Annotated in this window: 50 protein-coding genes, 3 tRNA genes and 1 riboswitch (1 of these 54 running past the window's edge); of the genes, 16 read left to right on the plus strand and 37 right to left on the minus strand. The window is 72.1% G+C overall.

Translation table 11 applies throughout. The features are described from left to right. The 6 genes from IEX22_RS04870 to IEX22_RS04895 all read right to left on the minus strand — a co-directional run. Positions 1-331, minus strand: the 5' end (the start) of a protein-coding gene (locus tag IEX22_RS04870) for an SMP-30/gluconolactonase/LRE family protein (RefSeq protein ID WP_188666977.1). The gene continues 530 nt to the left of window position 1, outside the view; 331 of the gene's 861 nt are visible here — the first part of the coding sequence; its start codon is at positions 329-331; its stop codon lies off the left edge, out of view. A 47-nt stretch (positions 332-378) separates the two neighbouring features. Further along, on the minus strand, positions 379-1,518 hold the full coding sequence (gene proB / locus IEX22_RS04875; protein ID WP_188666979.1) for a glutamate 5-kinase: 1,140 nt from the start codon (positions 1,516-1,518) through the stop codon (positions 379-381). After that, a complete protein-coding gene (gene obgE, locus IEX22_RS04880; protein WP_188666981.1) occupies positions 1,515-3,095 on the minus strand; it encodes a GTPase ObgE in 1,581 nt (526 codons plus the stop codon). Before obgE ends, proB begins: the two co-directional genes overlap by 4 nt. 105 nt (positions 3,096-3,200) lie before the next feature. Next, complete coding sequence (rpmA, locus tag IEX22_RS04885) at positions 3,201-3,467, minus strand: 50S ribosomal protein L27 (RefSeq protein WP_188666982.1); 267 nt, start codon at positions 3,465-3,467, stop codon at positions 3,201-3,203. Between the two features lie 43 nt (positions 3,468-3,510). Continuing rightward, a complete protein-coding gene (rplU, locus tag IEX22_RS04890) occupies positions 3,511-3,819 on the minus strand; it encodes a 50S ribosomal protein L21 (protein WP_188666983.1) in 309 nt (102 codons plus the stop codon). Positions 3,820-4,028: 209 nt separating this feature from the next. Next, complete coding sequence (locus IEX22_RS04895; protein WP_188666985.1) at positions 4,029-4,676, minus strand: TetR/AcrR family transcriptional regulator; 648 nt, start codon at positions 4,674-4,676, stop codon at positions 4,029-4,031. Between the two features lie 65 nt (positions 4,677-4,741). Between IEX22_RS04895 and IEX22_RS04900 the strand changes: the two genes are divergently transcribed. Together IEX22_RS04900 and IEX22_RS04905 are read left to right on the plus strand one after the other, a co-directional pair. Next, on the plus strand, positions 4,742-5,287 hold the full coding sequence (locus IEX22_RS04900; protein ID WP_188666988.1) for a hypothetical protein: 546 nt from the start codon (positions 4,742-4,744) through the stop codon (positions 5,285-5,287). Positions 5,288-5,297: 10 nt separating this feature from the next. After that, on the plus strand, positions 5,298-5,942 hold the full coding sequence (locus tag IEX22_RS04905; protein ID WP_188666990.1) for a DUF4870 domain-containing protein: 645 nt from the start codon (positions 5,298-5,300) through the stop codon (positions 5,940-5,942). Positions 5,943-5,959: 17 nt separating this feature from the next. Here IEX22_RS04905 and IEX22_RS04910 read toward each other — a convergent pair whose 3' ends face one another. From IEX22_RS04910 to IEX22_RS04925, 4 genes are all read right to left on the minus strand, one after another. After that, on the minus strand, positions 5,960-7,540 hold the full coding sequence (locus IEX22_RS04910; protein ID WP_188666992.1) for a bifunctional hydroxymethylpyrimidine kinase/phosphomethylpyrimidine kinase: 1,581 nt from the start codon (positions 7,538-7,540) through the stop codon (positions 5,960-5,962). Continuing rightward, positions 7,537-8,256 (minus strand): thiamine phosphate synthase, encoded by a 720-nt coding sequence (gene thiE / locus IEX22_RS04915; protein ID WP_188666994.1) that lies wholly within the window; start codon positions 8,254-8,256, stop codon positions 7,537-7,539. The genes IEX22_RS04910 and thiE overlap by 4 nt, the downstream gene beginning before the upstream one ends. Beyond that, positions 8,253-9,152 carry a hydroxyethylthiazole kinase gene (gene thiM / locus IEX22_RS04920; protein ID WP_188666996.1) on the minus strand — a complete coding sequence of 300 codons (900 nt, stop codon included), beginning with the start codon at positions 9,150-9,152 and terminating at the stop codon, positions 8,253-8,255. Before thiM ends, thiE begins: the two co-directional genes overlap by 4 nt. Continuing rightward, positions 9,143-9,235: riboswitch (TPP riboswitch) on the minus strand. Its footprint overlaps the gene before it by 10 nt. A 20-nt stretch (positions 9,236-9,255) precedes the next feature. Beyond that, positions 9,256-12,783, minus strand: a complete 3,528-nt coding sequence (locus tag IEX22_RS04925) for an Rne/Rng family ribonuclease (protein WP_438816592.1) — start codon at positions 12,781-12,783, stop codon at positions 9,256-9,258. A 537-nt stretch (positions 12,784-13,320) separates the two neighbouring features. On the opposite strand from IEX22_RS04925, the gene IEX22_RS04930 reads away from it, so the two are divergent. Beyond that, positions 13,321-14,010, plus strand: coding sequence for a vitamin K epoxide reductase family protein (locus IEX22_RS04930; RefSeq protein WP_229659777.1), 690 nt, complete (start codon positions 13,321-13,323; stop codon positions 14,008-14,010). Positions 14,011-14,106: 96 nt separating this feature from the next. Here the strand turns inward: IEX22_RS04930 and ndk are convergent, their stop codons facing one another. Next, the gene (ndk, locus tag IEX22_RS04935) at positions 14,107-14,523 is read right to left on the minus strand and encodes a nucleoside-diphosphate kinase (protein ID WP_188666999.1); all 417 of its coding nucleotides are present in this window, start codon (positions 14,521-14,523) and stop codon (positions 14,107-14,109) included. A gap of 149 nt (positions 14,524-14,672) precedes the next feature. On the opposite strand from ndk, the gene IEX22_RS04940 reads away from it, so the two are divergent. Further along, positions 14,673-16,139, plus strand: coding sequence for an aromatic amino acid ammonia-lyase (locus tag IEX22_RS04940; protein ID WP_188667002.1), 1,467 nt, complete (start codon positions 14,673-14,675; stop codon positions 16,137-16,139). Positions 16,140-16,177: 38 nt separating this feature from the next. Here IEX22_RS04940 and IEX22_RS04945 read toward each other — a convergent pair whose 3' ends face one another. The 7 genes from IEX22_RS04945 to IEX22_RS16525 form a co-directional block, all read right to left on the minus strand. Next, positions 16,178-16,621, minus strand: coding sequence for a DUF4233 domain-containing protein (locus IEX22_RS04945; protein ID WP_188667003.1), 444 nt, complete (start codon positions 16,619-16,621; stop codon positions 16,178-16,180). Beyond that, positions 16,618-17,982 (minus strand): bifunctional folylpolyglutamate synthase/dihydrofolate synthase, encoded by a 1,365-nt coding sequence (locus IEX22_RS04950; RefSeq protein ID WP_188667101.1) that lies wholly within the window; start codon positions 17,980-17,982, stop codon positions 16,618-16,620. Before IEX22_RS04950 ends, IEX22_RS04945 begins: the two co-directional genes overlap by 4 nt. 170 nt (positions 17,983-18,152) lie before the next feature. Beyond that, positions 18,153-21,527: an isoleucine--tRNA ligase gene (ileS, locus tag IEX22_RS04955; protein WP_438816593.1), complete on the minus strand. Its 3,375-nt coding sequence runs from the start codon at positions 21,525-21,527 to the stop codon at positions 18,153-18,155. Between the two features lie 367 nt (positions 21,528-21,894). Next, positions 21,895-22,383 carry a DUF6314 family protein gene (locus IEX22_RS04960; protein ID WP_188667008.1) on the minus strand — a complete coding sequence of 163 codons (489 nt, stop codon included), beginning with the start codon at positions 22,381-22,383 and terminating at the stop codon, positions 21,895-21,897. A 4-nt stretch (positions 22,384-22,387) separates the two neighbouring features. Next, on the minus strand, positions 22,388-22,873 hold the full coding sequence (locus IEX22_RS04965) for a GNAT family N-acetyltransferase (protein ID WP_229659778.1): 486 nt from the start codon (positions 22,871-22,873) through the stop codon (positions 22,388-22,390). A 38-nt stretch (positions 22,874-22,911) separates the two neighbouring features. Beyond that, complete coding sequence (locus tag IEX22_RS04970) at positions 22,912-23,616, minus strand: endonuclease domain-containing protein (RefSeq protein WP_188667010.1); 705 nt, start codon at positions 23,614-23,616, stop codon at positions 22,912-22,914. After that, the gene (locus IEX22_RS16525; RefSeq protein ID WP_438816589.1) at positions 23,529-23,726 is read right to left on the minus strand and encodes a type IV toxin-antitoxin system AbiEi family antitoxin domain-containing protein; all 198 of its coding nucleotides are present in this window, start codon (positions 23,724-23,726) and stop codon (positions 23,529-23,531) included. The genes IEX22_RS04970 and IEX22_RS16525 overlap by 88 nt, the downstream gene beginning before the upstream one ends. Positions 23,727-24,261: 535 nt before the next feature. Between IEX22_RS16525 and valS the strand changes: the two genes are divergently transcribed. Then, complete coding sequence (valS, locus tag IEX22_RS04975; protein ID WP_188667012.1) at positions 24,262-26,889, plus strand: valine--tRNA ligase; 2,628 nt, start codon at positions 24,262-24,264, stop codon at positions 26,887-26,889. A gap of 155 nt (positions 26,890-27,044) precedes the next feature. On the opposite strand, the gene IEX22_RS04980 is transcribed toward valS, so the two are convergent. The 8 genes from IEX22_RS04980 to IEX22_RS05015 all read right to left on the minus strand — a co-directional run bounded on the left by IEX22_RS04980 (position 27,045) and on the right by IEX22_RS05015 (position 34,399). Next, entirely contained in the window at positions 27,045-27,650 is a 606-nt protein-coding gene (locus IEX22_RS04980) for a mycothiol-dependent nitroreductase Rv2466c family protein (protein WP_188667019.1), read from the minus strand. A 131-nt stretch (positions 27,651-27,781) separates the two neighbouring features. Then, positions 27,782-28,381, minus strand: coding sequence for a mycothiol-dependent nitroreductase Rv2466c family protein (locus IEX22_RS04985; RefSeq protein ID WP_188667022.1), 600 nt, complete (start codon positions 28,379-28,381; stop codon positions 27,782-27,784). Between the two features lie 90 nt (positions 28,382-28,471). Then, positions 28,472-29,368: an RDD family protein gene (locus IEX22_RS04990; RefSeq protein ID WP_188667023.1), complete on the minus strand. Its 897-nt coding sequence runs from the start codon at positions 29,366-29,368 to the stop codon at positions 28,472-28,474. Between the two features lie 151 nt (positions 29,369-29,519). After that, positions 29,520-30,788 carry an ATP-dependent Clp protease ATP-binding subunit ClpX gene (clpX, locus tag IEX22_RS04995; protein ID WP_188667025.1) on the minus strand — a complete coding sequence of 423 codons (1,269 nt, stop codon included), beginning with the start codon at positions 30,786-30,788 and terminating at the stop codon, positions 29,520-29,522. Positions 30,789-31,001: 213 nt separating this feature from the next. Continuing rightward, entirely contained in the window at positions 31,002-31,661 is a 660-nt protein-coding gene (locus IEX22_RS05000; protein WP_188667027.1) for an ATP-dependent Clp protease proteolytic subunit, read from the minus strand. A 52-nt stretch (positions 31,662-31,713) separates the two neighbouring features. Beyond that, entirely contained in the window at positions 31,714-32,337 is a 624-nt protein-coding gene (locus IEX22_RS05005; protein ID WP_188667103.1) for an ATP-dependent Clp protease proteolytic subunit, read from the minus strand. A 238-nt stretch (positions 32,338-32,575) separates the two neighbouring features. After that, the gene (gene tig, locus IEX22_RS05010; RefSeq protein ID WP_188667029.1) at positions 32,576-34,246 is read right to left on the minus strand and encodes a trigger factor; all 1,671 of its coding nucleotides are present in this window, start codon (positions 34,244-34,246) and stop codon (positions 32,576-32,578) included. An 80-nt stretch (positions 34,247-34,326) separates the two neighbouring features. Further along, positions 34,327-34,399: transfer RNA gene (locus IEX22_RS05015), tRNA-Pro, on the minus strand. 157 nt (positions 34,400-34,556) lie between these two features. Here IEX22_RS05015 and IEX22_RS05020 point away from each other — a divergent pair. Further along, a tRNA-Gly gene (locus IEX22_RS05020) sits at positions 34,557-34,627 on the plus strand. A gap of 67 nt (positions 34,628-34,694) precedes the next feature. Here the strand turns inward: IEX22_RS05020 and IEX22_RS05025 are convergent. From IEX22_RS05025 to IEX22_RS05035, 3 genes are all read right to left on the minus strand, one after another. Then, positions 34,695-35,657 (minus strand): Fpg/Nei family DNA glycosylase, encoded by a 963-nt coding sequence (locus tag IEX22_RS05025; RefSeq protein ID WP_188667031.1) that lies wholly within the window; start codon positions 35,655-35,657, stop codon positions 34,695-34,697. 16 nt (positions 35,658-35,673) lie between these two features. Continuing rightward, complete coding sequence (locus IEX22_RS05030; protein WP_188667033.1) at positions 35,674-36,195, minus strand: ribose-5-phosphate isomerase; 522 nt, start codon at positions 36,193-36,195, stop codon at positions 35,674-35,676. Between the two features lie 130 nt (positions 36,196-36,325). After that, entirely contained in the window at positions 36,326-38,173 is a 1,848-nt protein-coding gene (locus IEX22_RS05035; protein ID WP_438816590.1) for a gamma-glutamyltransferase family protein, read from the minus strand. 228 nt (positions 38,174-38,401) lie between these two features. On the opposite strand from IEX22_RS05035, the gene pepN reads away from it, so the two are divergent. The 5 genes from pepN (at position 38,402) to IEX22_RS05060 (ending at position 45,573) form a co-directional block, all read left to right on the plus strand. Next, on the plus strand, positions 38,402-40,972 hold the full coding sequence (pepN, locus tag IEX22_RS05040; protein WP_188667107.1) for an aminopeptidase N: 2,571 nt from the start codon (positions 38,402-38,404) through the stop codon (positions 40,970-40,972). After that, a complete protein-coding gene (locus IEX22_RS05045) occupies positions 40,969-41,430 on the plus strand; it encodes an OsmC family protein (protein WP_188667035.1) in 462 nt (153 codons plus the stop codon). Before pepN ends, IEX22_RS05045 begins: the two co-directional genes overlap by 4 nt. Before the next feature lie 39 nt (positions 41,431-41,469). Beyond that, positions 41,470-43,956 (plus strand): glycoside hydrolase family 31 protein, encoded by a 2,487-nt coding sequence (locus IEX22_RS05050; protein WP_188667037.1) that lies wholly within the window; start codon positions 41,470-41,472, stop codon positions 43,954-43,956. Between the two features lie 115 nt (positions 43,957-44,071). Further along, on the plus strand, positions 44,072-44,974 hold the full coding sequence (locus IEX22_RS05055) for a mechanosensitive ion channel family protein (RefSeq protein WP_229659779.1): 903 nt from the start codon (positions 44,072-44,074) through the stop codon (positions 44,972-44,974). 161 nt (positions 44,975-45,135) lie between these two features. Continuing rightward, on the plus strand, positions 45,136-45,573 hold the full coding sequence (locus IEX22_RS05060; protein WP_438816594.1) for a globin: 438 nt from the start codon (positions 45,136-45,138) through the stop codon (positions 45,571-45,573). A gap of 272 nt (positions 45,574-45,845) precedes the next feature. Here the strand turns inward: IEX22_RS05060 and IEX22_RS05065 are convergent, their stop codons facing one another. The 3 genes from IEX22_RS05065 to IEX22_RS05075 all read right to left on the minus strand — a co-directional run bounded on the left by IEX22_RS05065 (position 45,846) and on the right by IEX22_RS05075 (position 49,010). After that, the gene (locus IEX22_RS05065; RefSeq protein ID WP_188667040.1) at positions 45,846-47,735 is read right to left on the minus strand and encodes a DUF222 domain-containing protein; all 1,890 of its coding nucleotides are present in this window, start codon (positions 47,733-47,735) and stop codon (positions 45,846-45,848) included. A 68-nt stretch (positions 47,736-47,803) separates the two neighbouring features. After that, positions 47,804-48,526, minus strand: a complete 723-nt coding sequence (locus tag IEX22_RS05070; RefSeq protein WP_188667042.1) for a DUF8185 domain-containing protein — start codon at positions 48,524-48,526, stop codon at positions 47,804-47,806. A gap of 7 nt (positions 48,527-48,533) precedes the next feature. Next, on the minus strand, positions 48,534-49,010 hold the full coding sequence (locus tag IEX22_RS05075; protein ID WP_229659780.1) for an acyl-CoA thioesterase: 477 nt from the start codon (positions 49,008-49,010) through the stop codon (positions 48,534-48,536). A gap of 110 nt (positions 49,011-49,120) precedes the next feature. Between IEX22_RS05075 and IEX22_RS05080 the strand changes: the two genes are divergently transcribed. Then, on the plus strand, positions 49,121-50,017 hold the full coding sequence (locus IEX22_RS05080; protein WP_188667046.1) for an acyl-CoA thioesterase: 897 nt from the start codon (positions 49,121-49,123) through the stop codon (positions 50,015-50,017). 9 nt (positions 50,018-50,026) lie between these two features. On the opposite strand, the gene IEX22_RS05085 is transcribed toward IEX22_RS05080, so the two are convergent. Together IEX22_RS05085 and IEX22_RS05090 are read right to left on the minus strand one after the other, a co-directional pair. Then, positions 50,027-50,809 carry an SDR family oxidoreductase gene (locus IEX22_RS05085; protein ID WP_188667048.1) on the minus strand — a complete coding sequence of 261 codons (783 nt, stop codon included), beginning with the start codon at positions 50,807-50,809 and terminating at the stop codon, positions 50,027-50,029. Then, the gene (locus IEX22_RS05090) at positions 50,806-51,138 is read right to left on the minus strand and encodes a biopolymer transporter Tol (RefSeq protein WP_188667050.1); all 333 of its coding nucleotides are present in this window, start codon (positions 51,136-51,138) and stop codon (positions 50,806-50,808) included. Before IEX22_RS05090 ends, IEX22_RS05085 begins: the two co-directional genes overlap by 4 nt. Positions 51,139-51,306: 168 nt before the next feature. On the opposite strand from IEX22_RS05090, the gene IEX22_RS05095 reads away from it, so the two are divergent. Next, positions 51,307-51,837: a DUF3995 domain-containing protein gene (locus tag IEX22_RS05095; protein ID WP_188667052.1), complete on the plus strand. Its 531-nt coding sequence runs from the start codon at positions 51,307-51,309 to the stop codon at positions 51,835-51,837. Between the two features lie 63 nt (positions 51,838-51,900). Here IEX22_RS05095 and ettA read toward each other — a convergent pair whose 3' ends face one another. Beyond that, positions 51,901-53,583, minus strand: a complete 1,683-nt coding sequence (ettA, locus tag IEX22_RS05100) for an energy-dependent translational throttle protein EttA (protein WP_188667054.1) — start codon at positions 53,581-53,583, stop codon at positions 51,901-51,903. Positions 53,584-53,698: 115 nt separating this feature from the next. Further along, positions 53,699-54,253 carry a single-stranded DNA-binding protein gene (locus IEX22_RS05105; protein WP_188667056.1) on the minus strand — a complete coding sequence of 185 codons (555 nt, stop codon included), beginning with the start codon at positions 54,251-54,253 and terminating at the stop codon, positions 53,699-53,701. 238 nt (positions 54,254-54,491) lie between these two features. Between IEX22_RS05105 and IEX22_RS05110 the strand changes: the two genes are divergently transcribed. The 3 genes from IEX22_RS05110 to IEX22_RS05120 all read left to right on the plus strand — a co-directional run bounded on the left by IEX22_RS05110 (position 54,492) and on the right by IEX22_RS05120 (position 55,175). Beyond that, a tRNA-Arg gene (locus IEX22_RS05110) sits at positions 54,492-54,567 on the plus strand. Positions 54,568-54,744: 177 nt separating this feature from the next. Then, a complete protein-coding gene (locus tag IEX22_RS05115; RefSeq protein WP_188667058.1) occupies positions 54,745-54,954 on the plus strand; it encodes a hypothetical protein in 210 nt (69 codons plus the stop codon). Beyond that, on the plus strand, positions 54,951-55,175 hold the full coding sequence (locus IEX22_RS05120) for a hypothetical protein (RefSeq protein WP_188667060.1): 225 nt from the start codon (positions 54,951-54,953) through the stop codon (positions 55,173-55,175). The genes IEX22_RS05115 and IEX22_RS05120 overlap by 4 nt, the downstream gene beginning before the upstream one ends. 19 nt (positions 55,176-55,194) lie before the next feature. Here IEX22_RS05120 and mptB read toward each other — a convergent pair whose 3' ends face one another. Continuing rightward, on the minus strand, positions 55,195-56,745 hold the full coding sequence (gene mptB, locus IEX22_RS05125) for a polyprenol phosphomannose-dependent alpha 1,6 mannosyltransferase MptB (protein WP_188667062.1): 1,551 nt from the start codon (positions 56,743-56,745) through the stop codon (positions 55,195-55,197). Positions 56,746-56,840: the final 95 nt, after the last annotated feature.

The raw sequence follows: 56,840 nt of genomic DNA on the forward strand, positions 1-56,840 counted from the left end.
CGGCGTAGAGGGTGCCGTTCGGGGAGACGCCGCACTCGTTGAACCGGGTGTCCTCATCCGCCCACATCGGGGGCAGCAGCCGCAGTTCGCCGTCGTCGGCGTCCGTGACCGCGAGCTGGTGCCACAGCCCGACGACGAAGCCGCCGCTGGCTCGCGGACGAACGAACGCGGCGAGTCTGCCGACGTGCCGGCGGGTGATGCCGTCGTCGGTGAAGGTCAGCAGATCGCCGGCGAACATGTCCACCCAGCGCAGCCCGCCCCAGGTCGGCGACCAGATCGGCCCCTCGGCGTGATAGGCGATCGGGCCGGTGATGTTCCGCAGTTCGCTCATGGAACCATGCAACCACGCCGGCGTCAGGCAGCGGCGTCAGGGCCGACTCAGGCCAGGACGAGGTCGTTGACGTGCACGACCACCCGCTCGTAGTCCTGGCCGAGCTCCTCCCCCAGCTCGAACGTGGTGCGGCCGAGCATCTGCGGCAGTTCCTCGGAGTCGTAGTTGACCAGGCCGCGGGCGATCACCTCGCCCCGGCGGTCGGTCAGCTCCACGGGGTCGCCCGAGGCGAACCGCCCCGTGACGTCGACGATGCCGGCGGGCAGCAGCGAGCGGCGCCGATCGCGGACCGCCCGGACGGCGCCGTCGTCGAGCACCAGTCGCCCCCGGATGTCGGCCAGGTGCGCCAGCCACATCAGCCGGATCGGGTGCCGGTTGCCGGTGGTGTGGAACCAGGTGCCGACCGGGTCCCCGCCGAGCGCCGCGGCGGCGTACGCCGTCGAGGTGACCAGGGCGGGGATGCCGTTGGCGGCGGCCATGGTGGCCGCCTGCACCTTGGTCGCCATGCCGCCGGTGCCGACGCCGGCCGCCCCGGTGGTGCCGATCGTGATCGCCTCGAGGTCGGCCGGGCCGTGCACCTCGGGGATCCGCTGGGCGCCGTCGGCGGGCGGCCCGTCGTAGAGCGCGTCGACGTCGGAGAGCAGGATCAGCAGATCCGCGTGCGCGAGGTGGGCGACGAGGGAGGCGAGCCGGTCGTTGTCGCCGAACCGGATCTCGTGGGTGGCGACGGCGTCGTTCTCGTTGACGATCGGCAGCACGTTCAGCGCCAGCAGCCGGGTCAGCGACCGGTGGGCGTTCTGGTACTGGGTGCGCCGGATCAGGTCGTCCGCGGTCAACAGCACCTGGCCGGTGATGATGCCGTGTTCGCCGAACGCCCGGGTGTAGCGGGCCATCAGCAGGCCCTGTCCGACGCCGGCGGCCGCCTGCTGGCTGGCCAGGTCCCTCGGCCGGCGGGTCAGTCCGAGCGGCGCGAGCCCGGCGGCGATGGCGCCGGAGGAGACCAGGATGATCTCCTGCCCGGTGAGCTTCGCGGCGGCCAGCGTGTAGGACAGCCGGGTCAGGGCGGCCTCGTCGATGCCGCCGCCGATGGACGTCAGGGACGACGAGCCGACCTTGACGACGATGCGGCCCGCGGTGGGGACCTGCCCGCGGGACGTGATCGGGCTGCGACGCAGGCTGACGCTCACGCGCCGTCCTCGTCGCCGGCGTCCTCCGTACCCGTCCGGTGGTCGGTCCACAGCCCGGCGCGCCGCTCGGCCTCGAGCTCGTCGCGGGCGGCCTGCTTGGCATCCATCCGGTCGTGGAAGTCCTGCCGCTTCTGGCTGCGGGTGGGCCGGGTCTCGGCCTCCAGCAACCGCTGATCGGTGCCGCGCGGGCCGGCGAGCAGCTCGGCGCCCGCCACCATGGTCGGCTCCCAGTCGAACACGACGCCGTCCTCGCCGCCGATGACGACGGTGTCCCCCGGCTTCGCGCCGGCCTTGAACAAGCCGTCCTCGACGCCCAGCTTGGCCAGCCGGTCCGCGAGGTAGCCGATGGCCTCCTCGTTGGCGAAGTCCGTCTGGGCGACCCAGCGCTCGGGCTTCTCCCCGCGGATCCGGAATAGCGGCTTGAGGCTGCGCTCCTCGCGGGTGATCGCGTACTCGCCCCGGCCCCCGCGGCCGCCGCGGTCCACCGGCCTGGGCCGCAGGACGACGCGCGGCGCGGCCGGCGTCTCGGCCCGGTCGGTGCGGGCACCCTCGACGATCTGCGCCATCGCGAAGGACAGCTCGCGCAGGCCGTCGTGGCTGGCGGTGGAGATCTCGAACACGCGGTAGCCGCGGGCCTCGAGGTCCGGCCGGATGAAGTCGGCCAGCTCGCGGGCCTCGGGCACGTCGATCTTGTTCAGGGCGACCAGCCGGGGCCGCTCGTTCAGGGGCACGACGTCGCCACCGGGCCCGGCGAAGCTGGCGTCCACCGCGTAGGCGTCCAGCTCGGCCTCGATCGCTTCCAGGTCGCTGACCGGGTCACGGCCGGGCTCCAGCGTCGCGCAGTCGAGGACGTGCACCAGGGCGGCGCACCGCTCGACGTGGCGGAGGAACTCCAGGCCCAGGCCCTTGCCCTCGCTCGCGCCCGGGATCAGGCCGGGCACGTCGGCGACGGTGTACCGCGTCTCCCCGGCCTGCACGACGCCGAGGTTGGGGATGAGCGTGGTGAACGGGTAGTCGGCGATCTTCGGCCGCGCGGCGGAGAGCGCGGCGATCAGGCTGGACTTGCCGGCCGAGGGGAAGCCGACGAACGCGATGTCGGCGATGGACTTGACCTCGAGGACGAGGTCGCGGGCCTTGCCCTCGATGCCGAGCAGCGCGAAGCCGGGGGCCTTGCGCTTCGGGGAGGACAGGGCCGCGTTGCCGAGGCCGCCCTGGCCGCCGGACGCGGCGACGAACTCGGCGCCCTCGCCCACCAGGTCGGCGAGCACCTCGCCGTCGACCGACTTGACCACGGTGCCGTCGGGCACGGTCAGGATCAGGCTCTCGCCGGCGGTGCCGTCGCGGTGGTCGCCCTTGCCGGGGCCGCCGTTGCCGGCGTGCTGGTGCGGCGCGCGGTGGTAGCCGAGCAGGGTGGTCGTCTGCGGATCGACGCGCAGGACGACGTCGCCGCCGTCACCGCCGTTGCCGCCGTCGGGGCCGCCGAGCGGCTTGAACTTCTCCCGGTGGATGGAGACGCAGCCGTGGCCGCCGTTGCCGCCGGAGACGTGCAGGACGACGCGGTCGACGAAGCTGGCCACGGGTCTCCTTCCGAGGAGCTGTACTGAAAAACGAGGGTGGATACGCGTCAGGGCAGGCCGCGTACGGCCTGCCCTGACGGGGAAAGCGTGGTGGTGCTGCGGAGATCAGACCGCGGCGACGTCGGCGGCGACGATGTCCACGACGCGGCGGCCGCGGCGGGTGCCGAACGCGACGGAACCAGCGGAGAGGGCGAACAGGGTGTCGTCCTTGCCGCGGCCGACGTTCAGGCCCGGGTGGAAGTGGGTGCCGCGCTGACGGACGAGGATCTCGCCGGCGTTGACGGTCTGGCCGCCGAACCGCTTGACGCCCAGGTACTGGGCGTTCGAGTCACGACCGTTGCGAGTGGAGCTTGCGCCCTTCTTGTGTGCCATTGCTAGTGCCTGCCTTCAGGGAGTGACGGAGCGGACCGGGTGCTCAGGCGATCGAGGTGATCTTCACGCGGGTGAGGTCCGCGCGGAAGCCCTGACGCTTCTTGTAGCCGGTCTTGTTCTTGAACTTCTGGATGGAGATCTTCGGGCCACGGAGGTTGCCGAGAACCTCGGCCGTGACCTTGACCTTGGCCAGCTCCTGCTGAGCGGAGGTCACCTTGTCACCGTCGACCAGAAGGAGCGCGGGCAGCTCGATGGTGCTGCCTTCGCCGCCGGGCAGGCGATCGAGGGTGACGAGGTCGCCAACCGAAACCTTCTCCTGGCGCCCGCCAGCACGGACAATCGCGTACACCACGTGGGAACTCACTTCTCTCGACAATCTCGGACAAAAAGTCTTGCGGCACTCCCCGGCAGGGGCGGCCGATGTGCGGCGGGGCAGGCGGCACGCGACCCGGCATCGTGTTGAGGGATCGCGGTGCACCGACTCGAGGCCCGGCACCGACTACTCAGGATACGTCACCGGCGGTGACGGGAGCAAATGCAGGCGGCCGACGGCGAGCCGCCTCAATCGCCGGGGTCGGAGGGCGCCCGATTCATGGTGCCGGCCTCGCCGGCCTCGGGATCGGCGCCGACCCGTGCGAGAGCGGCCAGCTCGTCGCGAACGATGTCCATCGCCCACCCGTCCCCGTCGGCAGGGTCCGCCATCAGCAGGTGGATGGCCAGCCCGTCGATGACGGCGTGCAGGCGGCGGGCCTGCTGTTCGGTCCACGGTCCGCGGGGCCGGTGCGTGAGGAGGCCGACGACGGCGTGGCAGGCCTCCCCCAGCTGGTGATAGGCGTCGTCGCGGATGCCCGCCAGCTCCGGCAGGGCCGGCGTCTCGGCGATCAGGGCGATGTTGACCTCGAGTTCCGCTCGGCTGTCCGGGGTCAGGGGAAGCAGCTGGCGGATGACCTCGAGCGCGTACTGCTGCGGGTCCTCCACCGGAGGGAGTTGCCGGATCCGGTCACGGGCGCGCTGCACCATCAGCGCCGCGGAGAACTCGAGCAGCTCGGCTCGGGTGGGGAAGACGTGCCGGAGTGATCCGACGGCCACCGACGCCTCGTCGGCGACCGTCCGGACCGACACCGCGCCGATGCCCCGGTCGAGGATGACCTGCCACACCGCACGCGCCAGCTGGGCCTTGCGGGCGTCCGTGTCGATCCGTCGAGGCATGGTGGCAGATTAGCACGGCTGTACTACCATAACTTTCTAGCACAGTCGTACAAGAAAGGATCGCCATGATCGCCGCCGTCATCATCGCGTGCGAGGTCGGATTCTGGGTCCTCATCGCGCTCGGGCTGATCGCCCGCTACCCCCTGCGGATGCGCCGGACAGGCACCGTCCTGCTCGCCGCGACACCCGTCGTCGACCTCGTCCTGCTCGCGGTCACGGTCATCGATCTGCGCGCCGGGGCGACCGCCGGTCTCCTCCACGGCCTTGCCGCCCTCTATCTCGGCTTCTCGATCGCGTACGGCCACCAGATGATCCGGTGGGCCGACCTCCGGTTCGCCCACCGCTTCGCCGGCGGCCCTCCCCCGCGCAAGCTGACCGGCCGCGTCTACGCGACGGAGTGCTGGAAGGACGTGGCCCGCACGGTCCTGGCCGCCGCCATCGCCTCCGGGTTGCTCGCGTTGCTGACGGCCCTCGTCGGCGACCCGAGCCGGACCGAGGCGCTGACCGGCCTGTACCGCATCCTCGGGATCGTCGTCGCCGTCGAGCTGATCTGGGCGGTCAGCTACACGATCTGGCCCCGGAAGGCTCCCGCCGTGGCGCCCCAGCAGTGATACTGGGGGCATGAGCAGCGTGCCCCCGTCCCCGTCCACGCCTCCCGAGGGTTCCCGGCCCGAGAACCGGCCCCCGCACGACGTCCCCCGCGGCGGTCAGAACCCGACGTCAGGCGGGCCGGGCCCGTACGGGAACCCGGGACAGGGTCATTACGGCAACCCGGGACAGGGTCAGTACGGGAACCCGGGCAACCCCGCAGCGGGCCCGTACGGGGGACCCGGGCGTCCCGCCGATGGGGAGGGCTACGGCTACGACCAGCAGGCCGGCCAGGGCCGGCCGGGACTGCAGGGCTACGGCGCGCCGTCGCAGGACCGCACCATGGCGGTCCTCACCCACATCATCCCGCTGGTGGCGATGTTCATCAGCGTCGGCTGGCTCGGCTTCGTCGGCCCGCTCGTCATCTGGTTCATCTACCGCGAGGGCAGCCCGTTCGTGCGCCGCACCGCGGCCGGCGCCTTCAACTTCACCGTGACGACGTGGCTCGCGAACCTGGCGGCGTGGATCTGCTTCTTCACGATCATCCTCATCCCGGTCGCCATCCTGCTGTGGGTCGCCGCCTTCGTGGTCGCGATCATCTTCCACATCCAGGGGGCCATCAAGGCCAACCGCGGCGAACTGTACGTCTACCCCCTGCAGATCCCCATCCTGCGCTGAGCCGGCGTCAGCCTGCCTCAGCCTGCGTCGACCACCTCGGCGGCGAAGAAGTCCCGCTCCAGCGCACACGCGCGCAGGAACGCGGCGGCCATCGCCTGCCGGGTCGGCTCGTCGGCGTCCGCGGCGGCGTCGTCGACGATGGCGCGGCAGGCGGCCGCCGCCTCCTGGAAGCCCGGGTCGTCGTAGGCCGCGAGCCAGGTCCCGTACGGGTGGGCGGCGTCGTCCCTGCCGCGCCGCTCCGTCCGGTGGGCCTCCAGGGCCCGGGACAGCGTCGCCGCGATCTCGGCGTAGAGCCAGTAGCAGGGCAGCACCGCGGCGGCTCCCACCTGCCAAGGCTCCCGCCCCGTGGCGGCGAGCAGGAAGTCGGTGTACCGCGCCGTGACCGGCCCGATCCCCGGGTCCCCGCCGTCGGCGTCGTCGTCGGTCCTGAGCCACTGCCGGTGCAGGATGGTCTCCTCGGTGGCGGCCGTGACCGCTCCGCGGGCGAAGAACGCGCGCACCGGCGCCGGCGCGGCCGAGGCCGCCAGCGACGACAGGGCCCGGCTGTACGCCTGCAGGTACTGCGCGTCCTGGGCCAGGTAGGCCCGGAAGCGGTCCTGCGGAAGGGTGCCGTCGGTGAGCCGGACGATGAACTCGAGTTCGTCGATCTCTTGCCGGACGACGGCGGACCGCTCCCACAGGTCATCGGTGAAGCGGCCGCGGGTTCCCGGCGAATCGGGTGCGGTGGCGGCGGCGACGTACGCGTCGACGGCGGCGTCGAGGTGGTGGCCGTGGTGGACGGGCCCGCTGCCCGAGCCCACGCGCAGCCCGTCGGCGGCGGCCAGCGCCCCCGTCAGCCAGCGCTTCGCGGCTCGCAACGAATACGGCCAGGCGCCGGTGCGCGCGTACAGGGTGGCCATCGCCGAGGACAGCGAGCAGCCGGTGCCGTGGGTGTTCCGGGTCGACACGCGCGGCTCGGCGACTTCGGCGAGCAGGCTCCCGTCGGGGGCGACGAGTGCGTCCGGGGTGCGCTCCCCGGGCAGATGGCCTCCCTTGACCAGGACGATGCTGCCCGTCGCGGCCGCGACCCGGCGGCCGGCGGCGAGGGCGGCGTCCCAGTCGTCCAGCGCCTCTCCCGGCCGGTGCGCCTCGCCCGGCGCCCCACCGCCGTCGAGGACGGCCAGTTCGGCCAGGTTCGGGGTGAGCAGGTCGGCGTGGGCGGCCGCGAGGGCGCGGACGGCGTCCTCGGCGCTCGCGTCGAGCAGCCGGTCCCCGCTGCTGGCGACCATCACCGGGTCCAGGATCACGGGGAATACTCGGCCCGCGTTCCGTTGGTCATCGAGCCACGCGCGCACGGTGGCGGCGACCTCGGCGGTGCCGAGCATGCCGATCTTGACGGCGTCGATGGTCACGTCGTCGGACACGGCGTCCAGCTGCTCGCGCAGGAACGACGCCGGAGGGGTGTGCACGCTGCGGACCCCGCGCGTGTTCTGGGCGACGAGGCAGGTGACGACGGCCATGCCGTACCCGCCGAACGCGGCGATGGACTTCAGGTCCGCCGGCACGCCGGCCCCACCCGTGGGGTCGGTCCCGGCGATGCTCAGCACGCGCACCGTCATCGGGTGCCTCCCGCGGCGGGCCGGGACTCGAAGGCCGCACGCAGCTGGCGCGCGGCGGCCTCGGGGTCGGGCGCGGCACAGATCGCCGACACGACGGCGAGGCCGGCGGCGCCGGCGTCCCGCAGGGCGGCCGCGTCATCGGTGGAGATCCCCCCGATGGCCACGGCCGGCAGCCCGCTACCGGCCGACAGTCGCGCGACGGCACGGCCGAACCCGTCGACGCCGAGCGGGGCCGGCGCGTCCGGCTTGGTCGCGGTAGCGTGCACCGCGCCGATGCCGAGGTAGTCCACCGTTCCCACGGGAAGGGTGGCGACGACGTCGAGCTCGTCCGCGGTCGAGGCGCTCAGCCCGAGCACCGCGTCGGGACCGATCAGTCGACGCACCGCGGTGACGGGCAGGTCGTCCTGGCCGACGTGGACACCGGCCACCGCGGCTCCGGCATCGCGGGCGGCGAGGAAGACGTCGACCCGGTCGTTGACCAGCACCGGGACCCGATCGCCGACGCGCTCGGCGACGGCCGTGACGAGGGCGAGGTACTCCCGGCCGGTGGCGTGCTTCTCCCGGACCTGCACGCACGTGACGCCGCCGGCGACCGCGGCGGCGACGACGTCGGGCACGCGGCGTGAGCCGCCGGGCCCGGCGGCCAGCGCGGTGTCGGTGACGAGGTAGAGCGTCAGCGCGGTCAGGTCGAACCGAGGTGTGGGGAGGGCCGTCATCGGGCGCTCGGGCTGAGGGCGGTCTCGCGCGTGATGCCGGTGTCGGCGGCGAACTCGTCGGGGCCGATCGCCGCAAGCCGGTCCAGCAGGGCGACCGCGAACGAGCCGGGACCGGTGCTGATCTCCGTGGCCTGACGGGCGGCGAGGGTGTAGTAGCCGGTCGCCAGCGCCGCGCAGACGGCGGGGCTGTCCTCCTGTCCGACGGCGAGGAACGCGGCGATCACCGCGCCGAGCGCGCAACCCCCACCCGTGACCTTCGTCAGCAGGGCGGCGTCGTGGTGGTTGCGGTAGTGCTCCGGTGCGCCGCCGTCGGCTCCCGCACCGCCGGGCGGCACGCCGAGGATCTCGTCGACCGCACCGGAAACGGCGACGGCCCCGCCGGTGCGGGTGACCAGCTCGATCGCGGCGGGGACGGCGTCGTCGGTCGTGTCCGTGCTGTCGACGCCGCGGCCGCCGCCGCTCTGCCCGGCCAGGGCCCGGACCTCGGAGGCGTTGCCACGGATGACGGTGGGCGCGAACTCGAGCAGGTCGGCGGCCAGGGCGGTGCGCACCGGCAGGGCGCCGACGGCGACCGGGTCCAGCACCCAGCGCCCGCCGACGGCCCGACGGCCGACCACCGCCTCCCGCATGGCGAGCCGCTGCTCGGGCGTGGGCGTGCCCAGATTGATCAGCAGGCCCGAGGCGATCCGCGCGAACGGCCCGGCCTCGCCGCCGATGTCGGTCATCGCCGGGGCGGCGCCGGCCGCGAGCAGCACGTTGGCCGTGTAATTGGTCACCACGCTGTTGGTCAGGCACTGGATCAGTGGCTGGTCCTGCCGGACCGCGTGCAGCAGCCGGCCGGCGCGCACCGGCAGGTCGACGGGGGACGGAACAGAGGAGAACGCGACGTCGTTCACGGCGACATCCCTTCGCTCGTACTGACGAGATCAGGTTCGACGGGTGTCATCTCAGCCCGGTGCGGGCACCCCGTGTCACTCGTGGCAGCGTATCAGCGCCGCGTCACTCCTTGCCCGGCCGCGCGATCTCCTCCGCGGACACGCCGACCCCGAGCACGGTGGGCGCCGCCGCCGGCTCCTGGCCGGCGGGGCGCGATGCAGCGCCGCCGGACGAGAACACGGCCGTCGGCTGCTGCTCCGAGCGGGCCGCCGTGTCCACGACCGTGATGGCCGCCGCGTCGCCGGCGCCGCTGCTGGCGGCGCGGCGGGACCGGCGCTTCGGCCGGGCCGGTTCGGCCGGGGCGCCGGTCCCGGTCTCGGCCGGGAACGCCGCCGCGTCGGTCGTCGACGCCGGCTCCGGTGTCGTGGGTGCTACCGGCGCGACCGTCGTCTCCTCGGGCTCCTCGCCGGTCCATTCCTCGGGCAGCTCGTCGTCGGCCGCGTCCGCGGCGCGCAGGGCGTTCTGCACGGCCGAGGCGACGGCGTCGTCCGACCGCCCGCCCGGCTGCTGACCGCCGACCGCGGCGTCGAAGGCCCGGTCGAGCGACTCGAGGGTCACCTCGCGGTCACCGCCGCGTGCCTGCTGGCCGTGCGGGACGGTGACCCGCTCGCCGTTGATGGTCAGGGCGACGTCCTCGTCGGCGTCGGACCGGTCCGCTCCGGTCGTGGGCGTCTGCGCGGCGTCGGTCTCCTCGCCGGAGCGCTTCTTCCGGCCACGTCCGCGCCGGCGCCGCTCGCGGCGGCTCGGCCGCGCGTCGTCCTCGCCGGGCGCGGTACCGGACTCCTGCGGTCCGGTCGTCGACGCCTCGGCGGCGTGCTCGCCGGCGGCCGGCTGCTCGCCGTCCTCGCCCGTCGGATGCAGGGCCTTGGCGATGTTGCCCATCGCGGCCCGCGCCTTCGCCGCGCGCTCGGCGGCCTCCGGATCCTGCTCGGGGGCCGGAGCGGGCGCCTGTTCGGGCGCGTGGTCCGACGCGCGCCGGCTGCGCTTCTTCTCGTTCTTCGGCGGGCGCTGCTCCTGGCGGGAGCCGTTGCCGCCGCCGTTGCCGTTCGCGCCGTTGCCCTGGCCACCACCGGTGGTGTGCCGGCGGTGCTCCACCGGCTCACCGTGGGTGATGATGCCGCGGCCCGCGCAGGCCTCGCAGGTCTCGGAGAAGACCTCGAGCAGGCCGGTGCCCATCCGCTTGCGGGTCATCTGGACCAGGCCCAGCGAGGTCACCTCGGCCACCTGGTGCTTGGTGCGGTCCCGGCCGAGGCACTCGACCAGCCGGCGGAGCACGAGGTCACGGTTCGCCTCGAGCACCATGTCGATGAAGTCGATGACGATGATGCCGCCGATGTCCCGCAGCCGAAGCTGCCGGACGATCTCCTCGGCCGCCTCGAGGTTGTTCTTGGTGACCGTCTCCTCGAGGTTGCCGCCGGAGCCGGTGAACCGGCCGGTGTTCACGTCGACGACGGTCATCGCCTCGGTGCGGTCGATGACGAGCGAGCCGCCCGAGGGCAGGAACACCTTGCGGTCCAGCGCCTTGGCGATCTGCTCGTCGATCCGCGACGCGGTGAACAGGTCCTCGTCCTTCTCCCACTTCTCCAGCCGGGACAGCAGGTCCGGGGCGACGTAGGTGACGTAGGCCTCGATCGTGTCCCAGGCGTGCTCGCCGGAGACGATGAGCTTGGAGAAGTCCTCGTTGAAGACGTCGCGGACGACCTTGATGGTCAGGTCCGGCTCCGCGTAGAGCATCTGCGGAGCGAGGGTCTTGGGCGCCTCGGCGGTCGCCTGGATGCCCTCCCACTGGGCGCGCAGCCGGTTGATGTCGTTGGTGAGCTCCTCCTCGGAGGCCCCCTCGGCGGCGGTGCGCACGATGACGCCGGCGCCCTCGGGCAGCCGGTCCTTGAGGATCTTCTTCAGCCGCGCCCGCTCGTTGTCCGGCAGCTTGCGGGAGATGCCCGTCATGGAGCCGCCGGGCACGTACACGAGGAAGCGGCCGGGCAGGGAGATCTGGCTGGTCAGCCGGGCGCCCTTGTGACCGATCGGGTCCTTGGTGACCTGCACGAGCACGGAGTCACCGGACTTCAGGGCCACCTCGATGCGGCGCGGCGTCCCCTCCAGACCGGGCGCGTTCCAGTTGACCTCACCGGCGTAGAGCACGGCGTTGCGGCCGCGCCCGATGTCGACGAACGCTGCCTCCATCGACGGCAGCACGTTCTGCACCTTGCCCAGGTACACGTTGCCGATCAGCGAGTCCTGCTGCGTCTTGGACACGAAGTGCTCGGCCAGGACGCCGTCCTCGAGCACGCCGATCTGGATCCGCTCCTCGACCTGCCGGACGATCATCTGCCGGTCGACGGACTCGCGGCGGGCCAGGAACTCGGCCTCGGTGATGCCGTGCCGGCGGCGTCCCGTCTCGCGGGACTCACGACGGCGCTGCCGCTTCGCCTCCAGCCGGGTGGAGCCCTTGACGGAAGTGACCTTGTTGGACGGCGCTTCCGTCCGGGAGCGCGGCGCGCGCACCCGGGTGACCGTGTTGGGCGGATCGTCGTCCTCGCCGCCGCTCAGCTCCAGATCGGAGTCCCCGCGACGACGGCGACGACGACGGCGTGAGGTGACGTCTCCCCCGTCTTCGTCCTTCGCGGCGGCGGAGGCCTCGTCGTCGCTCGCGCCGTCGGCCTTCTCGCCCTCGGTCTCGCTCTCCGACCCGCCACGACCACGGCCGCGTCCCCGGCGACCCCCGCGACGGCTGCGACCCCGGCCCTCACCGGCCTCGTCGTCGGTCTCCTCGTCGTCGTCCGCGTCGGACTCGGCGGCGGCCTGCACCGCCTGGGCCTTCCGGCTCTCCTCACGGGCGCGCACCTGCTCCTGGAGCTGATCCAGGTCCGGGGCGTGGAAGAGCAGCGACATCGGGGACTGCGCCGACATCATGCCGCGCAGCGGATCGGCCGGGACCTCGCCGGACGGCTCCTCGTCCTCGGCGGTCTTCTCGTCGTTCGCGCCCGCGGCGGCGGGCTGCTGCGGGGCGGCGTCCGGGCCGGTGGTCTCGGCGGGCTCCTCCGCGGCGGCCGACGCCACTTCGGCGCGCTCCTCGGCGGTGTCGGTCTCGGCGGTGGCCGCCTCCGCGGCGGCGGCCTTCTTCGTGCGGGACGCGGCGGTCCGGATGCGACCGGAGCGCGCGCGGGTGCGGGTGGCGGGCTTCGCGGTGTCATCGGCGGACGCGGTGTCGTCGGCGGCCTCGGTGTCGACGGCGGCCGCGGTGGCCGCGTTGCTCGCCGCTTCGGCGCGATCCTCGGCCGTGGTGGCCACGGGCGCCTGCACCGGCGTCTCGGCCGGGCTCGCCTGTTCCGCGGTCGCGACCTCGGCGCCGGTGGCGTCCGCCGTCGCGGCGGTGCGGCGGCTGCTGCGCCGACGCGCGGGCTTCTCGGCCGGCTGCTCGACCGGCTGCTCGGCTGGCTCCGAGGCCGTCTCGAGTTGCGTGTCGCTCGCCTCGGTGCTCGTCGACGCGGCGGCGGTGTTCTGGTCGACCGTTCCGGCCGCCTCGTCCCCGGCGGGGGTCGTCGTTGCCGGTGTCTGCTCCGGTTCCGTGACGGAACCAGCGTTGTCCATAGTCATATTCAGCTGTACTCCAGCCGCGGCACCCCGTCCACAACCGGCGCCCCGCGGCGACTTGACCGGCCTCACCGGGCGATTTCCCCGGCGGCCGGAAACTTGAGTTGTTCACCTGGGCGGTCGCGCCGCGAAAAGGGGCGTGGCCGCACGCTCAGGCCGTCAACGCTCGGGTGGCGGCGCGTGTGCACCGACGGGCGAAGGGCGGATACCGCTCGCCTCACCGTCGGGTCCGTCGCGTCCTGGCGACGTCGACACCGGTGTCCGTGACACCCGCGCCGGTTGCCACACCGACTGTTGCCGGACCGACCCGCCGTTGTGGACCGCGAGCCGATCGAAGGACATTCTCTCACACCGCGGCCCGGATCGGCGCGCGGGCCGGCCTCGCGGCGAGCGACGCATCCCGGCCGCGGGCCAGCCGGCTTCGCTACAATCGGCACCGCATCGCGCGCCCGAGCACCCGGTCGCGGCAGGCCCCCGCCGGTCTTCGCGCTCGACGTCCCCGGTCCGAGTCCCCCGTCAGTCAGGATCCTTCCCGTGAAGTCAGACCCCCGCACGCGACACGTCGCCGACCGCGCGCCCGACGACGTCGAGCCCGGCGGCGCGACGCGCGACGGTGTCGCCGAGCGCGAGCACGACCGGGACCTGCCCCGGCTCTACCGGCGGGTGCAGCTCGGCTGGATGTACATCGTCGGCGGCGTCATCGGTTTCCTCGCGGCCGGCGAACTCGTCCTCGAGGACGTCGCCCTGCTGAAGGACCCGAACCACGTCACCAGCTGCGACATCAATCCGCTGATCTCCTGTGGCACCGTGATGAAGTCGTGGCAGGCCCAGCTCTTCGGGTTCCCCAACCCGTTCATCGGCATCGTGGCGTTCGGCATCATCATCACCGTCGGCGTGTCCCTGCTGGCCGGGGCGCGGTTCGCCCGCTGGTACTGGTTGACGCTGAACGCCGGCATCGCCCTGGGCTTCCTCTTCTGCGTGTGGCTGTGGTCCCAGGCCGTGTACGACATCGGCGCGCTGTGCATCTACTGCATGATCGTGTGGGCCGTGATGATCGTCCTGCTCGTGCACACGACCGTGCGCAACATCAGTCACGGCGTCATCCCGGCCTCCCCGAAGGTCGCGGCGATCGCCCAGGACGCCGCCTGGCCCGTCGCCGTCCTGCTGGCGATCGGCGTCGTCGTCTCGATCTTCCTGCGGTTCGCGGGGATCTTCATCCGCTGACGAGGCGTTCACCTACGCCAACTCGTCAATAGATGTTCACCGGGCCCGGAAACCCGGCCGGATGGAACATCTATTGACGAGCTGGCGAGGAAGGGTTCAGCCGAACCAGATGCCGAGCTCACGCTCGGCCGACTCCGGCGAGTCCGAGCCGTGGACGAGATTCTGCTGCACCTTCAGCCCCCAGTCGCGGCCGAAATCGCCGCGGATGGTGCCCGGCGCCGCGGTCGTCGGGTCGGTGGCGCCGGCGAGGGACCGGAAGCCGGCGATGACGCCCTGCCCCTCGACCGTCGCGGCGACGATCGGGCCGGACAGCATGAACTCGACGAGCGGCTCGTAGAAGGGCTTGCCGACGTGCTCCTCGTAGTGCTGCTCGAGCATCGCCCGGTCGGCATCGACGAGTTTGAGGCCGGTGAGCGTGTAGCCCTTGGCCTCGATCCGGGCGAGGATGGCGCCGGTCAGGCCGCGGGCGACGCCGTCGGGCTTGACCAGGACGAGGGTGCGTTCGGTGCTCACGGTGCGCGTTCTCCTTGGCTGGGGTGACGGAAGTCCGCTGATCAGCCTATCGGGCGGTGCCCGGCCGTTCACGCCCGCCACCGGTTCCCCCGCGGACCGGGCGGTGCCATGCTGGACGCGTCAGCCGCCCCACCGGAACCGAGGCAGTCATGGTCGTCACCATCACGACGGCGCCGATGTCCCTCGGCGAGCTGCTCGCCGTGGTGCACGGGGAGCAGGTGCGGCTCGCCCCCGACGCCCTCGACCGGATCGCCGCCGCCCGCGCCGTCGTCGATGACGTCCTGGGCACCGGCGCGGCCGTCTACGGCCTGACCACCCGGGTCGGGCACAGCCGCGACGTGCGGGTGTCCGCCGACGAGGTGGCCCGGCAGCAGGAGTGGCTGATCCGCTCGCACGCCGGCGGGTTCGGGCCCCCGTTGCCGGCGCCGCGGGTCCGGGCCGCCATCGCCGTGCGCCTGAACGGCATCGCGCGCGGCGGCTCCGGGGCCAGCCCGGCCGCCGCGCAGACGCTCGCCGCGATGCTCAACGCCGGCGTGCACCCGGTCATCCCCCGCACCTCCTCGGTGGGCGCCGGGGATCTCGGCCAGCTCGCCTACGTCGCGCAGGTCGCGGTGGGCCTGGGCCGGGCCGAGCTCGACGGCGTGGAGCTGGACGGCGGTGAGGCGCTGCGCCGGGCCGGCATCGCCCCGCTCCGGCTCGAGGGCAAGGACGGGCTCGCGCTGATCTCCTCCAACGCCGTCTCCCTCGGCGCGGCCGCGCTCGTCGTCGAGCACGCCGAGCGGACCGTTCCCGCCGCCGACACCGCCGTCGCCCTGTCCCTGGAGGCGACCGACGGCAATCCGTCCATCGCCCTGCCCGTCGTCGCCGCGGCCAAGCCCTACCCCGGGCAGGTCGCCGCGGCCGCGCGGCTGCGCGCCGAGCTGGCCGGGAGCCGGCTGCTGGACCCCGACGGGCCGCACTCGGTGCAGGACGCGCTGTCCTTCCGCGTCAGCCCACAGGTGCACGGGGCGCTACGGGACCAGCTGGCGGCCGTCACCGCGGCCGTCGAGGTGGAACTGAACGCCGCCGCCGACAATCCCCTCGTCGATCTGGCGACCCGGACGATGGTCAGCACGGGCAACTTCCACCCGATGGTCGTGGCGATCGGGTTCGACGCGCTGCGGATCGCCGTCGCCCACGTGGGCCAGCTCAGCGACCGCCGGATGAGCCACCTGTGGGACGCGGCCATGACCGTGCTGGCGGCCGGCGGGCCGCCACCCGCCGCCGCGGCGCCCGGTCTGCAGCTGCGCTACCCGGCGGCCGCCGCCGTGGCCGCCCTCAAGCAGCTCGCGGCGCCCGCCACCCTGGACGCCCCGCCGCTGGACCTCGGCACGGAGGACCACGCCACCTCGGCGCCCCTCTCCGTCGACAAGGCCGAGGAGGCGCTCGGCCTGCTGGACGACCTGCTCGCCATCGAGGTGCTGCTGGCCCGCGACGTGCTGGCCGTCACCGGGCCGCCGCGACGCCTCGGGGCGGGCGCGACGGCCGTCCTGCGCCTGGCCGACGAGGCGGCGGGCGGGCAGGCCGCCACCCCGGCCGCCGTCCACGCGGCCCTGCGGTTACGCTTCCCGGGCTGAATGTCTCTGAGCGGTCGACCCTGAGCGGTCGACGCGGGTCACTCCGGCAGCGGGTGCTCCCGGGCCCACCGGTCCTGTTCGGCCGCCCGCTGCCGGTTCTCCCGGTCCACCCGCCCCCCGGCGCGCAACCCGTACCACCAGGCCGCCACGCACAGGGCACCGACGAGGAACATCATCGGCACGAAGAACCCGGTGGCGAGCACGAGCACCTGCAGCGCCCAGCCGGCGGCGTAGCCCCAGCGGCGGGTCAGCACGGCGCACACCGCGACCAGCAGCACGGACAGGAGCAACCCGACGGAGAGCACCGCGGGCTTCGGCAGGTCCTTGAGCAGCCCGAAGCCGACCAGGGTGGCGAAGAAGACGATGAAGGCCTCGACGAGCAGCACCGTCGAGGCGAACATGACCTTGGTCGAGCGCTGCTTCTTCTTCGGGGTGGACCGGCCCGAACCGGCCCCGTCGGTCGCGGGATCGGTCGACGTCATGGCGTCTCCTCTCGGGCGCCCAGCAGGATGCGGGCCTCGGCGATCAGGGTGATGGACCCGGTGACGAGGACCAGCCCGTCGAACTGCTGCGGGTCGTCGGCGAGCTGGATCGCGGCGGCGACCGCGTTGTCCAGGGACTCCTCGACCATCACCGCCTCGTCCGCGAACCAGGTCTGCGCCATCTCGGCCAGCTCGGTCGGCTCGATCGCCCGCGGCGAGGACGAGCGGGTGACGACGAGGGTGACCGGCATGTCCGCGAACGCCTCGCGCAGCGCCTCGAGTATGCCCTCGGCGTCCTTCTCCGCCAGCACGCCGAGCACGACGACGGCGCGGGAGAAGGCGAACGCCTCCCGCAGGGCCGCCACGGTCACGGCGACGCCGGCCGGGTTGTGGGCGGCGTCGACCACGACGGGCGGGTCGGTCCGGACCGTCTCCAGCCGGCCCGGGGAGCGGACGGCGGCGAAGCCCTCGCGCACGAGCTCGACGTTCAGCTCCTTCTCCCCCGCCCCGAGGAACGCCTCGACGGCGGCGACGGCGACGGCCGCGTTCTCCGCCTGATGGGCGCCGTGCAGGGGCAGCACGAGGTCCTCGTACCGCGCCGCCAGGCCGTCGATGGTCAGCTGCTGCCCGCCGACGGCGACGTTGCGGGACTCGACGCCGAACTCGATGCCCTCGAACCGGTACTGGGCGCCGACCTCCTGGGCCTTGTCCAGCAGCACCTCGGCCGCCTCGACCGGCTGGGCGGCGGAGACGAGGAAGCCGCCGCGCTTGATGATGCCCGACTTGTTCTCGGCGATCTCCTCGATCGTGTCGCCGAGCATGTCGGTGTGGTCCAGGGAGATGGGCGTGATGACGCTGACGGCGCCGTCGGCGACGTTGGTCGCGTCCCAGGTGCCGCCGATGCCGACCTCGAGCACGACGACGTCCACCGGGGCGTCCGCGAACACCGCGAAGGCGAGGATGGTCACGCACTCGAAGTAGGTGAGCCGGGGTTGCCCGTCGTCGGTCAGCTCCCGGTCCACCAGCTCGAGGTACGGGCGGATCTCGTCCCAGACCCGCACGAAGGTCGCGTCCGGGACCGGCGTGCCGTCGATGCTGATCCGTTCGGTCACCGAGGTCAGGTGCGGGCTGGTGTAGCGGCCGGTGCGGATGTCGTGGGCCAGCAGCACGGACTCGATGATCCGCGCCGTGGACGTCTTGCCGTTGGTGCCGGTGACGTGGATGACGGGCGCGGCGCGGTGCGGGTCGCCGAGGATCTCGACGGCGCGGCGCAGCGGCTCGAGCCGGGGCTCCATCCTGTTCTCCGGCGCCCGGGCGAGCAGTTCCGCGTACACGCTGGCAACGGAGAACTCGTCGGGCACGCTCGTGTCCTGGTCGCCGGGCAGCGCCGACCCGGTGTCCGAGTCGTCGACGGCGAAGGGGTCGCCGACGACGTCGGCGTCCTCGGTGTCGAGCAGATCCCGCAACTCCTCGGCGTCCTGCTCCTCCGGGGTCAGGTCGTCGTCGTGATCGTGGTGGTCGTGGTGGTCGCTCATCGCTGGGCCCCCTCGTTCTGGACGGCCGACTTCTGGACCGTGACCGCGGTGTCCCCGCCCTCGACCAGGTCGAGCGCCGTCGTCAGGGTCTCGCCCGTGACCAGGTCCTCGTTGTCCCGCAGGGCCGCCAGCAACGCGGCCGGGCCGGTGACGCGGGTGCGGATCCGGTCGCTGATGTCCAGGTCGGCGTCGCGCCGGGCCTGCTGAATCGTGCGGATCGTGTCGCGGGCGACCCCCTCGGCCTCCAGCTCCGGGGTCACCGCCGTGTCGAGGACGACGAAGCCTCCGCCGGGCAGGACGGCCACCGCGGCGCTGGCATCACCGTCGCTGCTCACCACCGTCTGGAGCGTGTACTCGCCGGACTGCAGCTCGACACCGCCGGCGACGACGGTCTGCTCGCCGTCGGTCCCGTCCGTGACGCTCCAGTCGCCGGACTTGGCGGCCTTGATCACGGCCTGCACGCCCTTGCCGAGGCGCGGGCCGGCAGCACGGGCGTTGACGGAGAGCTGCTGGCTCACGCCGAACTGCCCCGCGTCGGCGGTGGCCGCGTCGACCAGGCGGACGTCCTTGAGGTTGAGCTCGTCCGCGATGATGCGCGCGAAGGTACCGGTCAGTGCCTCGGCGTGCGGGGTGACGACGGTCATGCCCGCCAGCGGCAACCGGACGCGCAGGTTGGCGGCCTTGCGCAGGCTCGAGCCGGTGGAGCAGATCCGGCGGGTCGCGTCCATCGCGGCGAGCAGCGACTCGTCGGCGGGGAACTCGGCGGCGTCGGGCCAGTCCGTCAGGTGCACGGACCGGCCACCGGTCAGGCCGCGCCAGATCTCCTCGCCGATCAGCGGCAGCAACGGCGCGGCGACCCGGGTGACGGTCTCCAGGCACGTGTACAGCACGTCGAACGCGGCGGTGTCCTCGTCGAAGAACCGCTCGCGGGATCGGCGGATGTACCAGTTGGTGAGCACGTCCAGGTAGTCCCGCAGCGCGTCGCATGCGTCGGAGACCTCGTAGGCGTCCAGGGCGGTGGTCACGTCGCGGACCAGGGTGCCGGTGGTCGCCAGCAGATAGCGGTCCAGCACGTCGGTGGCCTCGGTGCGCCGCTGCGCCTCGTAGCCCTGACCGTTCTCAGCCGCATTGGCATACAGCGCGAAGAAGTGCCAGGCGTTCCACAGCGGCAGCAGCACGGCGCGGACGCCGTCGCGGATGCCCTGCTCGGTGACGATCAGGTTGCCGCCGCGCAGGATCGGCGAGGACATCAGGAACCAGCGCATCGCGTCCGAGCCGTCGCGGTCGAGCACCTCGGAGACGTCCGGGTAGTTCCGCAGCGACTTGGACATCTTCTGCCCGTCCGAGCCGAGCACGATGCCGTGGCTGATCACGTTGCGGAACGTGGGCCGGTCGAACAGCGCGGTGGCGAGGATGTGCAGCGTGTAGAACCAGCCGCGGGTCTGCCCGATGTACTCGACGATGAAGTCGGCCGGGTTGTGGTGGTCGAACCAGTCCTGGTTCTCGAACGGGTAGTGCACCTGGGCGTACGGCATCGACCCGGAGTCGAACCAGACGTCGAGCACGTCCTCCACGCGCCGCATCACGGACTGGCCCTCCTCGGGCGTGCGCGGATCGTCCGGGTTGGGACGGGTCAGCTCGTCGATGAACGGGCGGTGCAGGTCCACCTCGCCGGCGTGGTTGCGGGGCAGGACCCCGAAGTCGGCCTCCAGCTCGGCGAGCGAGCCGTAGACGTCGGTGCGCGGGTAGGCGGGGTCGGTGGACTGCCACACCGGGATGGGGCTGCCCCAGTACCGGTTGCGAGAGATCGACCAGTCGCGGGCGTTGGCCAGCCACGTGCCGAACTGGCCGTCCTTGACGTTCCCGGGGATCCAGGTGATCTGCTGGTTCAGCTCGACCATCCGCGCCTTGATCTTCGTGACCTCGACGAACCAGGACGAGACCGCCTTGTAGATCAGCGGGTTCCGGCAGCGCCAGCAGTGCGGGTAGGAGTGCTCGAAGCTGGCCTCGCGGACCAGGCGGCCCGAGGCGGCCAGGTTGCGGATGATGGTGCGGTTGGCGTCGAAGACCTGCAGGCCGGCGATGCCCGCGAGCTCAGTGCCATCAACGAAGCTCGGCATGAAGCGAGCGCTCTCATCAACCGATAACCTCACGGGAATACCCGCGGCATCGCAAACACGTTGGTCGTCCTCGCCGTAAGCCGGGGCCTGATGAACGATGCCGGTGCCGTCGGTCGTGGTCACATAGGCATCGACGAGCACTTGGTATGCGTTGGCTTGCGCGCGGAACCATGGGAAAGGCTGCGGGCGCTCATTGACAGGATTCTCCTCGACGAACTCGACTTCGCCGCGCAACTTGTCCGCGATGCTTCGCCAAAGAGGTTCATAGCGTAGGCCGCCAAGCTCGTTTCCGCTGTAACGCGATTCCACTGCTTGCAGTGCGCTTGCTTCATCCACATAACCAAGGTCGCCCGCATACTTGCTGACGAGACTCTCAGCAAGCATGAAACGTTCTTGACTCGACTTGCCATTGAAAGCAGCGGGCAAGACGACATAACGCACATCCGGTCCGACTGCCAGTGCAGCATTGGTCGGCAGCGTCCACGGCGTCGTGGTCCAGGCGAGCAGCCGGACGCCGGCCAGGGCCTCGTCGAGCGCGTGGCCGGAGGCGACGACGGGGAACGCGACAGTGACCGACGGGTCCTGGCGCATCTGGTAGACGTCGTCGTCCATGCGCAGCTCGTGGTTGGACAGCGGCGTCTCGTCGTGCCAGCAGTACGGCAGGACGCGGAAGCCGGAGTAGGTGAGCCCCTTCTCGTGCAGCGTCTTGAACGCCCAGAGCACGGACTCCATGTACTCGACGTTCAGCGTCTTGTAGTCGTGGTCGAAATCGACCCAGCGGGCCTGCCGGGTGACGTAGTCCTGCCACTCGTGGGTGTACTTCAGGACCGAGGCGCGGCAGGCGTCGTTGAACCTGTCGATGCCCATGGCCTCGATCTCGGCCTTGTCCGTCATGCCGAGCTGCTTCATCGCCTCGAGCTCGGCGGGCAGGCCGTGGGTGTCCCAGCCGAACCGGCGTTCGACCCGCTTGCCGCGCTGCGTCTGGTAGCGCCCGACCAGGTCCTTGACGTACCCGGTGAGCAGGTGGCCGTAGTGGGGCAGGCCGTTGGCGAACGGGGGGCCGTCGTAGAAGACGAATTCGTTGTCGCCGTCGTTGCCGGCGGGCCGATTCTCGATGGACGCGGCGAACGTGCCGTCCTGGTCCCAGTACCTCAGGACCAGTTCCTCGATCGCCGGGAAGCTCGGGCTCGCGGACGCGTTCTGGCCGGCGGCAGCGCCGCGGACGGAGGCCTTGGGGTACACGGGTGACATCCTCATCTGCGCTCGCACGGGTGTTGCTCTCTCGTGCGAGGACGCCCGTGCCGGCTCCTGCCGGTCCGCGAGCGCGGTACCACCTCACTTGCCGGCCGCTCCGGTTGCCCGGGGCCGCCGGCCTCTCGTGTGTCGCTGTGACGGGCGCACCCGTCCGGTTCTACTGGGCGTGCTGCTCGCTGGCCGCGCGCTGTTCTTCCGGAAGCTCGCCGGTGATGGCCGGGTCGATGCTGATGCGCCCAGTCTAGCGCGACGACGGGCTCGCACCTTCTCGGGCCGACCCTGGTCACGCCGGCGAACATCGCCGATGTGCTGGCCGCGGCGGCCGGAAACGACCGAACGGCGATTCTCGACCGAGCCGTGGGCCTCAGCGATGCCGGGTGTACCGGGTGACGGCCGTGTAGTCCTTGGCGGGGCCGGTGACGTCCCACGTCTCGGTCCACGCGTCGTCGTCCTCCGCGGTCAGGGTGACGAGGTAGGTGTCGGGCGCGCACGGGTGGTTCCCCTCGGCGTGGCCGCTGCCGAAGTCCAGGCGGAGGTACTCGCGGCCGTCGGCGAAGCGGATCAGCACGCGGGCGTCGCCCTCGTCGTGCCAGGTCAGACGGCGTTCGACGGCGGCCGGCGGCTGGCCGTCCCCGGTGAGGCTCCCAGTCTCGGCGTAGGCGATGGTGCTCTCCTCGCTCGTGGCGCCGAACACCGCGGACCCGGTGACCGTGTACACGCGGCCGGCACGCCGGTCGTCGAGCCGGCGTTCGAAGGACCAGGCACCTGCGAGGTAGCGCAGCGGCTCGGTCATGCCCGAACGGCGTCGTCGGTCGTGGTCCGGGCGGTAGCCGCCTTGCTGTGAGGTCGTCACGGCGTCAGCGTATCGACCGGCGCGGTGGCCCCAGCGGGCAGGCCGGCGCGAGCGCACAGCAGCACCCCGGTCCCGCCGTCGTCGAAGGTCGTGGTGTGGAAACGCGGCCCGCGAGCGACGTCGACGAAGCCCAGAGGCCGGCGTGCAGGGCGAGCGACGCCTCGTTGCCGGCGTTCACGACGCACCAGGCCCGGTCCGCCCGCTCGCGCATCCACGCCATCCGCCGCTGCGTCAGGGCCGTCGCGATGCCGCGCCGCCGCCACGGCTCGGCCACGCTGACGCCGCCCAGGTAGTGGCCGGCGGGCGCGGGCGGATCGTCGCGCCGCCAGTGGTGGGTCTTCGCCCAGCCCACGACGTCGCCGTCGGCCTCGGCGACCAGCACCAGCCGGTCCGGGTCCGCGATCGCCTCGTCCACGGACGCGATCGTGCCGCCGCGGAGCAGGGGCGCGATCCGGGGCAGGTCCTCGGGCTCGGCGCAGCGGATCAGCACGTGGCCAGTCTGCCGCACCCGGGACACCGCTGAGCCGGTCATCCGCCACGCGCCGCCAAGGCCCGGCGCACCGTCAGCACCGCGGCGTCGGGGTTGGCCAGCACCCAGCGAGCCGGGATGCGCACGGTGGGGATGCCGAGTTCCATCAGGGCGTTCCAGCGACGCCGGTCCTCCTCGAACTCGATCGGCCCGGAGTGGAAGGCACGCCCGTCGATCTCGCAGACGAGTCCCTCGACCATCCCGTCGACGTGGCCGACCCCCTCGATCCGGACCTGGGGACGCATCGTCAGCCCGACGTCCTCGAGAGCGAGACGGGCGAGGGTCTCGGGAAGGGACTGGCTGGTGTCCCTGATGCGCGCGATCGAGGCCCGGATCCGTCGGTCCCGCTGGCCGGGGAAGGCGGCGGTGAGGTCCTCGACGGTGATGCGCTGCTGTACGACCGCGCTCTCGGCTGCGACGATCGCCTCCCGGGGCGGTGCACAGCGGAAGGCGATGACGAGCGCGTCCAGGACGTCCGCGACCTGCTCGTGTGGATCACGCGTGCCGCGATGCAGGATCACCCCGGGAATCGGCGGCCCGTCGCCACGAACGACGTGGGGTGGGAACGGCTGGTGCCACACCCACAGGCCCTGAGCGTGGCAGGCGGACAGGCACGTCAGCGTGGTGAAGCGCCGGGCGGCGTGCACCACGTCGCGCTCGGCGGACGCCGCCGCGTAGACGCCGCGAGCGCACCGCACCAGCATCCGGCGCCGATCAGACGTCGCAGTTCCCGGGGACCCACGCCGAGTGATCGCAGGTCGCGCGCCCGGATCACGCCCCAGTGCCGCGCCAGGTGGATCTCCAGTGCTCCCATACCGCGAGCCTGCTCGTTTCGGGCTCGGCGGCGGTCGCGCGGGTGCGCGGGTGTGCATCGGTGCACCTGCGCGACTGCCGGTGGAGGGAGAAGCTGGGCTGGTCGACGGTTCGGGGTGGCGCGCAATCCTGGGTGGCGCGGCGATGGAACCGCTACACCGAGTGAGGCAGATGTGACTGCTGTTACACCCTCACCGTCACTCGCGCCACTTCCGTCACACTCGCTGTAGCCATCGCACCGGTCAGGCCAAGGGGCCGTACTCCACACCGCCGTCGAGAGATCGTCGTCGTGGCCATACCGCCCCCACCACTCGCCGGAGTCGTCGTGGCCGCCCTCCTCAGCCGGGCGCCGAGCGGTGCAACCGCTCCATCGAGTGATGCGAATGTGACTGCTGTGGCGGAAGGACGGTCACAGCCGCCACTTCCGTCACACTCGCTGTAGCCGTTGCACCGGCCAGGGAAGCACACGGTGCACCCACAGCGCACCGGTCCCACCCGGTCCGGAGGAGTACCGCCACCGTGAAAGAATCGAGACCATGGCTGAACTCCGTGAGGGCATAGACGCGCCCGCAACCGTCACCGTCCCCGACAAGCCCGCCCTCGAGGGCCTCGAGGAGAAGCACGCCGCCCGGTGGCGGCAGCACGGCACCTACCGATTCGTCGAGGGCACCACCCGCGAGCAGGTCTACTCCATCGACACCCCGCCGCCGACCGCCTCGGGGTCGCTGCACGTCGGTCACATGTTCTCCTACACGCAGACCGACGTGCTGGCCAGGTATCAGCGGATGATCGGCAAGAACGTGTTCTACCCGATGGGCTGGGACGACAACGGCCTGCCCACCGAGCGGCGCGTGCAGAACTACTTCGGTGTCCGCTGCGACCCGTCCCTGCCGTACGATGCCGGCTTCGAGCCACCCGCCACCCCGCCGAAGAACGAGCGGGACTTCGTCGCCGTCTCCCGGCGCACCTTCATCGAGCTGTGCGAGCGGCTCGCGGTCGAGGACGAGAAGGTCTTCGAGGACCTCTTCACCCGGCTCGGCCTCTCCGTGGACTGGACCCGCACGTACCGCACCATCGACGACACTTCGCGGGCCGTCTCCCAGCGCGCCTTCCTGCGGAATCTGGCCAACGATGACGCCTTCCTGGCCGAGGCGCCCACCCTGTGGGACGTCACCTTCCGCACCGCCGTCGCCCAGGCCGAACTGGAGGACCGCGAGCGGCCCGGCGCCTACCACCGGATCGCCTTCCACCGCACGGACGGCTCCGGCCCCGTCTACATCGAGTCGACCCGCCCTGAGCTGATCCCGGCGTGCGTGGCGCTGGTGGCCCACCCCGACGACGAGCGCTACCGGCCGCTGTTCGGCCAGACGGTCACCTCTCCCCTGTTCGGCGTCGAGGTGCCGATCGTCGCGCACGAGCTGGCCAAGCCGGACAAGGGCTCCGGCATCGCCATGATCTGCACCTTCGGCGATCTCACGGACGTCACCTGGTGGCGCGAGCTGAACCTGCCGACCCGCCCGGTCGTGGGCCGGGACGGCCGGATCATCGCCGACGCCCCCGAGTGGATCACCACCGACGCGGGCCGGGAGGCCTACGCGCAGGTGGCGACCAAGACGACGTTCAGCGCACGGGAAGTGGTGGCGCAGCTGCTGGCCGAGTCCGGTGACCTGGACGGCGAGCCGCGGAAGACCACCCACCCGGTGAACTTCTACGAGAAGGGTGACAAGCCGCTCGAGGTCGTCACGAGCCGTCAGTGGTACATCCGCAACGGCGGGCGGGACGCGGATCGGCGGCAGCGGCTGATCGAGCGCGGCCGGGAGCTGGAGTGGCACCCGGCGTTCATGCGCGCCCGTTACGAAAACTGGATCGACGGGCTCAACGGCGACTGGCTGGTCTCGCGCCAGCGCTACTTCGGCGTCCCGATCCCGGTCTGGTACCGGCTCGACGAGTCCGGCGAGCCGGACTACGAGCACCCGATCGTGCCCGACGACGCGGCCCTGCCGGTCGACCCGGCCGCGGAGCCGGCGCCCGGTTTCGAGGAGGCGGCGCGGAACACGCCCGGCGGGTTCACCGGTGACCCGGATGTGCTCGACACGTGGGCGACGTCCTCACTGACACCGCAGATCGTGGGCGGCTGGAGCCGCGACGAGGACCTGTTCGCCACGGTCTTCCCGTTCGACCTGCGTCCGCAAGGCCACGACATCATCCGGACCTGGCTGTTCTCCTCCGTGGTGCGGGCCGACGCCGTGAACGGCGCCGCGCCGTGGAAGCACGCCGCGCTGTCGGGCTGGATCCTGGACCCGGACCGGAAGAAGATGTCCAAGTCGAAGGGCAACGTCGTCGTGCCGACCGACGTGCTCGAGCAGTTCGGCTCCGACGCCGTGCGCTACTGGGCTGCCTCGGCACGGCTCGGTGGCGACACCGCCTACGACATCGGCCAGATGAAGATCGGCCGGCGACTGGCGATCAAGCTGCTCAACGCGTCGAAGTTCGTGCTCAACCTCGGGGCCACCGAGGAGTCCGTGCTCGACGAGGACAACGCACACCTGCTCACGCAGCCCCTGGACGCGGCGCTGCTCGCCTCACTCGACGCCGTGATCGCGCAGGCGACGGAGGCGTTCGCGGCCTACGACTACGCCCGGGCACTGCAGATCACCGAGACGTTCTTCTGGACGTTCACGGACGACTACGTCGAACTGATCAAGGACCGCGCCTACGGCACGGCCGGCGAGGCGGAACAAGCCTCGGTGCTCGTGGCGCTGGCCACCACGCTGGACGCGCTGCTGCGCCTGTTCGCCCCGTTCATCCCGTTCGCCACCGAGGAGGTCTGGTCCTGGTGGCGCGGCGGCTCGGTGCACCGGGCGGCGTGGCCGACGGTGACGGGGTTCGACGGCGACACCGGCATCCTCCCGACGCTCGGCGTCGCCCTCTCGGGAGTGCGGAAGGCCAAGTCCGAGGCGAAGGTCAAGCAGCGGACCGAGGTGCTCTCCGCGTCGATCTCCGGTACCGCGGAGGCCGTCGAACGGCTCCGCGCCGGCCTGGGCGACCTGAAGGCGGCGGGCAACGTCAGCGACCTGACCCTGACGGTGTCGGACCGCACCGACGGCACCGCGCTGACGGTGGACGACATCGTGCTGGCCCCGAGCGAGAACATCGCCGGCTGAGCCCCGCTCACGCACGAGCGGGCGCCCCCCTCCCCCGCCAGGTCGTCAATAGATGTTCGATCCGGGCCGATTCCGGCCGCTTTCGTGCATCTATTGACGACCTGGCGTGGGGGCGCGCGGGGGCCGCGCGTGAGGGCGCGGGGGGGGACTCGACGTCAGGAGGCCTGCGGGTCCTCCGTGCGAGAGCGCTTGAGCTCGAAGAAAGAGGGGAAGCCGGCCAGCGTGACGGTCGCGTCCCACAGGGTACCGGCCTCCTCGCCGCGCGGGATCCGGGTGATCACCGGGCCGAAGAAGGCCGTGCCGTTGAACGCGACCACCGGCGTGCCGACGTCCTGGCCGACGCGGGTGATGCCGTCCTCGTGGCTGGCGCGCAGCTGCTCGTCGTAGGTCTCCTGCGTCGCGTATTCCGCCAGGTCGGCCGGCAGCCCGGCCTCGTCCAGCGCCAGACGGATCGCCTCGGTGTAGTCCTCGACCTTGTTCACGTGCAGCTGGGTGCCGAGCGCGTCGTAAAGGCGTTTGACGGCGTCCTGGCCGTGCAGTTCACCGGCGGCGGTGACGACCCGGACCGGACCCCACCCGCGCTGGAGCATCTCGCGGTAGCTCTCGGGCAGGTCCTCCTTGCCCTCGTTCAACACGGACAGGCTCATCACGTGCCAGGTGACCGCGATGTCGCGGACGGACTGCACCTCCTCGATCCAGCGGGAGGTCGCCCACGCGAAGGGGCAGATCGGGTCGAACCAGAAGTCGGCGGTGTTGGCCATGGGAATCTCCTTCGTGGGGGGGGTACGTGCGTAAGAGGCCAGCTCGTCAATAGGTGTTCCAGATCGACCGGAATTCAGCCGGATCGAACATCTATTGACGAGCTGGCGGGGGCGGAGGGGTACGTGCGAGGTCAGTCCAGTTGCGGGGCTTCGGTGCGGGACCGCTTGAGTTCGAAGAAGGCGGGGAACGACGCGAGGGTCACGGTGGCGTCCCACAGGGCGCCGGCCTCCTCGGCGCGCGGGACGCGGGTGATCACCGGGCCGAAGAACGCGGTGCCGTTGAACGCCACGATCGGCGTGCCGACGTCCTGGCCCACCCGGGCGATGCCGTCCTCGTGACTGGCGCGGATCACGGCGTCGTACGCGTCGGACTCCCCCGCCGCGGCCAGATCGGCCGGCAGCCCGGCCTCGGCCAGGGATCGCACGATCACGTCGGGCAGGTCCTGGTTGTCGCGGTGATGGATCTGCGTGCCCATCGCGTCGTACAGCGCCTTGACGGCGTCGTCCCCGTGCTGCTGGGCGGCGGCGACGATGACGCGCAACGGCGCGAGCTCGTCCGTGCGGCCGTAGTGGTGGTTCTCCGGGTTGTCCTCGTTGAGCATCACCAGGCTCATCGGGTGCCAGTGGACGGCGATGTCCCGCACCTGGGCGACCTCGAGGATCCACCGAGAGGTGGCCCACGCGAACGGGCAGAGCGGGTCGAACCAGAAATCGGCGGTGCTGGTGGCCATGCGGAACTCCTTCGTCTCGACGTCGAGCACAACCGAGCCGGCCGGATGGTTGTTCCGGCCGGCTCGGTGGTGCGACGGTGCGATGCTGCGTCAGCGGTCGCGATTCACCGGCGTGTAGGTGTCGGGCCCTTCGCGGTGGTTGATCACGACGCCCTTGAAGAGCTTGTCCTGCCACGCCTGGAACCAACCGCTCGTGCTGTCGAAGAGCGGGGACAACCAGAACAGCAGGCCCATGATGCCACTGGTCAGGGTGCTGGTGCCCCAGACGAGCAGGCCCCGCAGGAAGATCGGGCCCCAGCCCAGCGGCTGCCCCGTCTCCTGGCTGACGAGCCGCAGCCCGAAGATGGCGTTGCCGATGGACTTGCCGCGGGTGGCCAGCCACCACCACAGGAGGACCCCGACGATGATGAACAGGACGGCCATGATGGCGAACGACGCCGCGACGCTGCCCAGCACCGCGTTCGTCGCCTCCGGCGTCAGTTCGCTGCGCGTGCGGGTGCCGGACGCGTTGGTGGTCCGGCGGTACGCACTGCTGGGCAGACCGGCCAGCGTCGCGAACAGCGGGATGAACGAGAGCCCGCCCAGCACGCCGAAGATGACGCCCAGGATGAGGTTGTCCACGAAGGCGGCGCCGATCTGCAGGCCCGCGCCGGTCGGCCTGGCGCCCTCGACACCCGGGTAGGGGTTGCGGGCGAGGTAGCCGCCCTGCGGGTAGCCGTAGCCGGGACCGGGCTGGCCGGCGGCCGGGTAGCCTCCGGGCTGGCCCGGCTGGCCGCCCTGCTGGCCGTACGACGGCGACGAGCCGTACCCCGGCTGGCCGCCCTGCTGGCCGTACGACGGCGACGAGCCGTACGCCGGCTGGCCGTACCCCTGCTGACCCTGACGCGGGTCCGGGCCCGGTTGCCCCTGCTGCCCGAGGCCCGGCTGCTGCGGCTCGTTCGGCCTGCGCCACGGGTCGTTGGCGTCCCCGTTGGTCGGCGTGCTCATGGTGTCCCCTCTGCTCGGCGGTCATGTCACACGTGGTGTGCGGTGATGATCGGTTCTCCGGCGCACCGGTGCGGCGCGCGGATGCTGCCAGCCTAGCGAGACGGGCGCACTGTGGCGGGGAGGTCCGGGCGGGGACCGACCCGGGGCCGCGTCAGGCGGACTTGCGTCGCTTGGTCGCCGAGTGCGGCACCAGCGTCGGCTCCGCCTTCTTCTGCACGACGTCGGCCGTGATGACCGCGCTGGCGATGTCCTCGCGGCTGGGCAGGTCGAACATCACCGGCAGGAGGATCTCCTCCATGATGGCGCGCAGCCCGCGGGCGCCGGTGCCGCGGTCGAGCGCGAGGTCGGCAATCGCTTCCAGCGCCCCGTCCTCCACGACCAGCTCCACGCCGTCGAGCTGGAACATCTTCTGGTACTGCTTGATCAGCGCGTTCTTCGGCTCGGTGAGGATCTGGATCAGGGCCGGCTTGTCCAGGTTGGAGACCGTCGTGATGACGGGCAGCCGGCCGATGAACTCGGGGATCAGCCCGAACTTGAGCAGGTCCTCCGGCATGACGTCGGCGAACGCGTCCGGCTTGGCGGTGATCTCCTGCAGCGGGGCGCCGAACCCGATGCCCTTGCGGCCGGACCGGTTGCCGATGATGTCCTCCAGGCCCGCGAACGCGCCCGCGACGATGAACAGGACGTTCGTCGTGTCGATCTGGATGAACTCCTGGTGCGGGTGCTTCCGGCCGCCCTGCGGCGGGACGGAGGCGACCGTGCCCTCGAGGATCTTCAGCAGCGCCTGCTGCACGCCCTCCCCGGACACGTCCCGGGTGATGGAGGGGTTCTCGCTCTTGCGCGAGATCTTGTCGATCTCGTCGATGTAGATGATGCCCTGCTCGGCCTTCTTGACGTCGTAGTCCGCGGCCTGGATGAGCTTGAGCAGGATGTTCTCGACGTCCTCGCCGACGTAGCCCGCCTCGGTCAGGGCGGTGGCGTCCGCGGCGGCGAACGGCACGTTCAGCCGCTTTGCCAGGGTCTGCGCCAGGTAGGTCTTGCCGCAGCCGGTGGGGCCGATCAGCAGGATGTTCGACTTGGCGATGTCGACGTCCTCGGCGGACTCCCCGAACCGGGAGGCGCTGCCGGACTGGATCCGCTTGTAGTGGTTGTACACGGCGACGGCGAGGGAGCGCTTCGCGGGCTCCTGGCCGATCACGTACTCCTGCAGGAAGTCGAAGATCTCCTTCGGCTTGGGCAGTTCGAAGCTGCCCAGGTCCGCGACCTCGGCCAGCTCCTCCTCGATGATCTCGTTGCAGAGCTCGATGCACTCGTCGCAGATGTAGACGCCCGGGCCCGCGATCAACTTGCGGACCTGCTTCTGGCTCTTGCCACAGAAAGAACACTTCAGGAGGTCTGTGCTCTCACCGATGCGAGCCATGTGCGTCGAACCCTTCACGCTGGTGCGATGGACGGCTGCCGCGCCTGCGACGGCCGGGACCGTCCGAGAAACGGCGGACGGGGAACGGGACCGGAGCGCCGACAGCTGACTTCAGCTTAGGGCACCGGACCCACCGTCGTGGAACAGGCGACGCCCGCGTCGTCATCGACGGTGCGGGCGTCGCCGGTCACGACGGACAGGTTGCCGACGTGCTCAGGTGTTGATCTTCGGCTTGTGCACCTTGCGGGACGTGAGCACCTCGTCGACCAGGCCGTACTCCTTGGCCTGCTCGGCGGTGAGGATCTTGTCCCGCTCGATGTCGATGTTCACCTGCTCGGAGGTCCGGTTGCTGTGCAGCGCCAGCGTGTCCTCCAGCCAGGTGCGCATCCGCATCACCTCGTTGGCCTGGATCTCCAGGTCCGAGGCCTGACCGCCCTCGCCGCCGGCCAGGGCGGGCTGGTGGATCAGGACGCGCGCGTTCGGCAGCGCGAGGCGCTTGCCCGGCGTGCCCGCGGCGAGCAGGACGGCGGCGGCGCTGGCGGCCTGGCCCAGGCACACGGTCTGGATCTCGGGCCGGACGAACTGCATCGTGTCGTAGATGGCCGTCATCGCGGTGAAGGACCCACCCGGGGAGTTGATGTAGAGGGTGATGTCCCGCTCCGGGTCGGTGGCCTCGAGCACGAGCAGCTGGGCCATGATGTCGTCGGCCGAGGCGTCGTCCACCTGCACGCCGAGGAAGATGATGCGGTCCTCGAACAGCTTGGTGTACGGGTCCTGGCGTTTGAAGCCGTAGGGGGTGCGCTCCTCGAACTGGGGCAGCACATAACGGCTGGTCGGCAGGTTGCCGGCCGTGGAACCGAAGGTGTAGCTCATGGGGTCTCTCCTGTGTCTGCGTCCGCTGGCGGGGTGGTCGGCTGGTCCCGGCTCAGACGCGGTCGGCGTCGTCCGTGTCGCTGTCCTGATCCGTGCCGCCACCACCGGCGACGGTGGCCGCGTGCGCGGCGATGTGGTCGAAGAAGCCGTAGTCGAGGGCTTCCTGCGCGGAGAACCACTTGTCGCGGTCGTTGTCCTTGAGGATGGTCTCGACGCTCTGACCGGTCTGCTCCGCGGTCAGCTCCGCCATCGTGCGCTTCATGTTCAGGATCAGCTCGGCCTGGATCTTGATGTCCGAGGCGGTGCCGCCGATGCCGCCCGAGGGCTGGTGCATCAGGATGCGCGCGTGCGGGGTGGCGTACCGCTTGCCCTTGGTCCCGGAGGAGAGCAGGAACTGGCCCATCGAGGCGGCCAGGCCGGTGGCGACGGTGACGACGTCGTTCGGGATGAACTTCATCGTGTCGTAGATCGCCATGCCCGCCGTGACCGAACCACCCGGGGAGTTGATGTAGAGGAAGATGTCCTTGACCGGATCCTCCGCCGAGAGCAGCAGCAGCTGCGAGCAGATCAGGTTCGCGTTGTCGTCGCGGACCTCGGAACCGAGCCAGATGATGCGCTCGCGCAGGAGCCGGTTGTAGATGAAGTCGTCCCGGCTGGCGACGTCCTGGGTCGCCATCGTCGGGGTGCTGTTCTCACTCACGGGTACCTCACCTCTCAGGGGTCTGTCGTGGGTCTGTGTCGTGAATCTGTACAGGACACTAATGCGTGCGCCGGGCCGGTTCTTCCGCGGAAACGCACTGTTCGCTGACGGCGCAGGTTGGCGGCGGCGGCCCGTTCCGGTCGTCCCGGAGACGCGAGAAGCCGCCCGGCCCCGGGGGGTGGGCGGCTTCTCGTGGGCACTCGGCCGGCTGCGATCAGCTCTCGGCGTCGGCCGGCTTCTTCGCGGCGGGCTTGCGCGTCGCCGGCTTCTTCGCGGCCGGCTTCTCGGCGGCGTCCGCGTCGTCGGCCTTGGCGGCCGGCTTCTTCGCGGCGGGCTTGCGCGTCGCCGGCTTCTTCGCGGCCGGCTTCTCGGCGGCGTCCGCGTCGGCAGCCTTGGCCGCCGGCTTCCGGGTGCGGGTCGCGGGCTTCTTCGCCGGGGCCTCCTCGGCGGCGTCGGCGTCCTGCCCGACGGTCGTCTCGGTGGTGCTGCTGTCGACGGCGGCGTCGGTCGCGGTGTCCACGTCGTCGTTGTCGACGACGGTGCCCTCGACCGGGTCGGTCGCGGCGTCGGCGGCGTCACCGGCGTCGACGGTCTCCCCCGCGCCGGCGGGCCGGACGAAGGAGCTCAGGTCGACGGTGGCCCCGTTGCTGTCGGTGACCCTGGCCTTCTCGAGGACGACGGCGAGGGCCTTGCGGCGGCGCACCTCACCGATCATCATCGGCACCTGACCGCCCTGGTCCAGCATCTGCGCGAACTGGTTGGGGTCCATGCCGTACTGGCCGGCCGTGGTGACGATGTACTCGATCAGCTCGGCCTGCTCGACGCCGACCTCTTCCTTCTCGGCGATCGCGTCGAGGACGACCTCGTTGCGGAAGGCCTCCTCGGTGTTCTTGGCGACCTCCGCGCGGTGCTCCTCGGTGTCGTGATCGGCCTCGGCGCTCTGCGCGAAGTGCTGCTCGACCTGCTCGGAGACGAGGCTCGCCGGGACCGGCACCTCGACGAGCTCCAGGAGCTTCTCGAGCACCTTGTCGCGGGCCTGGACCCCCTGCTCGGCGACCTTGCTCTCGGCGGCCTTGCCCTTGAGGTCCTCCAGGAGCTCGTCGATGGTGTCGAACTCGCTCGCCAGCTGGGCGAACTCGTCGTCGGCCTCGGGCAGCTCGCGGTCCTTGACGGCCGTCAGGACGACCTTGACCTGCGCCTCCTCGCCGGCGTGATCGCCGCCGGCCAGTTTCGTCGCGAAGACGGTCTCCTCGCCGGCGGACAGGCCGGTCAGGGCCTCGTCCATGCCGTCGAGCATGGTGCCGGCGCCGATCTGGTACGAGAGGCCCTGTGCGGCGTCGACCTGCTCGTCGCCGATGGTGGCAGTCAGGTCGATGGTGACGAAGTCACCCTCGGCGGCGGGCCGGTCGGCGGTGACCAGGGTGCCGAAGCGGCCGCGCAGCTCGTCGAGCGCGGTGGTGACGTCCTCGTCGGACGTCTCGGTCGCGTCCACGGTGACCTCGATGCCGGTGTAGTCCGGCAGCTCGATCTCGGGCATGACGTCGACCTCGACCTGGAACTTCAGGTCACCAGCGGCGGCGGAGGGGTCCGGCACCTCGGTGATCTCGACCTCGGGGCGGCTCAGCGGACGGAGCTCGGCCTCCTGCACGGCCTGCTGGTACCAGCCGTTCAGACCCTCGTTGATCGCGGTCTCGATGACGTAGCCGCGGCCGACGCGCTGGTCGATCAGGCGGTTCGGGACCTTGCCCTTGCGGAAGCCCGGGACCTGGATCTGACCGGAGATGGTCTTGTACGCCTCGTCGATGCTGGGCTTGAGTTCCTCGGAGGGAACCTCGACGGTCAGCTTGACGCGGGTCGGGTCGAGTTTCTCGACGGCACTCTTCACTGGACGTGTACTCCTGAACGTGTTGGGGCAGGGACGGGCGGCGTGACCGGGCTGAGCGAAAGCCCGCGCCGTGCCACGTGTCGGGGCGACAGGACTCGAACCTGCGATCTCCTGCTCCCAAAGCAGGCGCGCTAGCCACTACGCTACGCCCCGTAAGGCATCGGCCAGTCTACGGGGTGGGCTCCCCCGGGCGCACATCGAGCGGTTCCGCCGGCCCCGTCGGACGGTGTGGACACGTCCGTGGTGGCATTTTGCCGGGCCGGTTCCCCGTATGCTGTAGTGGTGGAAACGGCCGGATCAGGCCGGTCCCGGGGATGTAGCTCAATGGTAGAGCCTCAGTCTTCCAAACTGATTACGCGGGTTCGATTCCCGTCATCCCCTCCGATCACGTCCCCGTCCGGGCTCCCGGGCGGGGACGTTCTGCGTCCGGCGCCGCGAGGGCGACGCCTCAGTGCTGGCAGCCGGGGCACCAGTAGAGGTTGCGACCGGCCATCACGGCCGTCGCGATCGCGGTCCCGCAGTGCGGGCAGGGCTCCCCGGTGTGCTTGTAGACGAAGCGCGTCGCCTCGTCCGGGATGTCGGCGGCGTCGGCGTCGAGGGTGACGTCCTCCCGGGCGACCGGGTGGTGGGGGTCCCGCTGCGTTGTGACGATGCGGCCGAGGCGCACGCCGTCGTGCATGAGGAACACCGCGTCGGCCCACAGGTCCGTGGCCTCCCGCTCGGCGATCTTCCTGCCCGGACGGTAGGGGTCGATGCCGGCGCGGAACAGCAGTTCGGCGCGGTAGACGTTGCCGATGCCGGAGACCACGGCCTGGTCCATCAGCAGCTGGCCGCAGGCGACACCGCGGCGGCGCAGCAGCCGGGCGAACTCGGCGGCGTCGTCGTGCCCGCCGTCCGCTCTCAGGGGGTCCGGGCCGGCGGCCTCGCGCAGCGCGGCGACGTCCCCGGCCGTGATGACCTCACACGCGGTGGGCCCGCGCAGGTCCGCCCAGCCGTGGTCGCTGACCAGCCGGACCCGGACCGCGCCGACCGGGGCGGGCGGCCCGGTGTACTCGGCGTCGTCGCCCGCGTCCTGGCCGTTCTCGCTCTCGCCCATCCGGCGCGGCGCGCCGATGCTGGAGGCGCCGACGAACGACGCGTCGCCGCCGAAACTGAAGGCGCCGTAGAGACCGAGGTGGATGCGCAGCACGCGGTGCCCATCGGCGCCGTCCGCGCCCGCACGGAGGTCGGCGCCGTCGAAGCTGACGAGCAGTTGCTTGCCGACCGCCTCCGCCCGGGTGAGCACGTGCCCGTCCAGCAGCGCCGCGCCGGCGGCGAACCGGCCCTGCGGACTGGACACACGCACGCGCTGACCACCGAACACGTCGGTCAGCTGCCGGGCCAGCCGGTGGATCGAATGACCCTCGGGCATCAGCGGCGGTTCCGGCTCACGCGGTGCCGTCGTTGGTGGACCGGGACGCGTCGGCGCCCGTCCCCGACGCGACGATCGTGCCGGTCCGCTCGAACTCCGCGATCTGCCCGATCCGGCGGACGTGCCGCTCGTCGCCGCTGAACGGTTCGGCGAGGAAGACGTCGATCAGCCGGGTGGCCTCGTCGACCGTGTGCTGCCGACCGCCGACGGCGACGACGTTCGCGTCGTTGTGCTGGCGGGCCAGTCGCGCGGTGTCCTCGTTCCAGGCCAGGGCCGCGCGGACCCCGGGCACCTTGTTCGCGGCGATCTGCTCGCCGTTGCCGGAACCGCCGAGCACGATCCCCAGCGCCGGAGTCCCGTCGGCCTGATCGGCGACGACGGCCTGCGCGGCATGGATGCAGAAGCCCGGGTAGTCGTCCAGGGCGTCGTACTCGCGCGGTCCGTGATCGACGACGTCGTGACCGGCCTCGGTGAGGTGGGTGACGAGGTGGGCGCTCAGCTCCATGCCGGCGTGGTCGGTCGCGATGTGGACGCGCATCGTGGGGTGCTCCGGTTTCTGGTTGCTGTGCTCGTCACCGCCGGTGTCGTCGGCGGTGACGGCAGGGTCCTGGTCAGCCTATCGCCGGCGCCCCGGTCGTGACTCAGCCGGTTCCCCGGGTGGCCCTCCCCTATCGGCCGGCGGCGTAACCCTGGGCGCCGCGCGGGTTGGCCGCCGCGTACAGCACCCCGGTCTCCGGCTCGCGGCCGGCGACGCACAGCCGGCCGAGCGACCAGTCCCCGGCCCGGGTGACCCGGTGCCCGCGACGCTCCAGGCCGGCGATGACGTCCTCGCCCAGCCGGTCCTCGACGACCGCGGCGTAGGGCTCCACGGTGCGCGGCCAGAACGACCCGACCATGGCCGTCGTGTGCAGCATCGGCGCGTCGATGGCCTGCTGCGGCGAGTAGCCGCCGACCAGGGTGCGCAGCAGGTACAGCAGCTGCCACTGGTCCTGCTGGTCGCCGCCGGGCGAGCCGAGCACCGCCGTCGGCCGACCGGAGGCGTCCAGCAGCATGGTCGGCGTCAGCGTGGTGCGCGGCCGGACCCCGGGGCGCAGCGCCGCGGGCGACGACTCGTCGAGCCACGTCATCTGCAGCCGCGTGCCCAGGCAGAAACCGAGCTCGGGAATCGTGGGGCTGGACTGCAGCCACCCGCCCGAGGGCGTCGCCGCGATCATGTTGCCGTCCCGGTCGACGACATCGAGGTGGCACGTGTCCCCCCGGGTGCGGCCGAACCGGGCGACGGTCGGCTCTCCCGCGGACGCCTCGTCGGGATCCGGATTCGTCGCCGCGAACTCCTCCGGGGTGACCCGCGGCGGCCGGTGCGGGGTGCGGCCCGGGATCGCGCCCGGCTCGTCGCCGGCGGACGCGTGGTCGGTGATGAGCGCCCGCCGGGCCGCCGCGTACTCCGGGGACAGCAGGCGGGCCAGCAGCGCGTCGTCCCCGGCGGCGGCCTCCCCGTACCAGGCGTCCCGGTCGGCCAGCACCAGCTTGAGCGTCTCGAGGATCGTGTGCGCGCCGAGCTCGGTGGACGGGTCCAGGCGGGCGTCGTCGAACCCGTCGAGGACCGCCAGGGCCTGCAGCAGCATCGGACCCTGCCCCCACGGTCCGGTCTTGAGCACGGTGTGCCCGCGGAACGTGACGGAGCACGGCTCCTCGAGGGACGCCCGGAAGGCCGCCATGTCCGCCGCGGTGATCACCCCGGCGTGCTCACCGCCGCCGGAGTGCCGGTGCGGGACGGCCGCGAACGCCTCGACGGCGGCCGCGACGAAGCCGGAGCCGAAGGCCCGGCGGGCGGCGGCGATGCGCTCCTCTCGCGTCTGCGCCCCGGCGCCGGCCTCGACCAGCCGATCCAGCGTGCGCGCGTACGCCTCGTTGCGGATCACCTCGCCGTCGCCCGGGGGCCGGCCGGTCGGCATCCACTGGGCCGCCGACGTGGGCCAGTGCCGCGTGAACAGCTCGGCGACCGCCGCCACCGTGGTACCGACCCGCGCCACGGCGGGGTGCCCGAGCCGGGCGTAGTGGACGGCGAAGGCGAGCACGTCGGCCAGTTCCCAGGTGCCGCGCTCGGCCAGCAGCAGCAGCCACGCGTCGACGGCGCCGGGCGCGACGGCGGCGAGCGCCCCGGCGCCGGGCACCAGCTCCAGCCCGGCCGCACGGTAGTGCTCGATCGTCGCGGCGGCCGGGGCGACACCCTGCCCCATCAGCACCCGCGGGCCGTCGTCGGTGGTGACGAGGGCGACGAGATCGCCGCCCGGACCGTTGAGATGCGGCTCGACGACGTGCAGCACGAAGGCCCCCGCCACGGCGGCGTCGAACGCGTTGCCGCCCCGCTCGAGCACCGCCTGCGCGGCGGCCGAGGCGAGCCAGTGGGTCGAGGAGACCATCCCGAAGCTGCCGCGCAGGGTCGGCCGGCTGACGTGGGACGGCGGCGGCGTGAAGACGGAGCGCGGCGGGAGCGGGGGCGAGGTGGACGGCATGGGCCCAGCGTAGGGCGGCGGGTCGCGCACCGCGTGCGCGCGCTCCCCGGACACGGTCCGACACCACGCGCCCGGCGTGCCGCCGCCGCCGCGCCGAGATATCCGGTACCGGTGAGCGCAGACTTGGCAAGCCGGGCGGCGGAGGGAAGACTAACCAGAACATCGACCGCGCCGGCGCCTCTTCGCGCCCCGAACCGAGCCCGCTTGGAGGCGACCCACTTGCCAGGACTGAACCTGACTCGCGATGAAGCACGTGCCCGCGCCGACCTGATCTCCGTGGACACGTACCACGTGAGTCTGGATCTGACCCGCGGCGAGACGGTGTTCGGGACGACGACGGTGGTGCGGTTCTCCGCCACCGCCGGCGCCTCGACCTTCATCGACGCGGTGACGGACACGGTGCATCGGGTCACCCTCAACGGCGTCGAGCTGGATCCCGCGACGGTGGCCGACGGCGTGCGCATCCAGCTGGACGACCTCGCGGAGCAGAACGAGCTGACCGTCGTGGCGGACGGCCTCTACATGAACACCGGCGAGGGCCTGCACCGGTTCGTCGATCCCGTCGACGACGAGGTGTACCTCTACAGCCAGTTCGAGGTCCCGGATTCCCGGCGCATGTTCGCCGTGTTCGAGCAGCCCGACCTGAAGGCCCGGTTCCGGTTCACCGTCACCGCCCCCGCGCACTGGGCCGTCGTGTCCAACTCCCCCACCCCGCAGCCGGTGCCCGCCGACGCCGCCGGCAGTACCACCAGCGCCGCCACCTGGGACTTCGAGCCGACGCCCGTCATGTCCTCCTACGTCACCGCGCTCGTCGCCGGCCCGTACCAGGGCATCACCGCGGAGTTGACCAGCGCCGACGGCCGCACCATCCCGCTCGGCGTGTTCGCCCGGAAGTCCCTCATGCAGTACGTGGACGCCGAGGACATCTTCGACACCACCCGCCGCGGCTTCGCGTTCTACGAACAGCAGTTCGGCACGCCCTACCCGTTCGCCAAGTACGACCAGCTGTTCGTTCCCGAGTTCAACGCCGGGGCGATGGAGAACGCGGGCGCCGTCACCTTCACCGAGACCTACGTCTTCCGTTCCAAGGTCACCGAGGCCACCGTCGAACGTCGCGCCATCACCGTGCTGCACGAGCTCGCGCACATGTGGTTCGGCGACCTCGTGACCATGCGCTGGTGGAACGACCTGTGGCTGAACGAGTCGTTCGCCGAGTTCATGTCGACCCTCGCCGCCGCGGAGGCCACCGAGTACACGACCGCGTGGACCACGTTCTCGTCGCTGGAGAAGAGCTGGGCGTACCGGCAGGACCAGCTGCCCACCACGCACCCCATCGTCGCTCCGATCAACGACCTCGAGGACGTCCAGGTCAACTTCGACGGCATCACCTACGCCAAGGGCGCCTCGGTGCTCAAGCAGCTGGTCGCGTGGGTGGGCCAGGAGCAGTTCATGGCCGGCGTGCGGGAGTACTTCGGCAAGCACGCCTGGTCCAACACCGAGCTGACCGACCTGCTCACGGAGCTGGAGACCGCCAGCGGCCGGGACCTGAGTGCCTGGGGGCGGGCGTGGCTGGAGACCGCCGGCGTCAACACCCTCGCCCCGGCGATCGAGTCCGACGGCGGTGAGGTGATCACCGCCTTCGCCGTCGTGCAGACCGCCCCCGAGGACCACCCGACCCTGCGGCCGCACCGCACCGCCATCGGCTTCTACGACGTCGACGACGCCGGGCGGCTGGTCCGCAACCACCGGGTGGAACTCGACGTCGCCGGCGAGCGGACCGAGGTGCCCGAGCTGGTCGGCATGGAGCGCCCCGACCTCATCCTCGTCAACGACGACGACCTCGCCTACGCGAAGGTCCGGCTCGACGAGAACTCGCTGGCCACGGCCAAGCGCCACCTGAAGAACTTCGCCGAGTCCCTGCCGCGGACCCTGGTCTGGAACTCGGCGTGGGACGCCACCCGGGACGGGGAGAGCCCCGCCCGGGACTACGTCGACCTCGTCCTGGCCAACATCGCCGCCGAGACGGACTCCACCGTCGTCCTCGTCCTGCTGCGCCAGCTGATGGCCAGCCTCTACCAGTTCGTCGCCGAGGACCACCGGCGGCAGGCCATCGAACGGTCCGCCGACACCCTGCTGCGCCTGGCCCGGGACGCGCGGTCCGGCTCGGATCACCAGCTGCAGTTCGTCAAGTCGTTCGCCGCGCTGGCCCGCACCGAGGAGCAGCTCGACGTCGTCACCGCGCTGCTGGACGGTCAGGAGAACCTGCCGGGGCTGGCCATCGACACGGACCTGCGCTGGGAGCTGCTCGTCGCGCTGGTGGCGGGCGGCCGCCGTGGCGCCGCGGACATCGACGCGGAGTACGAGCGCGACGCGACCGCGACCGGCGCCCGGATGGCGGCCATGGCGCGGGCCGCCGTGCCCACCCCGGAGGCGAAGGCCGAGGCGTGGGACGCCGTCGTCGAACGCGGCGAGTTCCCCAACGCCGTCCAGCAGGCCGTCATCGCCGGATTCAAGCGGGCGCACGACGAGTCGCTGCTGGCCCCGTACACGGAGAAGTACTTCGCGGCGATCGAGCACGTGTGGGCCACCCGTACGCACGAGATCTCGGAGCAGATCGTGCAGGGGCTCTACCCGAACCGGCCGATCAGTGCCGAGGCCGTCGCCGCCACGGACGCGTTCCTCGAGCAGCTCGGCGACCGGACCCCGGCGCTGCGCCGGCTGGTCCGCGAGGGGCGCGACGACGTCGTGCGGGCGCTGGCCGCCCGGGAGCGGGACGCCGCGGTGGTCGCCACCTCGTGAGCGAGCACCGGTTCGCCGTCTCCGTCGCCTGGACCGGCGACCGCGGTGAGGGCACCCGCAGCTACCGCGGTTACGGGCGGGACCACGAGGTCACCTCCCCCGGCGTGCCCGCCCTGCTCGGGTCCGCGCACCGGACCTTCCACGGCGACGCGGACCGCTGGAACCCCGAGTTGTTCCTCGTCGCGGCCTTGAGCGAGTGCCACCTGCTCTCCTACCTGCACGTGTGCGTGCGCCACGGCGTGGTGGTGACCGGGTACGACGACGACGCGTCCGGGGTGATGCGGCTGAACGCCGACGGCTCCGGCGAGTTCACCGAGGTCACCCTCCGCCCCCGCGTGCGGCTCGCCGACCCCGCGCAGGCGGAGACGGCCAACGCGCTGCACGAGGAGGCCGCCCGCCTGTGCTTCATCGCCCGCAGCGTCGCGTTCCCGGTGCGGCACGAGCCGACCGTCGTCTGAGTCCCTCCCCGCCGTCACCGACCCTCGAGGAGCACCGTCATGCGCCGTCCCGTGTTGCCCACCCGGCCGGTGGCCGATCCCCGCGCCGTGCTCTCCGGTGAGCACTGGCGGATCAGCGTCCTGACCGAGGGGCTGGTGCGGCTGGAGTGGTCCGAGCACGGCGGGTTCGAGGACCGCGCGTCCACCTTCGCCCTGAACCGGCAGCTGCCGGTGCCGGACTTCGAGGTGCGCGAGAACGGGATGCTCGAGATCGTCACGAGCCAGTTCCGCCTCGCCTACGACCGGCAGCCGTTCTCCCCGCAGGGCCTCTCCGTGCAGGCGACCGGCGGCTGGACCAACCACCGCAGCACGTGGCGGTACGGCGACGACGAGCTCGCGCCCGTCAACCTCGGTGGCACCGCCCGCACCCTCGACGAGGCGGACGGCGCCATCCCGCTGGAGGACGGGATCCTCGCCGCCAGCGGTGTCGCCGTCCTGGACGACTCCCGGTCCTTCCTCTTCACCGACGACGGCGGCATCGGTTCCCGCGAGCCGGGCCGGACCGACCTCTACGTGTTCGCCTACAACCGCGACTACGACGGTGCGCTGGCCGCCTTCCACGCCGTCTCCGGGGCAACGCCGCTGCTGCCGCGCTGGACGCTGGGCAACTGGTGGAGCCGCTACCACGACTACCACCAGGACGAGTACCTGGCGCTGATGGACCGGTTCGCCGCGGAGGACCTGCCCTTCTCCGTCGCCGTGATCGACATGGACTGGCACCGGGTGCACGACCTGCCGCCCGGCCAGGGCACCGGCTGGACCGGTTACAGCTGGGAGCGCGGCCTCTTCCCCGACCCGGCGGGCTTCCTGGCCGGCCTGCACGAGCGCGGACTGCACACGACGCTCAACCTGCACCCGGCCGACGGGGTCCGCTCCTTCGAGGACGCGTACCCGGCGATGGCGGAGCGCCTGGGCGTCGACCCGGCGTCGGGCACCCCGATCCCGTTCGACATCACGGCCCCGGCGTTCGCCGAGGCGTACTTCGACGTGCTGCACCACCCGCTGGAGGACGCCGGCGTGGACTTCTGGTGGGTCGACTGGCAGCAGGGTCACTTCAGCCGGGTGCGCGACGTCGACCCGCTGTGGATGCTCAACCACCTGCACTACCTCGACTCGGCGCGCGACGGCGGTCCCCTGCGGGGACGTGGCCTCACGTTCTCCCGTTACGCCGGGCCCGGCTCGCACCGCTACCCGATCGGCTTCTCCGGCGACAGCATCATCACGTGGGATTCGCTCCGCTTCCAGCCGGAGTTCACCGCGACCGCGGCCAACATCGGCTACGGCTGGTGGAGCCACGACATCGGCGGGCACATCGCCGGCGTGCGCGACGACGAGTTGACGACCCGGTGGGTGCAGCTCGGGGTCTTCTCCCCGATCCTTCGGCTGCACTCGACGAACAACCCGTTCCTGCTCAAGGAGCCGTGGAACTACCCCGCGGAGACCCGGACGGCGATCAGCGACGCCCTGCGGCTGCGGCACCGGCTCGTGCCCTACCTGCACACGATGAACCACCGCGCCTCGGCCGGCACCGCGCTGGTCCGGCCGATGTACCACCTGCACCCGGGCCGGGACGAGGCGTACGCCGTGCCGCACCAGTTCGCCTTCGGCTCCGAGCTCCTGGTCGCCCCGATCACCTCGCCGCGGGACCCGCTGACCCGCTGCGGGGCGGTGACGGCGTGGCTCCCGCCGGGGCGGTGGACGGACATCGCGAGCGGTCAGGTGTACGACGGGGATCGGTTCCTCATGCTGTACCGCGACCTGGACTCCATCCCGGTGCTGCTCGCCGATGGCGGCATCCTGCCCCTGGCCGGTATCAGCACCTCGGACACTGATCAGCTCGATGCCGCCGCCCTGCCGACCGCGCTCGAGGTACTCATCGCGCCCGGCGACACCGGCGCCTTCGACCTGGTCGAGGACGACGGCACCGGCTCCGGGCCGGACACGCCCACCGTCGTGACCGGGCTGGTCTGGGAGCCGAGCGTGGCCGACGATCCGTCGTCGACGAGTGGGCAGCCCGACCTGGACGCGCAGCCCGGTAGCGGGCGCCTCGTGATCTTCCCCGCCGAGGCCCACGCCAGCCCCGACGGCACCCGGACCGTCCAGGCGGCCGACGTCGTGCCGGCCGAGCGCACCTGGACGCTCACCTGGCTCAGCGACCACCGGCCGAGCGCGGTCACCGTGGCGGGCGACCCGCTCGACGTCCGCGACGGCGTCCACCGGTTCAGCGTCACCGTGACCGCCCCGACCGACCGCACGCTGGTGCTGCATCTCACGTTCGACGATCCGGCGCCCGATCCGGTACCGGACCGGGACGCCCTGCTCGGCCGGCTCGCGGGCGCCCAGTGGGAGAACGACGCGAAGCCGCCGGTGTGGGAGCTGATCACCTCGAACCGACCGACGGCGGCGAAGCTGGCCGGCCTGCAGGCGCTCGGCGTGCCCGCGGCGCTGCAGGGGTCGTTGACGGAACTGCTGACCGCCCGCGACTGAGCCGCGCCGCCGCCGGGCACGGTGGCGTGGCCGGTGTCACGGCCCGGTTCCAAGCGTTCGGACAGGGATCGGCCCTACGCTGGATCGGTCCCCATCCGCTGCGGAAGGATCATCCGTGCCCGTGCTCCCCCCCTGGGCCGACGCGAGCGAGCCCCTCCAGTCGGTCGCCCAGGCCGCCGACCACATCGACGTCGTGCGTCTGCTGTGGATCCTCGGCGTGGCCGCCGTCGCCTGGCTCGTCGTGCGCATGGTCATCAACGTCGTCGTGTCCCGGATCCGCAAGGGCAGCAGCATCGTCAAACGCGGCGCCTTCACCTGGGCCACCCCGTCGGTGCACCCCGAGGATCAGGTGCGCCGGGCGCAGCGGGCGGAGACCATCGGCTCCCTGCTGAAGTCCGTGGCGGCCGTGATCATCTGCGCGCTCGCCATCACCACCGGCCTGGAGGCGCTCGGCTGGAACATCGCCCCGCTGCTGGCGAGCGTCAGCATCGCCGGTGTGGCCATCGGCTTCGGCGCCCAGCAGTTGATCCGCGACTTCATCGCCGGCATCTTCCTGACCATCGAGGACCAGTTCGGGATCGGCGACGTCATCCAGGTCGGGACCATCGAGGGGCGGGTCGAGGCGGTCAGCCTGCGGATCACGCGACTCGTCGATGACGACGGCACCATCTGGTACCTGCGCAACGGCGAGATGCTGATGATCGGCAACAAGAGCCAGGGCAAGAGCGCGTCCTACCGGCGGCGCCGGAAGTCGCCGATCAAGCGGGTCGCCAACCCGCGCACGGCCCAGCAGCGCACGGTCTACCGGCCGATCACCGACCAGCACGACATCACGGGTCCGCGCACCGGCACCGGAACGCAGCGGGTGGTCACCGACCGCCGCAGCCCCGGGACCCGTGCGCAGCCCGTGGTGGTCCGCACCACCGGGTCGGTGCCGACCGCCGCGCGCGGCGCCGATCAGCGCCCCGAGACGGAACACGGCAGCGACCGCACCAGCGACCGGGAGGCCCGTTCATGAGTCACGACCACCCCGACCTCCCCGGCCGTTCTCCCGGCGTCCCCGGCCGTTCTTCCGGCGGCACGACGCCGCGGCCCGCGCCGCACGCCCGACCCGACCGCGCCTCCGATCCGGCTCGGCCCGCGCTCGGCGTGGGCATCGGTCCGGGTCAGGCGGCCCAGCTGCGTCCGGCCGGCGCGGGCGTGTTCACCCCGCCGCCGTCGACGTTCTACGAGGACGTCGGCGGCGCCCCGACGTTCCGGGCCCTGACCGACGCGTTCTACGACGGCGTCGCCGGGGACCCGGAGCTGCGGGCCCTGTATCCGGAGGAGGACCTGGAGCCGGCGAAGGACCGGCTGCGGCTGTTCCTCGAGCAGTACTGGGGCGGGCCCACGACGTACTCGCAGGAACGCGGCCACCCCCGGCTGCGGATGCGGCACGCCCCGTTCACGGTCACCCCGGCCATGCGGGAGCGGTGGCTGAAGCACATGCGTGCCGCCGTCGACACCCTGCGGCTGGCGCCGCTGCACGAGCAGCTGCTGTGGGACTACCTCGAGCGGGCCGCCCACGCGATGGTCAACGCCCCCGAGGACCCGCGGGATCCGGCGAGCGCGGTCTGACGGCCGCGGCGCCACGAGCGGCCCTCCGAACGGCGGGTCCTCCGGGTCGGCGACGTACCGCCGACCCGCCGGGGAGGTCCAGTGCAACGAGTCCATTGCCCGGCGCCGGGCCGACTCCCTGAACCAGGCCGACGCCGGGGGCTCGGACGAACCCACCCCCGGCAGTGCCGCTGCCGTCGGTGCCCGATTTGACGCTGCTCGCGGCTGTGCGGACCTCGCTCCTGTCGTCACCGGCGTCGACGCGTCCGCACCGTTCGTCACGGCCCGCGGCGTCACCTCCACCGTCCACGCCGAGTGGTGCTTGAGGACGTGGTGCTTCCGGCACAGGTACGCGAGGTTGCCGGCCTCGGTCGCACGTCGCACCGCGCCACCGCGCGCCGGCAGCCGGGGAACCGGCAGGTGACGTCCCGGAGGGCGAGCGCGCGCCGCAGTGGAGAGGGGATCCGGTACTGCGTGCCGTCGGTCACGGCGACCGGGATGACCGCGGGGAGGGCTGTGCCCGGCAGTCCGCCGGAACCCGGTGGGGCTGCCGGGTCCGGGGATGCCCCGGGGCGCGGCCGCCTCACCGGCGGCGAGCCGGGTGGTGAGGTCGCCGAGGGCGGCGGCTCGCCCGGCGGGGATCCGTCGTGCGTGATGACCCACGTGAAGGAGGTGGCGAGGCCGGCGAGGCGACGGGCGTCCTCGGCGGCGATCGGCCCGAACGCCCCGAGCACTCCGTGACCCTCGGCACCGAGCAGGGTCGCCGCGGGGACCGTGAGCACCAGCTGCGGGGCCGGGACGTCGTCGAGAACGGACCCGGCCGGTGCCGGTGCACCCGGTGGGGCTCCTCGTCGGGGTCGGATGCCGCTGCCCGCGGTCGCCGCGCTCGCCGGAACGAGGTCCGCGCCCCCTTCGGAGGCCGTCACGCCGTCGCCGCCCCCATCGGGCGACGGGAGGGAACCGACTCGCTCCTTCCCCGGCGCTGAGGCCGCTCCCGAGGAGCCGGCGATCAGCGCGAGCCAGCCGTCCTCGGCGATGAGGCCGCCGAGCAGGTCCGCCAGCACATCCGCGCGCAGCTGCGTCACGGTCCGAGCTGGCCGGTCCTGAACCGGATCCGAGACCCGTCCGCCGCCGAAGCTGTCCCCGGGTCGGCTGCCGGCACCGGGTCCGGTGTCCGGCCCGTTGCCGCCGTCCTCCGACAGCGCCCGGGCGAGGGCCGAGAGACGCCCGTCGATCCGGTACGCCACGGCCGCGGGCAGGAGGGCGCTGAGCCTGGCCATCCCGTCCCGGTCCGGGGTGACCCGCACGAAGCGCTCGGCCCGCGCGGCCTCGTGTCGTTCGTGGAAGGACCGCGGGTGACACCGCTCCCGCAGCCGGTGCGCTCGCGTCGCCAGGGTGGTGCTCGGCGCGCCACGACGGGCCAGGTCGAGCAGCCCGCGTTCGATCGCCCCGATGGCGCCGAGCAGCCGCTCCTGCATCTCCGGGTCGGACGCCCCGGGCCGCTCGGCCGCGTACTCACCGGCCTCGAACGCGATCGTGGCGGCGGCCGCGCCGGTGATGGTTCCGTCGCGCAGAGCCGCGTCCGTTGCCGGCAGGCGATCGGCCAGCAGCTCGGCCCGCACGAGCAGCCCGTGGGCCGCCTTCTCACTCACGCGCAGCGCTCCCGCGATCTCGGCGATCCCGCCGCGCTCCCCCAGCGCGATCCGCTCCGCCCGGGACAACCCCGACCCTCGTCCGGTCGGACGTGCGCCGATCGCATCGTCGATCGGGTGCGCGTCGACCCACCTCGCCTGCTCGACCTCCGAGGCCCGCATCGTCTCGAGCACCAGCCGGTTACGGATCCACGTCACCACGGAGTCGAGACGCCGCACCGTCTCGAGTGCGCCCACGGCCTCGGCGAGGCCGAGGGGGACGTCATCACCGGGGTCCACAGCTCCCAGGACGGCGGCCAGCTCGTCGACCGGCCGGAAGGGGAGCGCCGTCGCGCCCGCGCCGGCGTGGTCGCCGGCGTGGCCACCGGGACCGCCGTCAGCAGCTGCGGTGCCGGTGGGCCGGTCCGCGACGTGGTGCCGTCGATCGTCGGCCGGGTTCGCGAGCAGGAGGTCCAGGGCATCCGGGAGACCGGGGATGGTCGCCGTCGTCGGCGTCCCTCCCGGTGCTCGCGTCCCCGTGGAACCCTTCATGGATCAAGTCCACCAGGTACCACCGACAGAACTGCTCCGGCCAGGGAACGCCCGCCCGGCGATCAGCGTCAGTGCTTGACCAGAACGTGCCCGCGGGCGGTGCTCAGGCGCAGCCACCGGCCCTGAGCGAGGACCACCGCGTCGGCGTCGTCCGAGGTGGCCGCGTCAGCGGAACGCGGGGCGACCGGCAGGAAGCCCAGCAGCTCGGCGGCGTACGCCGCGGCCACCGGGACCCGGTCGGCGACCGCGTCGAACGAGCCGGCGGCCGACGAGTCCAGCAGCGACCGGGCCAGCACCGCCCGGCGGACGGTGTGCAGCACGGCGCTGCCCGCGTCCTGCGGCAGCGCGTCGCGGACCAGCTCGATGCCGTGCCGGGCCGCGCCCCGCAGGGCGGCGGTCGAGACCGCACCCAGCCGTTCCCAGCCCCGCCGCGGTGCCGCGATCCCCGCCCACGGCTCGGTCAGCGTCGTCGGCGGGACGGGCAGCCGCCGCCGGGCGGCGTCGTCGGCGTTCTCCGCCGTGCGGGCCAGCCGGTCCGCCACGGCGCCGAGCGGCACGGTCACGTCGAGCCCGTCGGCGGCGTCGTCCGCCAGCGCCATCGTGCGCAACCCGAGCACGGTGGGCCCGGACTCGCCGAATCCGGGTGGGCGCAGCACGCACACGGTCGCCGCGAGCACCGAGCCCGTGACGGCCAGCCGGATGCCCCCGTCGTCCACCTGCCGGGCGCGGGCGACGAAGGTGTGCAGGTCCGCGGCCGTCCGCGGATCGGCGAACGTCAGCGTCAGGCTCACGACGCGGTCACCGACGCCGCCGGAACGGCACCGGCTCCCCGTGCCAGTGCTCCAGGGCGGCCCGCTGCTCCGGGTCCAGGCGCACCGGCGCGCCGCTGGACCGGTCGACGAGCACCATCGTCGTCTCCCCCAGCGCGTAGACCGTCGACTCGTCCCGCTCGGCCACCAGGTAGCCGAAGTCGTAGCTGGACCCCCCGAGGCCCGTCACCCAGATCTTCACGAACACCGGCCGGTTGCGGTAGGTCAGCGGCTGCTGGTACTCGATCTCCTGCCGGCCGACCAGGGTGAAGCGCTCGGGCCCCACCAGGTCGTCGAACGTCTGCCCGGCACGGTCCGCGGGAAGTGCCACCTCGTTCAGGGGGGTGTGCGCCAGCTGCACGCGCGCGTTCTCGAAGTACTGCAGATAGACGACTTTGTTGACGTGGCCGTACGCGTCCATGTCGCCGAACCGCACCTGCACGGGCATGTAGAGGGAATCGGGCATGCGTCCATCCTCGCAGAGCGGCGGGGGTGCCGGCGCCGGACCCCCTATCATGTACCTGGGACCGCGCGTCCCGCACACTCGCCCGTACCGCCGCTGATGAGGAGGGGCCGATGGCCGCACTGGACTCGCCGGAAACCCGCACCAGGAACCTGTTGCACGTGCTCGATGTCGACGACCTGGACGGCGCCCGCACCACGGAGGACGTCTTCGTCGGCGTCTCCGAGCGGCAGCCCCGCGGCCGGGTGTTCGGTGGCCAGGTGCTCGCCCAGTCCATCATCGCGGCGATGCGCACGGTCGAGGACACCCGGCCGATCCACTCGCTGCACGGCTACTTCCTCCGACCCGGGGACTCCGAGAAGCCGATCACCTACGGCATCGAACGGCTGCGGGACGGGCGCTCCTTCTCGGCCCGGCGCGCCCACGCCTACCAGAACGGCGCCCCGATCCTGTCGATGATCGCCTCCTTCCAGACCGAGGACGCGGGCCTGGACCACCAGGAGGAGATGCCCGACGTCCCCGCACCCGAGACCCTGCCGTCCACGGCGGACCTGCTCGCGGGTCTGGACCATCCGATGGCCCGCAAGTGGTCCGACGACCGGCCGTTCGACATCCGGCACCTCGACGGCGGCGTGTACCTGCGGCCCGACCCCGAGCGGCCGGCCTCGCAGGCCGTGTGGATGCGCACCCACGGGCCGATGCCGGACGACGAGAACCTGCACCGCGCGGCGCTGGCCTACGCCACCGACTTCACCATCCTCGAGTCGATCCTGCGCCGGCACGGGCTGGCCTGGGCGACGCCGGGCGTGAGCTTCGCCTCCCTGGACCACGCCATGTGGTGGCACCGTCCCGTGCGGGTCGACGAGTGGCTGCTGTACGTGCAGAACTCCCCGTCCGCCTCGGGGGCCCGGGGACTGGGGATCGGCCGGATCTTCACGCGCGACGGAGCGCTCGTCGCCACGGTCGCCCAGGAGGGCATGGTCCGGGTTCCCCCCGGCACCGGCGACTAAGGGGCTCCCCTACAGGGAGATCGAGAACCCGCCGTCGGAGTGCAACAGCTGCCCGTTCACCCAGCCGCCGTCGGCGGAGAGCAGGAAGTCGACGAGGCGGGCGACGTCGTCCGGGGTCCCCAGCCGGCCCGTGGGCTGCTGCCGCGCGACCGCCGACCGGACCGCATCGTCCATCCAGCCGGTGTCCACCGGGCCGGGGTTGACGACGTTGGCGCTGATGCCCTGGGGACCGAGCTCCTTCGCCGCGGCGATGACGATCCGGTCCAGCGCGCCCTTGCTCGCCCCGTAGGGCAGGTTGAACGCGACGTGATCGCTGGTCAGCGCGACGATCCGGCCACGGCCGGCGAGCGCTGACGGGAACTGCGCCGCGAACGCACGGATCAACTGCCACGGCGCCCGCGCGTTGACGGCCAGGTGCCGGTCGAAGCTCTCGACCGTGGTGTCGGCGATCGCCGAGTCGACCGACTCGGCGTGGCTGAGCACGAGCGCGGCGATGTCCCCGTGCGCCGCGCGGGCCCGGTCGACGACGCGATCCGGGACGGCGGGATCGGCGAGGTCGGCCTCCAGCACGGTGACCCGGGCGCCGGCGGCGCGCAACTCGGCGGCGAGCGCGTCGACGTCACCGGGGACCGATCCCCAGGGCATCCGCTGCTCGTAGGCGGTCCAGACCGGCAGCACGAGATCCCAGCCGCCCGCGGCCAGGCGGCGGCAGATGGCCGCGCCGATGTTGGTGGACCGGCCGACGCCGGTGACGACGGCGGTCAGCCGGCCGGTGCCCCGTGGTGCGTTCATCCGCCGAGACCAGCGGCCGCCGCGTCGTCCAACGTGTCCAGTTCCCGCAGGGCGACCCGGGCGCGTTCGATCCGGTCGCGTTCCGGCTCGTCCCACCAGATCGGTCCGCGCTCCCCGAGGCCGTGCTTGGCCAGGTCGACCCGCCGCCGGGCGGCGGCCACCGCGGCCTCGTCACCGGACTTCTTCGCCGTCCGCACGCCCGACCGGCCGCGCCCCAGGTGGGAGGTCAGGGCCGCGACCACGTCCTGCGGCAGGCACGGGTCGGTGCGGCGCCACCGGCGGCCGTCGACCACCAGCCACCGTTCGTCGTCCTGCGCGCTCCGCTCCACGTGCTGCCTCTCCGCTGCGTCCGTGCGTCGTTCCCGACACAGTCTGGCAGGTGAGGCGGCCTGACCTGCATCACGGGACCTGCTTCGTCTCGTGATCCAGGAGAGGACCGGCGGCTCGACCCGACCGCGGGCAGCTCGACGACGGTGCGGCTCGTCTACGGTGGGGGCATGGGCGATCTCCCGCGAGCCGATCGGAGCCGGGCCTGGGTGTGGGTGGCGTGCGCGGCCGGTCTGCTGCACGCCGGCGCCAGCCTGTACTGGGCGCTCGGCGGGCGGATGCTGCTGGAGACCGTGGGTCAGTGGGCGGTCGGCCTGGCCGAGGATGCTCCGCTGGCGGCGGGTCTCGGGCTCGGGGTCGTGGCGGCGCTGAAGGCGATTGCCGCGGTGGTCCCGGTGGCGGTCGCCCGGGGCCGGGTCGGACCCGCCCGGTTCTGGCGGGCCGTCAGCTGGGTGGGCGCGGTGGTGCTGATCGTCTACGGCGCATTCAACACCGTGATCGCCCAGGCGGTGCTGGCGGGGCTGGTGCGTGCCGACGGCGGGTACGACGAGGCGGCCATGATCGGCCACGCCTGGCTGTGGGATCCGCTGTTCCTGGTATGGGGGCTGGCGCTGGCAGCGCACCTGTGGCTCAGCCGCCGTCCGACCCGCCGCGGCGCCACGGCGACGCAGTACCCCACCGGCGGCGTCCCAAGCCCGTGACACGTGAGGCCCCGGTCGGCAGGAGTTCCTGCCGACCGGGGCCTCACCGCCGTGCGGCGTGCCTCAGTCGCGGGTGAGCTTGCGGTGGGTCACCCGATGCGGGCGGGCCGCGTCGGCGCCAAGGCGGGTGATCTTGTTCTCCTCGTACGCCTCGAAGTTGCCCTCGAACCAGTACCAGTTCGCGGGCTCGTCGTCCGTGCCCTCGTAGGCGAGGATGTGGGTGGCGACACGGTCGAGGAACCACCGGTCGTGGGACACGACGACGGCGCAGCCGGGGAACTCCAGCAGCGCGTTCTCGAGGCTGCCGAGGGTCTCGACGTCCAGGTCGTTGGTGGGCTCGTCGAGCAGGAGCAGGTTGCCGCCCTGCTTGAGGGTCAGGGCCAGGTTCAGCCGGTTCCGCTCACCACCGGAGAGCACGCCCGCCTTCTTCTGCTGGTCCGGGCCCTTGAAGCCGAAGGCCGAGACGTACGCGCGGGAGGGCATCTCCACGTTGCCGACGTTGATGTAGTCCAACCCGTCCGAGACGACCTCCCACAGCGACTTGTTCGGGTCGATGCCGCCGCGGCTCTGGTCGACGTAGGCGATGCGGACGGTGTCGCCGATCTTCAGCTCGCCGCCGTCCAGCTCCTCCTGGCCGACGATCGTCTTGAACAGCGTGGTCTTGCCGACGCCGTTCGGGCCGATGATGCCGACGATGCCGTTGCGCGGCAGGGTGAACGACAGGCCGTCGATCAGCAGCCGATCGCCGAAGCCCTTGCGCAGGTTCTCCGCCTCGATGACCTGGCTGCCCAGGCGGGGCCCCGGCGGGATCTGGATCTCCTCGAAGTCCAGCTTCCGCGTCCGCTCGGCCTCGGCGGCCATCTCCTCGTAGCGCGCCAGTCGCGCCTTGGACTTGGTCTGCCGGCCCTTGGCGTTGGAGCGGACCCAGTCGAGTTCGTCGCTGAGGCGCTTCGCCATCTTGGCGTCCTTCTTGCCCTGCACCTCGAGGCGGGCCCGCTTCTTCTCCAGGTAGGTGGAGTAGTTGCCCTCGTAGGGGTACAGCCGGCCGCGGTCGACCTCACAGATCCACTGGGCGACGTGGTCGAGGAAGTACCGGTCGTGGGTGACGGCGAGGACGGCGCCCGGGTAGGCGGCGAGGTGCGCCTCCAGCCACTGCACGCTCTCGGCGTCCAGGTGGTTGGTGGGCTCGTCGAGCAGCAGCAGGTCCGGCTTGCTCAGCAGCAGCTTGCACAAGGCCACGCGGCGGCGCTCACCACCGGAGAGGACGGTGACGTCGGCATCCGGCGGCGGGCACCGCAGGGCGTCCATTGCCTGCTCGAGCTGCGAGTCGATGTCCCAGGCGTCGGCGGCGTCGATCGCCTCCTGCAGCTTGCCCATCTCGTCGAGCAGCGCGTCGTAGTCGGCGTCCGGATTCGCCATCTCCTCGGAGATGGCGTTGAACCGCTGGATCTTCTCGTAGATCTCGCCGACGCCCTCCTGGACGTTGCCCAGGACGGTCTTCGCCTCGTTCAGGGGCGGCTCCTGCTGGAGGATGCCGACCGTGTACCCCGCGCTGAGCCGGGCCTCCCCGTTCGAGGGGGTGTCCAGGCCGGCCATGATCTTCAGGATGGTGGACTTGCCGGCACCGTTCGGCCCGACGACGCCGATCTTGGCGCCCGGGAAGAACGACATGCTGACATCGTCGAGGATGACCTTGTCGCCCACCGCCTTGCGCGCTTTGGTCATGGTGTAGATGAATTCGGCCATGGTTTCAAGGCTAGTCGGTGCGCCCGCTGTTGTTCCATTCGACGCCGTGCGGGCCGCGTCAGCTCGCCTCCACCAGGCGCACCCGCCGGACGCACCCGTCGGGCGGGCGCGCCGGTCAGAACGGCACGGCCTCCTTCTGCGCCGCCTCCTCGAAGACATCGGTCGCGACGGTCGCGTCGTCCCGGTCGTCGACCGGGGTCGAGGTCGCGGTCCCCACGAATGCCTCGGCGTCGTCGTCGGGTCCGCTGTCGGCGATCTCCCCGGTCGTGGTGTCGACACCGGCGGGCGCGTTGTCGCCGTTGCCGGTGGCGCCGGCGTTCCCGCCCCGGAAGTGCGTGGTGCCGAGCCGCAGGTTGTGGCCGATGCTGTCCGCTTCGATCTGCACGTTGGTCCCGGACTTGCCGTCCCGCTCCCACGGCCGCACCTTCAGGCGGCCGCTGACGATCACCGGCTGCCCCTTCGACAGGCTGCAGCCCGCGTTGCGGGCCAGGTTCCGGAAGCACACCACCGAGTACCAGTTGGTGGCGCCGTCCACCCACGCGCCGGTCTGCCGGTCCAGCCACCGCTCGGTGCTCGCGAGCCTGAAGCTCGTGATCGCGTCGCCCTTCGCGGTGGTACTGCCGGTCACGTCGGATCCGATGTTGCCCACCACGGTGATCGTCTCGCTCATCTCTCATCCCGCCCTTCGCTCTGGCCCGGCGACCTGCCGGTGAATCCAGCGTGGTTCAGGTCGGCATCTCCGCGAGCGGTGGACCGCTCGTCTGTGGACGACCGCGCCGTCCGCAGCCGCTGGGGAGGGAGAACGACCGGGCCGTGGGGAGCCTGCCCGGCCCGGGTCGGTCCGGGCGGGCAGGAACGCGCCCGTTGCTACAGTGGAACCCGGTTGGACGCGCGGCCGCGCCGCATCGGCCCCAGTAGCTCAGCGGATAGAGCAGGAGCCTTCTAATCTCTTGGTCGGGGGTTCGATTCCCTCCTGGGGCACCAGCCCGACGGGCGGGGACGCCCGGACATGCGGCGGACCACCTCGATGCGAGTCGTCGGGCCCGACGATCAGGCCATGAGCCAACGACAGGGCCGACCGCCGGGGTCGCGGTGAACGACCGGCCGGAACCCGCGCATCCCCAGACCGGACGACCGACCTCCATCCTCGACAGCCTGCCCATGCCGGGCGGTATCGTCGGCGCGTGGGTCAACGCCATCGTGTGCGGCTGCCTGACGCTCGGCGCGGCCTGGGCCGCGCTCGTCCCGCCTTACCCGGCGTCACGCGGCGACGTCGTCGCGGCCATCGGCGTCGCACTGATCGCGGCGGCACTGGACACGGTGTTCATCCGTCAGGTGATCCGCGAGACCCGCGCCCGGCGGAACCGATGAGCGCGCCGGTGTTCTTCGGCGTCGCGGGTGTGGTCCTGCTCGTGTGGGGACTCGTCGTCGCGCGATGGAACCACTGGGCGCACCGCCTCCAGGGCCGGACGCTCACCGGCCAGCAGTTCAGCCCGGGCTTCATCCGGCTCCTCGGCGTCGGCCTGGCGATCGGCGGCGCGCTGTTCGTCGTCCTCGCGGTCGCGGGTGCTTTCTCCGATCACCCGGCCTGACCCGGCACCAATCCGGAGCTCAGATGGTCAGGGGACGCGAGGCGTCCCAGAACTTCTTCCGGAACAGGTGACTCGTGCGCGGGTCCACGAAGATCAGGTACAGCGCGAAGCCGACCCCGATCAGCGCGGCCAGCTGGCGGGCCACGTTCAGGTCGACGTTCAGGTACGGGAAGACGTCCAGCTGGTCCGAGATCGCGTAGATCATCAGGAACGCCGTGACGAGGAACAGCGTGCGCACCTGCCAGTCGTCCCGCACGCCCGTCACCGCGAAGAGCGGCAGCAGCCACACGACGTACCAGGCCTGGATCATCGGGTTGAACAGCACGATCGCCGCCATCGCCAGGGTCATCCTGCGAACCAGCTTCTCGTGGTTTCCGACGAGGAACAGCCAGCCGACCACCGCGAACCCGGCGAGCTTGCCGACCGTGTGCACCATCGACGCCACGCCCCACCCGTCCAGGCCGAACGCGTTGAGCGCGGTCGCCACCATCAGACCGAGCAGGCCGACCGGTGCGTACCAGATCCACACATTGCCGGTGGTGCTCAGCGCGCCGATCCAGCCGAAGCCGAGGCCGTTGAGCACGCCCGCCACCGCCAGCACGGCCAGGGCGATCGCGCCGGTGATGGCGCAGTAGCCGAGCCTTCGGGGCCAGGACGCACCCCGGCCGGCCCACATCAGCCCGATGAACGGCAGGAACACGATGGTGATCGGCTTGACGCCCACCGAGGCGGTGATGAGCAGGATGCCGAGGATCGGCCGGCGGACGGCGGTCAGGTAGATCCCCGCGACGGCGAGGCCGATCATCAGGGCGTCGTTGTGCGCGGCGGCGATGAAGTTGGTGAGGAACAGGGGGTTCGCCACCGACAGCCAGAGGGCCCGGGTGGGATCGATGCCGTGCAGGCTGGCCAGCCGCGGCACCGCCCACAAGCAGAGGACGATGCCGACCAGGGACGTCAGCCGGAACAGCACGACGGACCACTCGAGATTGGCGCCGGTGGCCCCCACGATGGCTTGCTCGATCCAGAGGAAAAGCGGGCCGTAGGGCGGCGGGCTCTCGGACCACAGCTGGTCGGCGCCGCGCTGGAAGAACCCCTCGATACTGGAAACGCCGTCGTGGTAGGGATCCAGTCCGTTGACCATGACGAGGCCCTGCGCGATGTACGAGTAGACGTCACGGCTGAACAGCGGGATGGTCGCGTACATCGGCACGCCCCACAGGACGATCGCCCGCAGCACGGACCGCCGCGCGTCGTCGGAGCCCCAGTCCCGCACCTGCTGCCCGAGCCGCAGCCAGGCGCGCACGAGCAGCATGCCGCCGACGGCCAGCAGCACGACCGAGACGATGACGCCCACCGTGGTGAACCGCATCGGGATGATCAGCGCGTTCTGGCGCAGCGGGGACGAACCGGGCAACCAGCCGACCCCCAGCGAGCCGACGACGAGCAGGAGCGAGCCGACGAGGCCCTGGACGAGGGAGGAGGGGCGGCGCAGCACGCGCTGCCGCTGCACCGCGGTGGACCCCGCGGGCTCCGCCGTCGGCGCCTGACCGGCCGGAGGAGACTGGGTCATGCACGTACTCCTCGCTGGCTCGTGGCGCCGGAACCGGTTCGTGCCCGGCGCAACTTCTCACGGGCCGGCGGGCGCGGCCAGTCTACCATCGGAGC

Source organism: Tersicoccus solisilvae (assembly GCF_014643255.1).
Lineage (GTDB): Bacteria > Actinomycetota > Actinomycetes > Actinomycetales > Micrococcaceae > Tersicoccus > Tersicoccus solisilvae.

What these genes read in the sequence shown, in the direction of transcription:
- rpmA (WP_188666982.1), bottom strand. Translation starts at nt 3,467, where the DNA reads ATGGCACACAAGAAGGGCGCAAGCTCCACTCGCAACGGTCGTGACTCG.
- IEX22_RS04895 (WP_188666985.1), bottom strand. Translation starts at nt 4,676, where the DNA reads ATGCCTCGACGGATCGACACGGACGCCCGCAAGGCCCAGCTGGCGCGT.
- IEX22_RS04900 (WP_188666988.1), top strand. Translation starts at nt 4,742, where the DNA reads ATGATCGCCGCCGTCATCATCGCGTGCGAGGTCGGATTCTGGGTCCTC.
- IEX22_RS04905 (WP_188666990.1), top strand. Translation starts at nt 5,298, where the DNA reads ATGAGCAGCGTGCCCCCGTCCCCGTCCACGCCTCCCGAGGGTTCCCGG.
- IEX22_RS04910 (WP_188666992.1), bottom strand. Translation starts at nt 7,540, where the DNA reads ATGACGGTGCGCGTGCTGAGCATCGCCGGGACCGACCCCACGGGTGGG.
- thiE (WP_188666994.1), bottom strand. Translation starts at nt 8,256, where the DNA reads ATGACGGCCCTCCCCACACCTCGGTTCGACCTGACCGCGCTGACGCTC.
- IEX22_RS04925 (WP_438816592.1), bottom strand. Translation starts at nt 12,783, where the DNA reads ATGGACAACGCTGGTTCCGTCACGGAACCGGAGCAGACACCGGCAACG.
- IEX22_RS04940 (WP_188667002.1), top strand. Translation starts at nt 14,673, where the DNA reads ATGGTCGTCACCATCACGACGGCGCCGATGTCCCTCGGCGAGCTGCTC.
- IEX22_RS04945 (WP_188667003.1), bottom strand. Translation starts at nt 16,621, where the DNA reads ATGACGTCGACCGATCCCGCGACCGACGGGGCCGGTTCGGGCCGGTCC.
- ileS (WP_438816593.1), bottom strand. Translation starts at nt 21,527, where the DNA reads ATGTCACCCGTGTACCCCAAGGCCTCCGTCCGCGGCGCTGCCGCCGGC.
- IEX22_RS04970 (WP_188667010.1), bottom strand. Translation starts at nt 23,616, where the DNA reads ATGCTGGTGCGGTGCGCTCGCGGCGTCTACGCGGCGGCGTCCGCCGAG.
- IEX22_RS16525 (WP_438816589.1), bottom strand. Translation starts at nt 23,726, where the DNA reads ATGGGAGCACTGGAGATCCACCTGGCGCGGCACTGGGGCGTGATCCGG.
- valS (WP_188667012.1), top strand. Translation starts at nt 24,262, where the DNA reads ATGGCTGAACTCCGTGAGGGCATAGACGCGCCCGCAACCGTCACCGTC.
- IEX22_RS04980 (WP_188667019.1), bottom strand. Translation starts at nt 27,650, where the DNA reads ATGGCCAACACCGCCGACTTCTGGTTCGACCCGATCTGCCCCTTCGCG.
- IEX22_RS04985 (WP_188667022.1), bottom strand. Translation starts at nt 28,381, where the DNA reads ATGGCCACCAGCACCGCCGATTTCTGGTTCGACCCGCTCTGCCCGTTC.
- IEX22_RS04990 (WP_188667023.1), bottom strand. Translation starts at nt 29,368, where the DNA reads ATGAGCACGCCGACCAACGGGGACGCCAACGACCCGTGGCGCAGGCCG.
- clpX (WP_188667025.1), bottom strand. Translation starts at nt 30,788, where the DNA reads ATGGCTCGCATCGGTGAGAGCACAGACCTCCTGAAGTGTTCTTTCTGT.
- IEX22_RS05000 (WP_188667027.1), bottom strand. Translation starts at nt 31,661, where the DNA reads ATGAGCTACACCTTCGGTTCCACGGCCGGCAACCTGCCGACCAGCCGT.
- IEX22_RS05005 (WP_188667103.1), bottom strand. Translation starts at nt 32,337, where the DNA reads ATGGCGACCCAGGACGTCGCCAGCCGGGACGACTTCATCTACAACCGG.
- IEX22_RS05025 (WP_188667031.1), bottom strand. Translation starts at nt 35,657, where the DNA reads ATGCCCGAGGGTCATTCGATCCACCGGCTGGCCCGGCAGCTGACCGAC.
- IEX22_RS05030 (WP_188667033.1), bottom strand. Translation starts at nt 36,195, where the DNA reads ATGCGCGTCCACATCGCGACCGACCACGCCGGCATGGAGCTGAGCGCC.
- IEX22_RS05035 (WP_438816590.1), bottom strand. Translation starts at nt 38,173, where the DNA reads ATGCCGTCCACCTCGCCCCCGCTCCCGCCGCGCTCCGTCTTCACGCCG.
- IEX22_RS05050 (WP_188667037.1), top strand. Translation starts at nt 41,470, where the DNA reads ATGCGCCGTCCCGTGTTGCCCACCCGGCCGGTGGCCGATCCCCGCGCC.
- IEX22_RS05065 (WP_188667040.1), bottom strand. Translation starts at nt 47,735, where the DNA reads ATGAAGGGTTCCACGGGGACGCGAGCACCGGGAGGGACGCCGACGACG.
- IEX22_RS05075 (WP_229659780.1), bottom strand. Translation starts at nt 49,010, where the DNA reads ATGCCCGATTCCCTCTACATGCCCGTGCAGGTGCGGTTCGGCGACATG.
- IEX22_RS05080 (WP_188667046.1), top strand. Translation starts at nt 49,121, where the DNA reads ATGGCCGCACTGGACTCGCCGGAAACCCGCACCAGGAACCTGTTGCAC.
- IEX22_RS05085 (WP_188667048.1), bottom strand. Translation starts at nt 50,809, where the DNA reads ATGAACGCACCACGGGGCACCGGCCGGCTGACCGCCGTCGTCACCGGC.
- IEX22_RS05095 (WP_188667052.1), top strand. Translation starts at nt 51,307, where the DNA reads ATGGGCGATCTCCCGCGAGCCGATCGGAGCCGGGCCTGGGTGTGGGTG.
- ettA (WP_188667054.1), bottom strand. Translation starts at nt 53,583, where the DNA reads ATGGCCGAATTCATCTACACCATGACCAAAGCGCGCAAGGCGGTGGGC.
- IEX22_RS05105 (WP_188667056.1), bottom strand. Translation starts at nt 54,253, where the DNA reads ATGAGCGAGACGATCACCGTGGTGGGCAACATCGGATCCGACGTGACC.
- IEX22_RS05115 (WP_188667058.1), top strand. Translation starts at nt 54,745, where the DNA reads ATGCCGGGCGGTATCGTCGGCGCGTGGGTCAACGCCATCGTGTGCGGC.
- IEX22_RS05120 (WP_188667060.1), top strand. Translation starts at nt 54,951, where the DNA reads ATGAGCGCGCCGGTGTTCTTCGGCGTCGCGGGTGTGGTCCTGCTCGTG.
- mptB (WP_188667062.1), bottom strand. Translation starts at nt 56,745, where the DNA reads ATGACCCAGTCTCCTCCGGCCGGTCAGGCGCCGACGGCGGAGCCCGCG.